The sequence below is a fragment of the Streptomyces sp. NPDC059718 genome (genome assembly GCF_042733315.1).
Taxonomy (GTDB): domain Bacteria; phylum Actinomycetota; class Actinomycetes; order Streptomycetales; family Streptomycetaceae; genus Actinacidiphila.
Genome location: NZ_JBHWGA010000049.1, coordinates 1 through 57671, shown reverse-complemented (window position 1 = coordinate 57671; position 57671 = coordinate 1). Strand labels below are relative to the sequence as shown.

Genomic DNA, 57671 nt, shown 5'->3' with positions numbered 1-57671 from the left:
TCGCGACCGCCCACGCGACCTCATGCCTCGGGCGACGCCCGCCAGACCCAGTTGCGGCGCTCGTACGCCAGGCGCTTCAGCGTGAGTGGTCCTCGCAGAACGGACGCCTACCCCGCTGCCGCTCTCAGCCGCTGGGCCGCCGTGTCCCCGCGCCGACCGACCGGAACGACGCCTGTCGCGGCACCGAGGCCGTATGCCGGCATGTCGACGTACACCGATTCGTAGGAGCCCGCCGGGACGATGAACGTCTCGTGCCAGATGCCCACATGACCCTTCCCGGCGCGTGCGCGTCGGTTGAACGCCGTCCACGCGGGCCGGTGCTCCTTGTCCTGCTGGTGGGCGTAGGCGAAGAGCCGTTCCTTGTCGGACCAGTACTGGACGACGTAGAAGTCCCGGAGGCCGCCGTAAAGCACCTTGTAGCCGAGGAGCCCGCTGCTCCTTTCCTGTGACAGCTCGCGCAGCATTCGTGGCATCGACATGAATGCCGGAAACCAACTGGAGAATGCTCGCAGCCGGTTGATCCGCAGCCCGATGTGGAAGACGACGACGTCGCCTTCGGCGGCGGCGGTGTTGCGACCCGGAACCACTTTCCCGGACATGATCCTCCTCTGGTGCACCTTGCGTTGGTTCAGGTCATGGCCGGACGAGTGACCGGGACTTCGAACGAATCGCCCAGAAGTGGATCACCAGCCCGACACCCCAGCCCAGAATCGACCACAAGGGCCAGAAGAAGTGGTCGGGTGTGAGAATCCCCCACAGCACCACCTGGGCCACATTGGCGACGATGTACCAGAAAAGGTGGATTCGCAGGCCCCATCTCATGGCCTTTTCGCTCTTTTGCACGTTCCCTCCCACGGATCATCGGATCGATGCACTTGCGGTGACCAGCGGTGCTATTGCGGGAGCGCCTGCTCCCGCACGGCTGTCTCGATGAGGGCCACCGTCGCGCCCGGCCGGGAGACGAACACCATGTGCGAAGCACCCTCGACCACCTGGGTCCTCGCGCCGGAGCGCTGGGCCATGAACTCCTGCGTCGCCGGTGGGATGATCCTGTCGGCGCCGCTGATCAGGTTGTAGCTCGGGATCGTGTGCCATGCCTGCGGGCCGGTGGCGGGCTCGCCCAAGGCGGCTCCGGTGGCGGGGCGTTGCGTGATCGAGTAGAGGGTCGCTTCCTCCGCCGACACGTCGGCCGCGAAGTGAGGATGAAAGACCTTCGGGTCGATGTACAGGTCGACCTGACCGTCGGGCAACGGCACAGGCTTGAGGGACTCGCCCACGGTGCTGCCCGGGAACTTCTCGACCAGTGCTTGCGCGCTCTCGCCCGTCTCCGGCACGAACGCCGCCAGGTAGACCAGTGCCTTGACGTTCGCGTTTCCCGCGGCGGCGGTGGAGATGACCGCACCCCCGTACGAGTGCCCGACCAGCACGATCGGTCCCTCGATGCTCTCCAGCAGTGCCTTGACGTGGACCGCGTCAAAAGCGAGCCCTCGCAGTGGATTCGGTGCGGCGACCACTGGATGGCCGTCGGCGACAAGCCGCTTGGCGACGGTGTTGAAGCCGCTGCTGTCGGCAAAGGCTCCGTGTACGAGCACGATCGTCGGATTCCCGCTCATCATGGACCACTCTCTCCTTCGGATGTCGGCCGACAAGGACCGGAGCGGGTGTCGGGTTCTCCCGCACCGTCCGGCTGACGGCCACTTCTTTGAACCGCGCTCGCGGGGAACGTCCGCCGGCGCGACGTCGACCGCCGGAAGCATCCGGACATGTCGGTCGACGCACCGGGGGCGTCACCGCGGCGACCGTGGTGGGTTTGCGGATGAACTCGGCGAAGTACGCCGCGGCTCCGCACCCTCACGTTCGACGCAAAGCTATGGCGTCGCACTGGACAGGAATGGAATGGGAACGGGACCTGGTTCCGGGTGGCCTTCACTGGTCATTCAGTCGACGTCAAGCCGGTTCGGCCAATCTGGGCGCCTCGGAGGACAGATGACTGGGGGTGGCCGATGATGTCGGACGAGGAAGCCGATGTGGTGGTGATCGGGTCGGGTATGGGCGGTCTCGCGGCGGCGCGCACGATCGCGCAGTTCGGCGGGAAGCGTGTTCTCGTCCTCGAACAGCACTACACGCTCGGTGGGATGACGCACGAGTTCTCCCGCGCCGGGCGATACCGGTTCGGTACCGGGCTGCATTACATGAGCGCGAGTGCCGGCCCGTTCCTCGGGTTCATGACGGACGGCAGGGCGCAGCTTTCGCCCCTGCCGGACGAGTACGACGCACTCCACTTCCCGGGGTTCGATTTCGCCGTCCCCGCCACGAAGGAACGGTTCCGTGAGCATCTGAAGGAGCGGTTCCCTGCCGAGTCCGACGCGATCGACCGATTCTTCCGGACCATGCGCTGGGCCATGGCCGGGCTGACCGCGCGCAACGTCTTCGCATCGTTCCCCGCCGGCGTACGAAGAGTGGGTGCGCCCATCGTCGAGCGGCTCTTCCCGTCGACGTTCCGATCGTTGCGGGACCAGGTTTCCCGCAGTTTCCGCGATCCGCGTCTGCGGGCCGTTCTGGCCGCGCGGTGGGGGCTCTACGGCACTCCGCCGGCGTCGAGCGCGTTCGGTTATCACGCGGCGGTCCCGCTGACCTTCTTCATGGAAGGCACCGCACATCCCGTGGGCGGCCCGCACGAGCTCAACCGGGTCGTTCTGGAGATCCTGCGGCGGTACGGGGTGGTGCTGCGCTCCCGGCAGAGGGTCGATGAGGTCGTCGTCGAGGGCGGCAAGGTGGTCGGCGTCGACGTCGAGGACACCGCCACCGGCCGCCGTTACCGTGTCCGGACGGACACCGTGGTCTCGGCGGCCGGAGTGCGCAACACGTACGCCCTGATCGGGAAGAGCCACGAACTGGAGGATCTGCCCGAGGAACGGTCTGCGGTCATGCTGTTCCTCGGCCTGGACCGGTCGCCGGCCGAGTTCGGGTTGCGCGGCGAGAACCACTGGTTCATGCCGGATCTCGCCGAGCACGGCAGCATCCAGCGCCCTCCGGGGGAAGGCACGCTGTACGTCTCGTTCGCCTCGCTCAACAACCCGGCCGCCCGGTTCCACACGGTGGAGTTGCTGGAACTCGTCGATCCGAAGGTGGTCGACCAGTGGCGCGGCACGCCCGAGAACGAGCGGCCGGAGAGCTACCGGAAGTTCAAGGACGAGCTGACCGAACGGCTGATCGCCCGCCTGGAGGAACGCTGGCCCGGCTTCCGGGAGACGATCGCATTCGCCGAACTGGCGACACCGCTGTCGTTCGAGACCTATCAGCACAGCGTCCGGGGATCCTTCTACGGACTCGCGGCGACTCCCCAGCGGTTGCGCTCGGCCCGCGCGGGATGCCGTACTCCGGTCAAGGGCCTCTTCGTGGCCGGGCAGGACGCCTGGGGGTCCGGCGTGGTGGGGGCGCTGGCGGGCGGGCTGATGGCGGCGAACGCGGTCCTGAAACCGCGGCAGCTCGGGACGATGTGGCAGGCCATCCGTTCCGGCGGGACGACCCGGGATTCGGCCGCGCCCTGGGAGGGTTATCTGCGGGTGGCCGGCATCGAGGTGCTGACCCCGACCGTCCGCAGGATCCGCTTCGAACCCCTGGCCGGGGACACGATGCCGTTCTCGTTCGCCGCCGGGCAGTACGTGAAGGTCGACCTGCCCGTCGCCATCGAGCCGATCGAGCGGTCGTACTCGATCTGCAGCAGTCCCGGGGAGAGCGGCTTCGTCGAGATCGCCGTGAAGCACGAGCCGGACGGGCTGGGTTCGGGATTCCTGCACGAGGAACTGGAGGTCGGGCCGGCGTTGCGGGTGAGCGGCCCGCACGGCGAGTTCACCTGGGATCCGGGCAGCGAGGCGGACACACTCCTGCTCATCGCCGGGGGCGTCGGGATCACCCCGCTGATGAGCGTCCTGCTCGCGGCCGCCGACGCCGGTCACACGGGGCGGATCGTCCTGCTGGCGAGCTTCCGGACCGAGGACGAGGTGGTGTTCAGGCCGGAGATCGAGGCGCTGCGGTCCCGGTTGCCGGGGCTGGAGGTGTCGATCTTCACGACCGGCCGGAAACGGCGGATCGGTCTCGACGACCTGCTGCCCCACGCAGGCCCGACGACCCGCGTGCACCTGTGCGGGCCGGCGCCCATGATGCAGGACCTGATCGGCCGCCTGAGAGAACTGGGGGTGCCGCGAGAGGCCATCCACACCGAGGCGTTCGTGTCGGGCCGGAGCAAGGAGACCCGCCGGGAGAAGGCGCACTCCATCGCCGTCGCCGCCGCGGCGGCCGGCGTCACCGAGTTCGTGATCGGCACGGAGGGCGGCGCCCCGGCGTTCCCGTGCAGCCCCGGGCAGTCGGTCCTCGACGCCGCCAACGCCGTCGGCGTCGCGTTGCCCCAGTCGTGCGGCGAAGGCGCTTGCGGTACCTGTCGGGTGCGCGTGCTCTCCGGCGCATGCGAGACCGACGACCGGGGGATGTTCTCCGCCGACGAGTTGGCGGCGGGCTGGCGGCTGGCCTGCCAGACACTGCCCACCGAGGACCTGGTGATCGGCCAGTAGGACGGGCCGCGCCGCGGTTACTGTCCGCGCCATCCCGTCGATAGCAGGACGGACAACGGCCTCTGGCTCCAGCCTGTCCGGTCCAATGGCGTTCGGCGCGTCGCCCGGCTGAAGAACCTGCCGCAATTACTGCAGTCGCCCCTGGCCGTTCGCTTGGCCCTTCCGGCCGGCAATGGGCAGAGGTCGCTCTCCCTGCCGCGTGACTTCGGTCACCACGGGCAGCGAACGGCAGCGAGGGCGACCCGGTACTGGGAATGGAAAAGGGAATGGCCTCCTCCGACGCATCTCTGCGTCTGCAGGTTCTCGGTCCGTTGCGGGTCTGGCGAGACGGTGTGGAACTGGACGCCGGTCCTCCACAGCAGGCGTATGTGCTCGCCGTTCTCCTCGCCCGTGGTGGCGAGCCGGTCAGCATCAGCGAGTTGGTGGACCTGATCTGGGCCGAGGACGTCCCGGCCTCGGCGGTCAACATCCTCCAGAAGTACGTCGGTGCGCTGCGGCGGCTGCTCGAGCCGGCGTTGGCCGCGCGTGAACCCGGCTCGTACCTGCAGCGTCGCGGTAGCGCGTACCTGTTCGTGGCTGACCCTGGGACACTGGACGTCGTCAGGTTCCGTGAGCTGGTCGACGCGGCCGAGGGCGGCGTCGCAGAGCAGCGGCCCGCTGCGGCACTCGACGGGTATTTGGAAGCGGTGGGGCTCTGGCAGGGCCCGGCCGGCGACGGGGTCGCCTACGGTTCGACCGGTATGGCGATCTTCGCCGGGCTGGACGACGAGTTCCGCCGCGCCTGCGTGGCGGCAGCCGAGTTGGCGACAAGGCTCGGCCGGCCCGAACGTGTGCTCCAGTCCTTGCACATGGCCGCCCGGATGGCGCCGTTGCACGAGACAGTGCAGGCGAGTCTCATCGCCGCCCTGGCTGCCGCCGGCCATCCGGCCGAGGCGCTGTCGGTGTTTCGGACCGTCCGCGCCCGTTTGGCCGAGGAACTGGGCGTCGCCCCCGGCCCGGCACTGGTGGCCGCTCAGCTGCGTGTGCTGGAACGGGCACCGGCTGAGGAAATGCCGAATGAGCAGTTGGCGGCGCCCACCACCAGGGCGTCGGCTGTCGACTGCCTGATCGGCCGGGCCGAGGAACTCGCGTTGGCGCGACATGCGGTGGAATCGGCACTCGCCGGTTCGACGGGGTTTGTGCTCGTCGAAGGAGAACCTGGAGTCGGCAAGACCCGCCTGCTTGAGGCGACCGGCGCCGAGGCAGACCGGCATGGCGCGCTCGTTGTCTGGGGCCGCTGTTTGGAAGGGGACGGCACGCCGTCGATGTGGCCGTGGGCGCAGGTCGTCGGCGCGCTCCTGGACGACGTGCCGGCCGCAGAGCGGGGGGAATGGCAGGCGGGCGAACTCGGTCGTCTCGTGACGCCGCGCGGCAGCGGCCACACGACATCAGCCCTGCCGGACAGCGGCGTCCAGTTCCGCTTGTTCGAGCAGGCTGTCGCGCTCATCCGTCAGGTATCGGCGCGGCGACCTGTGGTGCTCGTCGTCGACGACCTTCAGTGGGCCGATGCCGCCTCGCTGGATCTGTTCGGTCACCTGATGGCTCGGCTGCCGGGGGGCATCGCCGTGATCGGGGCGCTCCGCGACCGTGCGCCCGCGCCGAGTTCGGAGCTGGGGCGGATGCTCGCCGCAGCAAGTCGGCTGCCCTGTCACCGCAGGATCCCGCTGGGCCCACTCGGCCCGGCCGAGGTGGCCGAACTCGTCCGCCGTGAGACCGGGCAGGACCCGGGCCCGGGTGCCACCCGCCTCATCCACACCCGCAGCGGTGGCAACCCCTTTTTCGTCCGCGAGCTGTCCCGGCTTCTCGCCGATGGCGATGTGCTCACGGAAGCCACGGCGGCCCGGACCGCGGTACCGGCCACTGTCCGAGACGTCGTTCGCGACCGGATGACCGGACTGGGTACTGACGCCAGAAGCCTGTTGCAGACCGCCGCGCTGATCGGCCGTACCGTCGACCTGGCTCTCCTCGCCCGCGCCGCCGGTGTGGACCACCAGACGTGTCTGGACCGCCTGGAGGCGTGCGAAGGGCTGGGCCTGCTCGAACCTTCGCCCGGCGACCCTTACTCATTCGGATTTCCGCACGACCTGGTCCGCGAATCGGTGGTCGAGACCATATCGCCGCCGTCCGCGGCCCGGCTGCATCTGCTGGTCGCCGATGCCCTGGAGCACAAGGTGGCGGACACCGAACTGGTGGCCGAGCGCCTCGCCCACCACCTGTGGTCTGCGGGGCCGCTCGCGGATCCGGCCCGAACTGCGACCGCGCTCATCCGGGCCGGCCGCTGCGCCGCAGCCAAGCTGGCGCTCGAGGCAGCCGCGCGGCAGCTTCACGCGGCCGCGCGGGTGGCACGGTCAGCGGGCCTGGCGGAGCTGGAGCTGGCCGGCCTGTCGCTGTTCACCGCGGTGGACGGCATGCGGGCGGGATACGTGGGCTCGGCGGTCGATCTGCTGGAGCGGGCCGAACACCTCGCCCGTGGACTCCACCGGGAACGGGAGGCCGCCGACTTCCTCTTCTCGCGCTGGGCCGCGTACGCCCAGGGCGTACAGCTGGATCGCGCAGGCCGGTTGGCCGGCCAGTTGCTGGTGCAGGGGGAGGCGTCCGACGACTCTGCCGTGCGTGCCTACGGCTGGTACGCCTGGGGCATCCACCAGTGGGGCGTCGGCAACATCGGAGAGGCGTTCCGGTACCTGAGCCGGACCGACTGGACCGTTCTGGACGACCTGGCCCATCGTGAGGAGAACCCACTCCGGCGGGATCTGCGACTGCTCGCGGCCGGGATGCTCGCGATGACGACCGCATTGCATGGCGACGTCAACGCGGCATCGGCTCAGCTCGCCACGATGGAGGCCGCCGCGGGAAGCGACCCCTACGCGATCACGGTCTGGGCGGCGTACTCCGCAAGAGTCGCCGCTTTGATCGGCGACCCGGCGCGGGCGCTGCGCTCGGCCGAGTGCGGGATCGCCGTGGACCCCACGTTCTCGTTCGGCTTCCTCGGCAGCTACCAACGCCTGGCCCGCTGCTGGGCGCGCGCCGTGACCGGCGAGGCCGCGGCCGGCGCTGCCGCAGAGGCGCAAGGTCTGATCGTTGCGTCGCTCTCCGACCCGCCACGCTCGGGCCTGGCCACCTGGTACGTGCTCCTTGCCGAGATGTGGCTGGCAGCCGGAAAGCTGGACGAGGCCGACGCAGCGCTCGACCGGGCGGACTCGGCCATCGAAACGTACGGCCAGCGCTACGCCGAAAGCCTGCTGCTTCTGCTCCGGGCACGGGTGTTGCAGGCGCGCGGCGAGCCGGTCGCCACCGTTCGGGCCGTTGCCGAGCGGGCGCACACACTGTCCGTTGAGCGCGAGGCCCACCTGTTCGCCCGCCGTGCCGAGAAACTGATAGCCGAGCTTGCGGACAGCACATCCCGCTGACATCCGCGTTCAGGCCGCCCGCCGACGGCGGGCGGCCTGAACGCGTGCTCCGGATGCCGCGGCCGGCCGCTCGGGTGTCCGAGCACTACGAAGCGACGATCCGCAACGCCGCAATCGCTGGCAGACACCTTGTCGTCGTCACGGCTGGGCAGTTGGCTGTTCCCGGCCGGGGACCGGCACGTCGAAGCAGTTCAGGACCATCGCGATGAGGCAGTAGCTGCCGATGAGGAACACGAGCTCGCCGACCCCGTCGTGGCCCAGCAACTGCGTGGCCCGGTCGTATGTGGAGTCCGGCAGTATGCGCCCGGAGGTCAACGCCATCGCGACGTCGTGGGCGACGGCCTGTTCGTCACTCAGCCCGGAGGGCCGCCCGCCCGCCGCCAGGGTCGCGACCTGTGCCGCCGCAAGGCCGACCTCGTCTGCCGTCTGCTCGTGTGCGTACAGGATGTACCGGGCGCCGTAGGCGGCGCCGACGGTGAGGATCGCCACTTCGCGAACGATGGGGTCGAGGTGAGCCTCGGCCGCGACCGCCCGCTGCAGAAACAGAGCCGGAACCCCGAACGTGGGGAAGTGCAGCATCGCCGCGAACGGCCCGACCAGTGCGCCGTCGTCGTCGAGGATGACGACGCGGCCCTGCTCCTCGGTGACGAGGCCGGCGATGCCGTCATGCACCTCGCGGAGTTGGGGGTTGAGCTCATCGGGTGGGATGGGTCGAATACGCATACGATGCTCCTTCTCAGAGTCCGTCGGTGTACTGGCCGTCGATGAGTACGAAGGCGACCCGGCAGTTCGCGGCCGACCGGTTTGTCCATGCGTGGTTCGTGCCGCGCTGAATCACGATGTCTCCGGCGCGGACGACGGTCTCGCCCTCGTCGAGGACCAGCGTGAGCTCGCCCTCGACGACGATCCCGTAGTCGATCGTCTGCGTGCGGTGCATCAACGGATGCGGGGCGCCGGCGACGGACCGTGCGGCGTCGGCACCGCCCATCTCCGCGAACTTCGCGGCCGCCTCGGCCTCCGTCAGGTTCCGGATCCGGTCGTCCTCCGGAGGGAAGTCGATCACCCGGATACGAGTGCCACGCTCGGGAGGTCCAAGCACCAGACCGTCCTCCGCCGGCTCACCTGACCGCCGGTCGATGACGGCCGGCGTCTGGCGTGTGTTCCACACCTCGTAGAAGATCGGGCCACCAGGCCCGCCGATCTCCGCCACGCGAGTCGGCGGCGCGTCCTGCGTGATCACCGCACGGTCGGAGATGTCATGGCCGGTCACGATTCTCCGAAACGGTTTCCATGGGTTCATAGGGTAAGTCCCGCTCTTTTCGGTCGATTTGGGCATGCCTGGTCATCGCGTCGATGAGGTAAGCGGCCCGGCGGGCATGGGCGCCGCCGCGCACCGAAAGACTGGCACCCGGCACTTGACGTGGAGTTGACCGTCTGTGGACGGTGCCCCGGTGTCCGTAAAGTCCGTCTCGGCGCGCACGCCCGGCGAGCAGGGCTCCGGGCTTTCACCGCGACCGGAGCGGCTTCTGCGCTGTGCGGTTCTGGAACGGAACTCTCCCCGGAATTGTGCTGGTCCGCGGCTGCGGCACGTGGACCGGCCGCAGGCCGCAGCTGCGTTGGTACCCGCCGATCGGTAACCTGCAGCCGCCGCGCCAACTCGATCGAGCGTTTGTTCGCAAGTGATAACGTTGTCGGCAACCTGGTTCCGCCACGACAGCACCGCCCGGCGATCGCATCGGCGGATGGGTTCAGGCCGCAGACCAGCCATAAAGCGGGTGTACGCTGCAGCCGAACGTGGTCGGCCTGGGGGTTGGGGTAGGGGTGGGCATGACTTCCTCCGGCGGGCATCTGCGTCTGCAGATTCTTGGCCCGTTGCGGATCTGGCGGGACGGCGTCGAACTGGACGCCGGGCCTCGGCAGCAGTCGCATCTGCTTGCGGTACTGCTGGCCCGCGCGGGCAAGCCGGTCAGTACGGGCGAGTTGGTCGACCTGATCTGGGGCGAGGACGTCCCGGCGTCGGCTGTGAACATTCTCCAGAAGTACGTCGGCGCCTTGCGACGGCTGCTCGAGCCTTTGCGGCCTGTCCGCGAAGCCGGCTCGTTCCTCCACCGTCGCGGCAATTCCTACCTCTTCACTGCCGGCCCCGCCGCGCTGGACCTCGTCGTCTTCCGGGAACTCGTCGATGCCGCCAGGGCCGCGCTGACTCGGCACGATCGCGAGGTGGCCCTCGATCACTACGTCGGAGCGCTCGGGCTCTGGCACGGTTCTGCGGGGGACGGCATCGCCGACGGGACGAACGCCACGACGCTCTTCGCCGCACTCGACAACGAGTTCTACGACGCGTGCACGGCGGCGGCGGAGCTCGCCGTGTCGCTGGGCCAGCCGGAACGGGTGCTTGCGCCCTTGCAACTGGCCGCATCGATGGCACCGTTCAACGAACTCGTGCTGGCCGCTCTCGTCGGTGTTCTCGGCGCTACCGGGCGTCAGGCGGAGGCGCTGTCGGTGTTTCGCCAGATCCGCGATCGGCTCGCCGAGGAGCTTGGCATCGACCCGGGTCCGGCGCTGGAGGACGCACAGCGGCGGATTCTCACACAGCCCCGGACGCCGGCGCTTGTGCGGGAGGCAGACGAGGAGATCGGCCGGACCACGGGGGCCGCCTTGATCGGCCGGACCGAGGAACTCACCACCCTACGGCGCATCGTGGAGCGCGCACTCGCCGGCGACACCGCGATCGGCTTTGTCGAGGGCGAACCGGGCGCGGGCAAGACCCGGCTGCTGGAGGAGGCCGCCGCCGTGGCGGGCCGGCTGGGTGCACTCACCGTCTGGGGCTCCTGCCTGGAGGGCGAGGGGACACCGGCGATGTGGCCGTGGGAGCAGGCACTGAGCCAGGTCGTCGGCAGTCTGCCCGCTCCCGTGAGGGAACAGTGGCTCACCGGCGGGCTGGGAAGCCTGCTTGCGGCGCGGGACGACGCCAGCCGGGAGCTTCCCGACGGCAACGCCCAGTTCAGGCTGTTCGAACAGGTCGTCGCCCTCGTCGGACAAGCCTCGGCGCAGCAGCCGACGCTCCTGATACTTGACGACCTCCAATGGGCCGACGCCACCTCCCTGCAGTTGTTGCAGCACCTGGCGGGGCGGCTGCCCCGTGGCACCGCGATCATCGGCGCGCTCCGTGACCGCGCACCCACACTCGGCCCGGACCTGTCCCGGGTATTGGCCGCTGCCAGCCGGCGGCCCGGTCACCGCAGGTTCCGGCTCGGCCCGCTCGGCCTGTCCGACGTGACCGAACTCATCCGCACCGAGGCCGGCCAGGTTCCCGGCGACGCCGTCGCCCGCGCCATCCACGCCCGTACCTCCGGCAACCCGTTCTTCGTCCGCGAGCTGTCCCGGCTGCTCAGCGGGGACGGCGCGATCGGCGACGGCGACACGTCCGCACCGGCCGGGGTCCCCTCCACCGTCCATGACGTCGTCCGCGGCCGGATGTCCGGGCTCGACGACGGCGCCCGCGACCTGCTGCATGTGGCCGCGCTCATCGGCCGCGACGTCGACCTCAGACTGCTGTCCCGCGCCACCGGTGTGGACGTCGCGGACTGTCTCCACCTCCTGGAACCGCTGCACACCCTCGGGCTGCTCGAACCCGGTCCGCAGGACCCGTCCTCGCTCCGCTTCGCGCACGATCTGGTGCGCGAGTCGGTCTCCGAGACGGCGACGAAAAGGCAGGCCACCCAGCTGCATCTGCGGGTCGCGGACGCGCTCGAACAGATCCATGCCGACGATGAGGACGTCGCCGAACGCCTCGCCTACCACCTGTGGGCCGCCGGCCCCCTCGCCGAGCCCGCTCGCGCCGCGCAGGCGCTGATCCGCGCCGGGCGCCGCGCGGCAGCCAAACTCGCCTTCGAGTCCGCCAGTCGGCAGCTGCGCTCCGCCGTACAGGTCACCCGGGCTTCCGGACTCATGGAACTTGAGTTCTCCGCCCTCACGCTGCTCGCCATCGTCATCAGACGAGAGGCCGGGTACGACGCCTCGACATTCGACCTGCTGGAGCGGGCCGAATACCTGGCCCGCACCCTCGGCCGGGAGGCGGAGGCCGCCGACTTCCTCTTCATCCGCCTGATGGGTGCCTACACCTCCATCGAGAAAGGCCGCGGGCAGTTGGCCCGCCGCATGTACGAACTCGGTGAGGTGTCCTCCGATCCGGCCGTCCGACGCTACGGCCGGCAGGCCTGGGGCCTGCATCAGTGGGACATCGGCAACATCGGCGAGGCGTACCGGTCCTTCCACAAGGAGGACGTCGCCGCTGTCGGCGGCACCGTCGCCCCGGACGAAGAGACACCGCTCCGGCGGGACGGCAGCATCCCCGGGGAAGGGCCCGGCTGGCGGGCCGTCATGACCGCGCTGCACGGCGATGTCGACGCGGCGCTGGCCTTCGTCGACACCTGGGACACCCCGGGGGACCCGTACGCGGCCTCGGTCTGGGTCTACTACACGACCATGATCGCTTCCATGGCCGGGGACGCCGAAGTGGCACGGCGAGCCGGCGAGCGGTGGGCCGCCGCCGGCCTCGCCCGTCTCCGCGCCCAGATCGACCACTACATCCGGCAGAGCTGGTGCTGGGCACGCGCCCTCACGGGCGAGGATCCGGCCGGCGCCGCGGCCGAGGCCGAGGAACTCCTTGTCGCCAACCTGCTCGATCCCCCGCAATGGGGCATCGCCTACCACTACGCACTGATCGCCGAGATGTGGCTGGCAGCCGGATCGCCCGATCGGGCCGACGCCGCTCTCGACCGAGCCGAACAAGCATTGTGGGACTACGGCCAGCGTTACGCCGAAGGGCTGCTCCTGCTGGTGAAGGCGCGCCTGCTGCAGGCCCGCGGTGCATCCCTCACCGCTGTCCGGGCCGCCGCCGAACGGGCCTACACGCACTCCACCGCACATGAGGCGCACCTGTTCGCACGACGCGCCGAACGACTCCTCTCACGACCTGGAGGCAACGCATGACCGCGGGCCCTGAGGAACAGAGCGGGCTGACGGCCCTGGCCCGTGGGCTCTCGGCGCCGAAAGGCTTCGTCGACGCCAGCCTGGCCGCCGCCCCCGCCCCCGGAACGATCAGGCTGCTGGGTGGCATCCCCGCGCCCGAGGCTCTGCCGGTCGAGGCGATCGGCCGGGCATCGGCGCAGCTGTGGCAGGACCCCGAGGCCGCGGCCGCGTGCCTGCAGTATTCGCCGGCGCGCGGATCCGCCGCGCTGTGTGACTGGATCGCGAAACGGGAGGGCGTCGACCCGAGCCGGATCGTGGTGACGAACGGTGGCATGCACGGCCTCACGTTGGCGGTGCTGACCGTGGTCGAGCGCGGTGCCACCGTCGCGGTGGACGATCCGGTGTTCCCGGGTTTCCTGTGGGCCCTGGAGGTGTCGACGACGCGGACCCTGCCGGTACCGGTCGTGGCCGACGGCTTCGATGTCGAATACCTCGCCCGGCGGCTCGCCACCGGCGCCCGGATCGCCGCAGCGTACACCGTGCCCGACTTCCACAACCCCGCCCAGGTCAGTCTCTCGGCGCCGAAGCGGCAGGCACTGATCGAGCTCGCCGAGCGGTACGGCTTCTACGTGATCGTCGACAATCCGTACCGCGAACTGCGCTTCGGCGGCCAGGACCAGGGCGCCGCGGTCTTCAACCAGTCGGATCGGGCGATCCACGTCAACACCTTCACCAAGACCCTTGGCCCCGGATGGCGCGTGGGGTGGCTGGTGCTGCCGGACCACCTCGTGGACCCGGTGATCCGGCTGCGCAACCGCCTCGACGTGCACACATCCTCGGTGACCCAGGCGATGATCGAACGGCTGCTCACGGACGACGCCCACTGGTTCGACCGGATCGTGCGCAGCGCCACCGCGCTGTACCAGGAACGCGCCGGCGTGCTGGTCGACGCTCTGCAGGAACAACTCCCCGGCGCCCTCCACATCGTGGCCCCCGAAGGCGGGCTGTTCCTCTGGCCGCGGCTCACCGACGACACCGTGGACCCCGCAGCGCTTTTCCAGCGGGCAGCCGCCCACGGCGTGATCTACCAGCCGGGCGAGTTCTTCGCGGCGGACCCCCGGCGGCGGTCCTCGGCCCGGCACCTGCGGTTCGCCTACAGCGACCGCACTCCGGAAGAACTACGGGAAGCCGTACGCCGGCTGGCCCTGGCCTTCTGAGGACGCATGCGAGCAACGACATTCCCCTGCGGTGGATTCCCTGAAGGCGGCTCATGACCAACGTTCGGCTCCCCCTGCGCGCACTCGTCCCGTTCGCCGCCGGTTCGATCGGCATGGGCATCTGGGTCACCGTGCCGGGGATCTTCCTGCTGTACTTCCTGACCGACGTGCTGGCCGTGCCGCCGCAAGTGGCCGGCCTCGCGCTGCTGCTGCCGAATGTCGCCGACATCGTGGTGCACCCGTGGGTGGGCCGGATCTCCGATGCCGCCCTGGCCGGCGGCGGCCACCGCCGGCGACTGATGTTGGCCGGCTGCGCCGTGGTGCTCGCCTTCGTGGCCCTGTTCGCCCTGCCGTCGGACCTGCACGGGACAACCGCGGCGATATGGGTCGCGGTGGCGCTGGTGGCCGGCAACCTGCTCTACTCGTGCTACCAGGTTTCCTACCTCGCCACACCGGCCGACCTGGGCATCGGCTACCACGAGCGGACACGCCTCATGGGCTACCGCAATGTCGTGATCACCGTGAGCGTCCTGCTCGCCGGCGTCGCCGCGCCGGTGGTCGCCGGCGACGATCCGGGCGTCGGCGACTACACGAGAATGGCCCTGCTGCTCGGCGCGGTCATGCTTGCGGCGATGCTGGTCGGCATCACCGGCGTCGCCCGCCTCAACCGGGCTGCGCCGGGCACCCCGGCCGAGCCGGAGCACCGGGGCGGGCTGCTGGTGGCGCTGCGCGACCGGCAGTTCCGTGCGCTGACCGCGTCCTATCTGACCGTCGCGATCACGATGAACCTGGTCCTGGCCGCCATGCCGTACTTCGCTGAGTACGAGCTGGGCCGCGCCGCGCTCACGACCGTGCTCATCGCGGCGTTCATGGCGCCGGCGGTCCTGACCACGCCCCTGTGGGTACTGGTGGCCCGGCGTATCGGCAAACAGCGCAGCCTGCTCGCCGCCCAGGCCGTGTTCGTGGCCGGCTCGCTGGTGCTGGCCCTGGGCGCCGCGGCCGGCCTGCCCCTGCTGATCGCAGCCGTGGCGATGCTGGGCGTCGCGTTCGCCGCGATGCAGTTGATGCCGCTGTCGATGGTGCCCGACGTCATCGCCGCCGCCGGGCCGGCCGGTACCGCCAGTGCGGGCAGTTACACCGGCTTGTGGACCGCCGCCGAGGCCACCGGCGGCGCACTGGGGCCGTACCTGTACTCGGCCTGCCTGGCTGCGGGCGGGTTCGTGGCCAGTACCGCGGGCGAGCACACCACGCAGTCTCCCGGCGCGCTGGCGGCCGTTCGCTACGGCTTCACCTTGGTGCCGGCCGTGCTCATGACGATCGCCATCGTGCTGCAACGCCGGTACACCCTGGACACGCGCGCCCACAATGCGGCGCCGCGTGCCGGCGCCCAGGAAAAGGCAGTGGGGTGAGGTAGCCGAAGGTCTGGGTGTTTGCGTAGGCGGCGGCGGTTGTCGAAGGTCTCGAACGCGAGCTCACTTGTTCGGTGCCGGAATTGGGCCGACGTATATGCGCTGCAGCGATCGTTGGATCACGCAGCCGGGTTCCGGGGTTTGCCGGCCATGAGGCATGTCCGAAGGGCCGACGATGAGTTCGGTGCGGTGAGGGCCGGCCATGGCTTCTCCGTTCCCACCGTTGCGCATCAGGTCCGGGGCCTGCTTCGCCGTTTCATCCGGCCGGGCCTGCGAATGCCTTTTGTGCCGGGTGACGCCGCGGATGTCACGCTCGCGCCTCCCGCGGGTGACACGCTTGCGGTTCGCCCATTGTCCCAGGCGCAGTTCGGCGTGGACACGCGGGACACCGTAGGTGTGGCGGAAGGCGACGCGCGGCACGGTGATCTCGTGCGCGAGTGAGTCGTCGGCGGCTGACGCGCGGCGGGCGGCCTCGCCTTTGTCCGCCTCGGCGGTACCAGCCGCGCGTGAACTCCTCGGTGCACCGCTTCGTGTGCTTGCCCGCCTGGTGCTACTTCCCCTGGACGCTCGAAGATCCCGGTCTCCCGGTGTCCGGGATCGAGGAGAAGCTTCCGTACCTGTCACTCAATTTCACCGACGGGTATTTCACCGAAGCGCATTCCGGCCTTGTGCCAAGGCGGCTTCGCTGGTTGCCGGCTTCATGTCCGGGGGCCGGTTCGACGTGCTTGACAACAACGGAACTGATGGTGAAGCGGCCTCGGAGGGTGCCCGGATTTCCGTTCAGTGATCGTCAAGTAACCGGCTTTACGCTGAGCCACGATCACCACCGAGAACACCGGATACCGAAGGGTACATTTCGATGACGACAACTCGCCGGGCGCTGTTGGCCGGTTCCGCCGCGGTCGTAGCGGGCGCCGCAATCGGCGCGCCCGCCGCGCAGGCACACACCGGACGTGGCAGCGGCAAGAAGCCCACCGTGGTACTCGTGCACGGCGCGTTCGCCGACGCCTCGGGCTGGAACGGGGTCGCCTCCCGGCTCATCCGCGACGGCTATCCGGTCATCGCACCGCCCAACCCGCTGCGAAGCGTCGCTTCCGACTCCGCCTATCTGGCCGGCATCCTCGCGACCCTCAGCGGCCCGCTCGTCCTCGTCGCGCACTCCTACGGCGGGATAGTCGCCACGAACGCCGCGACCGGCAACCCGAACGTGAAGGCGCTGGTCTACGTGGCCGCGTTCGTGCCCGACGAGGGCGAGACGCTGCTGGGCCTGCAGACGCAGTACCCGGGAAGCAGGCTCAGCGAGGAGGCGCTGGACTTCCGTCCCTACGGTGAGGGCCTCGTCGACGGCTACATCAAGAAGGAGTTCTTCCACGACGTGTTCGCCGGGGACCTGCCGAAGGCGACCACCGAACTGATGTGGGCCGGCCAGCGGCCGGCGGACGTGCGCACCCTCGGGGAGCCGTCCGGCGCCCCGGCCTGGAAGACCATTCCGTCCTGGTACCTCGTGGGCCGCGACGACCAGGTGCTGCCCCCGGCGGCGCAGCGGTTCATGGCGCGCCGGGCCGGCGCGCACACCTTCGAGGCCGACGCCTCGCATGTCGCGATGATCGCGCAGCCCGCGGCGACGGCCGACCTCATCAAGCGCGCCGCCCGCTGACACCACCGAGCCGACGGAGCCAGGAAGGGACGGCGATGTTCGAGAAGCCGGGGCGGACGATGGTCACCCGACGGTGATCATCGGCGGCGCCGGCTTCGTCCTGCTGTTCCTCGCCTTCGGCTCCGTCGTGCTGCCGATCAAGGCGATCGTGATGAACATCCTGTCGCTCGGCGCCTCGTTCGGCGCACTGGTCCTGATCTTCCAGGACGGCCATTTGTCCGGCCTGTTGCACTTCACCTCCATCGGGACGCTGGAGGCGACCCAGCCGATCCTGGTCCTCGCGGTCGTGATCGGGCTGTTCTCCGTCTCCGGAATCACGTTCATCAAGCTGATCGGGATGGCGATGCTCATCGCCGCCCGCGTGGACGCGACGATCGTCCGGGCGCTGCTGGTACCGGTCGCGATGCGCCTGCTCGGAAACGCGAACTGGTGGGCGCCGGCGCCCCCGCGGCGCTTCTGGGCCCGCCACGGCCTCCGGGAGGGCGACGACCCGCCCCCCTACGCCTGGTCCCCGTCCCGTACCGGCCCGTACGCCGTCCCACTGACCCTCCCACCCAAGGACGAGACGATGCATCAACGTGCATACGACCGCCAGTGCACTGCCGAGGAGCAGCGGCACACCTCCGCGAAGTCGCCCATCAGGAATCCGAAGCTGACCTTGTTCGCACTGGCGTTGGGCACCTTCGCGATCGGCGCCGGCGAGTTCGGCAGCAACGGCATCATCCAGCTGTTCGCGTCCGATCTGGATGTGTCCGTTCCGGTCGCGACGTACGCGATCACCGCGTATGCCCTCGGGGTGATGATCGGCTCTCCGGCGATCACCCTGCTCGCCGCCCGGGTCAACCGGCGCACTCTGCTGCTCGGCCTGATCGGGTTGTTCCTCATCGGCAACGGGCTCTCCGCCTTGGCGCCGGACATCGCGCTGTTCGTCGTCTTCCGGTTCGTCGCGGGCAGCGTGCAGGGTGCGTTCTTCGGCGCCGGGGCCGTCGTCGCCGCGTACGTGTACGGGCCGGGCAAGGGCGGCAAGGCGTTCGCCACCGTGATGGGAGGACTCACCGTCGCCACCATCGCCGGGTCACCGCTCGGCACCTTCATCGGCCAGCACGCCGGCTGGCGCGTCATGTACGGGACCGTGGTCGCCGTCGGCCTGCTCGCCGGAGCTGCCCTGATGGCCTGGCTCCCGCGCACCGACGACCTGCGCGGCAGCTCCCTCACGGGCGAACTGCGCGCCCTCCGGCGGCGGGGCGTCTGGCTGATGGTCACCGTCGCGGCGTTCGGGATCTCCAGCATCTTCGCCGTCTACACGTTCATCGGCCCGTTCGTCACCGACGCGGCGCTGCGGGACGCCTCGCTCATCCCGATCGCGCTTGCCGTCTTCGGCGTTGGTATGGCGGTCGGCAACCACGTCGGCGGACGCGTCGCCGATCGGCACGAGAACCGAGGTCTGATCCTGGGCTACGGCGGTGCGCTGGTGTTCCTGGTACTGATCGGGGTGGCCGGCGACAACCTGGTCGTGCTGCTGCCCTGCCTGTTCGGCGTCGGCGCGACCATGATGTTCGCCATCCCCACCATCCAGGTGCGGTTGACCGGGTTCGCGCCGGACGCCCCGACCTTGATGGGAACGCTCAACCTCGCCGCCCTCAACCTTGCCAACTGCCTCGGCGCGATCGGCGGCGCGGTCGCCCTCGACGCCGGCTGGGGGACCTTGTCCACTGTGTGGGCCGGCTTCGTCCTGACCACCGCGGGTCTGGTCCTGTACGTCATGACCGTTGCCCGGGTGAAGCCGGTGCCCGTTCCGGTTCGCGCCTGAACAATCCGACTCGACCAGCACTCCGGCAGGAGACCCCTCTGGTCCGGTGTGACGGAGGAATCACGTGAACGACGGTGCGGCACAGCGCGGACCGGTCCTGGACGACGAGCAGTTCCGCCGGCTCGCCGAGTACGGCGAGGTGGAGCACGCCGAGTCCGGCCGGGATCTGTACACGTCCGGCGACGACACCTACGACTTCTTCCTGCTCCCTTCGGCGACCGTGGACATCGTCCGGGACGCGACGGCGCTCGAGCCGGAACGTCTGATCTACCGGGGCGGCCCCGGAGACTTCCTCGGCGAGCTCAACCTGCTGACCGGTCAGCATGTCTACCTGACCGCCCGGGTGGTGTCCGCCGGGACAGTCGTCCGGATCCGGGCGGCGATGTTGCGCCGGGCCCTCGCCGAGCAGGTCGACATCGCCGACACACTGATCGAGGCGTTCAGGGAACGGCGCGAGGTGATCCGCGGCGCGGCGGGCAACGCCCTGGAGCTCGTCGGTCGGCCGGACGCAGCGGAGACGCTGGAACTACGCACCTATGCGACACAGATGCTCCTGCCGCATTCCTGGTTCGACGCGGCCTCGCCCCCCGGACGCTCACTGATGAGACTGGCGGGGCTCGACGAGGACGACCTCCCTGCCGCGATGGCAGGCGGTTCGCAGCTGAGGCGCGCGACGCCCAGAGCTGTCGCCGAGGTGCTCGGTCTCACCTATCGAGCCGACGGGCGTCCGGTCGATCTCGTCGTGGTGGGCGCCGGCCCGGCGGGTCTGGCCGCCGCCGTGTACGGGGCGTCCGAGGGGCTCGTCACCGTACTGCTGGACCGCGCCGGGCTCGGCGGCCAGGCCGCGAAGAGCGCCCGCATCGAGAACTACCTGGGCTTCCCGCACGGAGTCAGCGGCGAAAGCCTGACCCGTCTGGCGATGGTCCAGGCGCTCAAGTTCGGTGTACGGATCCACGCGCCCTGCGCCGTGGCCGGCCTGGACCTCTCCGAGGAGCGACGGCCGGCCGTACTGCTGGAGGACGGCGTACGCATTCAGTGCCGCGCGGTGATCGCCGCGACGGGGGCGCACTACCGGCACCTCGACCTGCCGCAGTGGACGACTTTCGAGAAGTCCGGCTGCGTCCGGTACGCCGCGACCGAGCTGGACGTCCGAGGCCATGAAGACCAGCCGGTGACGGTCGTAGGCGGCGCCAACTCGGCCGGGCAGGCGGCCCTGTCCCTCGCCGCCCATGGTGCGACGGTGGATCTGATCGTCCGCGGCGCCGATCTCGGAGCCCGGATGTCGTCCTACCTGACCGACCGGATCCGCGCGCATGCGCGGATCCGGGTCCACACCGGCAGTACGGTCCGCGAACTGGGCGGCGATGACACCCTCGCGTCGATCGTGGCCGAGAGGTCCGACGGGCGGCGGGACCGGCTGGCCTGCCGCGCCCTGTTCTGCTTCATCGGCGCCGACCCGGTGTCGGGATGGCTGAACGGAGTGGCCAAGGACCACAACGGCTTCGTCCTCACGGACAGCGGCCTGCCCGCCGAGCCGTTCGGTGCGGCCCTGCCGTTCCAGACGAGCGCACCCCGGGTCTTCGTGGCCGGCGACCTCCGGGCGGGCTCGACGAAAAGAGTGGCCACCGCCGTCGGCGATGGCGCCGGCGTGGTCTCCTCCGTCCACACGGCTCTCGCCGACGACTGACGCGTGTACCGGTTTGTCTCCACATGCTGGCCTGCCTGGAACGGATGGGTCCCGCCGCGGGGGAGGCCCTGCCCCGCGTCCGCGAGGAGCTGACCCGCACGCGCCGCAGCGGCCGGTTCGCAAGCGCCGAGAACGACGAGGAGTTGCAGCGGACGTGCCGCGCCCTCCTCGCACGCCTCTCCTGAACCCCCGGGAACCGGCCTCACCGCGGCGGGACGCGCGTCACCCCATGTGGTGCGCGTGTTCCCCGCCGGAGGACGTCTTCGCGCCACTCTCCCCGGACTTCGCCGCGCCCGCGGGGTGGTCCGGGTGGTGCGGTTCGTAGCCCGGGATCGTGCCGTCGGGTTTGGCGACCAGGAACAGACCGGCCATCCCCATGTCGGAGTGGCTCTGGACGTGGCAGTGGTACATCCACGCGCCGGCGCCGACGTGTTCGCCCGCGATGATCTGGAAGCCGAAGGAGTCCGCCGGTCCGGTGATCTTGTTGTCGATCACCCGGCTGGGGTCGTCGGGTCCGGTCAGCAGGCCCGTCCTGTTGTCGGCCCAGCGGTGACCGTGCATGTGGAACGTGTGGTAGTACTCGCCGTGCGTGATCATGACGATCTCGACACGATCGCCCACCGTCGCCTCGAAGTTCGGGGTGTCGGCACCGGACTTGTTGTTGATCGTCATGTCGTTGAACACGATCGTGAACTGCTTGTCCGGCAGGATGTCGCCCTTCCTGCGCACGACGACCGGCCCGTAGAGGCCCTTGCGGATCCCGCCGGTTCCGTGGTCGGTGCCCACGACGTGGTCGTGGTAGTGCCAGTAGCCCGCGCTGCCCGGCCGCCACGTGCCGTCCTTGCGCCGGCCCGGAGCGTGGGTGCGCCAGGTGTACGTCCGCGTGCCGCCCGGCTCGACGTGACTGCGGGTCATCCGGGTGCCGTCGCTGGCGATGTCGTAGTCCATGCCGTGGACGTGGAGGCTGGCGTCCACGTCCGAGGCGTTCTCGAACTCGATGTGCAGGGTGTCGCCCTCGACCAGCTCGATCAGCGGGCCGGGCACGGTGGCCCCGCCCTTCTCCAGGCCGTACCCCATCTGGCCGTTCGGCAACGTCTCGGCGTAGAGCTTGAGGTGGCGCACCTGGCCGCCGGCCGGTGCGGTGGGCGGTGAGGGCTCCGCGGAGGAAGCCGTGGGGACGGAGGCCACCGCCAGCGAGGCCGTGCCGGTGGCGGCGACCACGCCACCGGCCAGCAGCCGCCGGTTGAAACTCCTTCTGTCCAAAGCCATACCGGTCTCTCCAGTGCCGTGAGGAGACGGTCGGGGCGCGAGGGTCCCCGGGGACGGCCACACGGTAGACCAGCGATCTCCGTTTATCCACACTCGGGACAAAGTTGGTGAGATTCCGTCCATAGCTATTGGCGGACCGTCAAAAGCCGTCTAGCTTCAGGCGCTGTTGCTGTGACCTAAGAGGGTGGGTGAACGATGCAGAGCGCACCACATCACCGGTCGAGATCCCGGCGAGGCGCGGCCGCTGTCCTGGTGACCGGGACCTTGGCGGCATCCCTGCTGGGCGGTACCACCGCATCGGCCAGACCGTATCCGGAGCCGGCGCCGACGACGTTATCCCCGACAACGTTATCCTTGCCGTCCCCACCGGGCGGCAAAAACGTCAAGGTCCTGGTGTTCCACGCCTCGGCCACCGAGGAGTCCCCGACCGTCGACGCGGGCATCGAGGCGATCGAGGCGATCGGCCTGTCCGGGCCCGCGGCCCAGCGCTACAAGACCGTCGCCACGGACGACGCCTCGGTCTTCACCAACGCCAAGCGCCTGGGCACCTTCAACGCGGTCGTCTTCCTGACCGGGGGCGGCGACGTGCTCGACCCCGAGCAGGAGGCCGGCCTGGAGGCCTACATGGAGGCCGGCGGCGGCTTCCTCGGAATCCACGACGCGGCGCGCACCGAACCGTACTCCGACTGGTTCGCCGGCCTGATCGGCGCCCGGCCCGCGGCCACCAACCCGGCCGCCGTCCAGCGCGCCGTCGTCGAGATCCCCGACCGGATCCATCCGGCCACGAAGGACCTGCCGCTGGAGTGGAAGCGGCCCGACAAGTGGCTCAACTGGACGAGCAACCCGACCGGCAAGGTGCACACCGTCGCCAAGGTCAGGGAGAGCAGCTACAAGCCGGGAACCGGCGCCAACGGCGTCGACCACCCCGTCTCCTGGTGCCGTGACTACGACGGCGGCCGGTCCTTCTACACCGGGATGGGCGGTACGGCGGAGTCGTTCGCCGAGACCGACTTCCGCGACCACCTGCGCGGCGCCCTGCAGTGGACCACCCGGCTCTCACGCGCCGACTGCAAGGCGACGATCGACGCCAACTACAGCGCGGTGAAGGTCACCCAGCCCAACCAGCCCGGACAGCAGGACCAGATCGGCGAACCGCACGGCATGGTCGTCGCCCCCGACGGACGGGTGCTGTACATCGGCCGCGGCGGCGGCGCCAACGGCGCCCCGGTGGTGACCGACTGGAACAGCCCCGACATGGGCAAGGGCCTCGGCCAGGTCCACGTCTACGACCCGGCGACGAAGAAGGTGACCCTCGCGGGCGCCCTGACCGTCTTCGGTAACAAGGGCGGCGGCGACGAACTCACCAAGGTCGAGGAAGGGCTGCTCGGCATCGAGCTCGACCCCGCCTTCGAGACCAACGGCTGGGTGTACCTCCACTACACCCCGCACTCCGGCCTCGACCGCGACAAGCACGTCGCGGAGCGGCGCGTCTCCCGCTTCACGCTGGACCTCGCCACCGACAAGCTGGACCTCGCCTCCGAGAAGGTCCTGCTCAAGTGGCCCGTCCAGGTCCACAGCTGCTGCCACGCCGGCGGCGGGATGGCCTGGGACTCCAAGGGCAACCTGTACATCGCCACCGGCGACAACAACTCGTCCGGGTTCAGCGACGGTTACTCCGGAAACAACCCGCAGCCCAACTTCAAGGGCCTGTCCTTCGCCGACGCCCGCCGCACCGCGGGCAACACCAACAACCTCAACGGCAAGATCCTGCGCATCCACCCGGAGCCGGACGGCACCTACACCCTGCCCGAGGGCAACCTCTTCACCGGCGAGGAGCAGGACGAGGGCGGCGGCAAGACCCGCGGCGAGGTCTACGTCATGGGCGTGCGCAACCCGGCGCGGATCTCCGTCGACAAGAAGACCGACATCCTCTACGCGGGCTGGGTCGGCCCCGACGCGGGCGCCCCGAGCACGACCTGGGGACCGGCGAAGTACGACACGTTCGCCGCGATCACCAAGGCGGGCAACCACGGCTGGCCGCTCTGCATGGGCAACAAGCTGCCCTACCGGGACCGCAACCTGCCGGACCCGGGCAAGCCGCTGGGCTGGTACGACTGCGACGCCCCCAAGAACGAGTCGCCGAACAACGACGGCCTGGTGAACCTCCCGCCCGTCACCGGCAACACCATCTGGTACTCCCCGCAGGGCGGCGCCCCCGACTTCCCCCGGGACGCGAATGGGGTCCCCAGCTACAAGAACGAGGAGGCCACCTACCTCCTGCCCTGGCTCAAGGGCGGCGGCCAGGCCACCATGGACGGCCCGGTCTACCGCTACGACGCCACGACCGCGGGCGCCGGCGCGTGGCCGCAGTACTGGGACGGCAAGTGGTTCGTCGGTGACTTCTACGACGCGGACAACCCGCGCCACGCGGTGCTGACCGACCCCAAGACCGTCGGCAAGGGCGGACTGCCCGTCACCGCCGAGTCGCTGAAGAAGATCATCCCGGTCGGCCAGGGCGGCATCCGCAACCTCATGGACTGGAAGTTCGCCCCGGACGGCTCGCTCTACGTCCTCGACTACGGGCGCGGCTTCTTCACCTCCGACTCCCAGTCCGCGCTGTGGCGCGTGACGTACACGGGCGGCGCGGCGACCCCCGCCGCGCAGGACCTGGTCAGGAAGGCGGCACAGTGAGACAGCGACCTCTACGCCCGCTGGCGGCCCTGCTGGGCGCGCTGCTGATGGTGCTGGGGCTCACCTCGACCGTCGCGTACGGGCGCACCGACGACCGTGCGGCGGCCGGCGGGACCACGGCCGCCGCCCAGGTGCTCACCTGGACGGCGAGCTCGCGCACCGACCGGTACGCGAGCTTCCCGACCACCGCGGTGGCCGGGCCGACGACGCTCGTCTTCGAGAACAGCGCGGCGACCGGCAACGACATCGGCATGCCGCACACGCTCACCTTCGACGTGTCGGACCCCGAGTACAACCACGACGTCCCGGTCAACATCCTCGCCAACCCGGGCGACGACACCGGCGGCCGGCACACCGTGGACGTCACCCTCACGCCCGGGCGCTACCGCTTCTTCTGCAGCATCCCCGGCCACGGCCAGATGCAGGGCATCCTCACGGTGACCGAGCCCGGCGGCGAGGACACCACCGCGCCCACCACGGCGGCCGAGGTCACGGGTCAGAAGAACGCCGACGGCGCCTACGTCGGCTCCGCCACGGTCACCGTCAGCGCGACCGACGACGGATCCGGTGTGAGGACGGTGGAGTACGCGCTCGGCCAGGACGGCCCCTGGCAGCCGTACACCACACCGCTGGTCGTCGACCAGGTCGGCGCCCACGCCGTCCGCTACCGTGCCACCGACCAGGCGGGCAACGTCGCGGCCGAGAAGTCCGTCGCCTTCGACGTGGTCGCGCCGCCGACCGACGACACCACCGCGCCGGAGACCTCGGCGACCGTGAGCGGCGAGAAGGACGCCGACGGCAACTACCTGACGATGGCCACGGTCACCGTCACCGCCTCCGACACCGGGTCGGGCGTGAACACCATCGAGTACGCCGTCGGGGCCGCCGGCGCCTGGCAGCCGTACACCGCGCCGGTGATGGTGCACGAGGTCGGCTCGCACACCGTCCGCTACCGCGCCGCCGACAAGGCGGGCAACGCGGCGGCCGAGAAGTCCGTCGCGTTCACCGTCGTGGCGCCGCCCACCCAGGACACCACCGCGCCGGAGACCTCGGCGACCGTGAGCGGCACCAAGAACTCGGGCGGCGCGTACATCACCAGCGCCAAGGTCACCGTCACCGCCACCGACGCGGGCTCCGGGGTGGACCGGATCGAGTACTCCCTCGACGGCGGCCCGTACCTCGTGTACTCCGCCCCCGTCATCGTCGACCGGATCGGCTCCCACACGCTCGCCTACCGGGCCACGGACAAGGCGGGCAACACGGCCACGGCGCGCGAGGTGACCTTCACCATCGCGCAGGGCGGCGGCGTCCCGGCGCCCAACTGCCCCGAGTACGACGAGCGGCTGACCGTCATCGTCGGCACCGTGGACTCGGGTGTGCCCAACCGGCTCACCCGCAGCCGCTGCACCATCAACGAGCTGATCGAGGACGAGAAGGACTGGTCCTCGCACGCCCTGTTCCTCAAGCACGTCGACGGCGTGCTCGACCGGCTGCTCGCCGACAACGTCATCGACCAGCGCGAGTTCAACAAGATCACCAAGGCCGCCAAGCAGTCGAAGATCGGCAAGCCCGGCCAGACGCAGGGCTACCGCGACCTGTTCGACGGCACCGAGGCCTCCCTGGCGAAGTGGGAGCAGGTCGGCGGAGGCCGCTTCACCCTCTCCGGCGACGGCGCCATCACCAGCAGCACGACCGTCCCCGGCATGGGCATGCTGTGGTTCCCGGAGCGGAAGTACGGCGACTTCTCGCTCAAGCTCCAGTTCCGCGACGACGCCCCGGGCACCGGCAACGCCAACGGCGGTGTCTTCATCCGCTTCCCGGACGTCCACGACCACCCCGAGGAGTCCCGCCCCGAGTGGGTCGCCATCAACTACGGGCACGAGATCCAGATCCTCGACCGCCCCGACGGCGACATGTACAAGACCGGCTCCGTCTACGGCTTCGACCGCGTGGGACTCGGCGGCGCCGGCGTGACCCCGAAGGGCACCTGGAACGACTACGAGATCCGCGCCGAGGGCCAGCACTTCACGGTCCTGCGCAACGGCGTCGTCATCAACGAGTTCGACAACGTCGGCGGCCAGGTCTTCACCCCGCCGCGCGCCGGGGACCCGGGCACCGACGGCCGGCGCTACGCCACCGGCTACATCGGCCTCCAGGTCCACAGCACGACGGACGTGATCTCCTACCGGGACATCCGCATCAAGCAGCTGTGATCCGGCATCCCTGACCGCCGCTCACCGGGCCCTCCCCGCACCGCGGGGAGGGCCCCGGTACCCGGTCCTGGGACCGGTCCTCATCTGGGCACGACGCCGCCCCGGGCGATAGAACCGTGCCATGCCGAGCTTCGAGGTCACATCGATAGGAACGGTCCGGAACGACCGGAGGGACGTCCAGCACACGGACAACTGGGGTGCCGTCCGCAGCACGATCACCATCGACGAGCGCTTCGGCGAGGCGTGCCTGCAGGGTCTGGAGGGCTTCTCCCACGTGGAGGTCCTCTTCGTCTTCGACCGGTTCCCGGAGAGCGACGACCACCGCGAACCCCGCCCCTACCGCGGCCGCTCCGACCTCCCGCCCGTCGGTGTCTTCGCCGGCCGCGGCCCCCGCAGGCCGAACCGCATCGGGGTGACGTGCTGCGCCATCGATTCCGTCCACGGCCGCGAACTGACGGTGGTGGGCCTCGACGCGGTCTCCGGCACCCCGGTCATCGACCTGAAGCCGACGATGGTGGAGTTCCGTACGGTGAACGTCAGGCAGCCGGAATGGGTCAGCGACCTGATGTCGGAGTACTTCCAGCCGTAGTCGGCGCGATCAGGTCGTGGGCGAGGGTGTCCAGGACCCAGGCGAGTTCATGGCGGCTGAGCGGACCGGCCGGCAGGGCCCGAACGCCGTGGGCGGCGCCGAGGAGGGCGCCGGTGACGGCGGCGACGGCCGCGCCGTCCGGCGCGGCGGCGTCCGCGAGGTGGGCGAGCGCCACGATCCCGGTGCGCGTCAGCGAGCCGTTCCCCGCGGTGAGCCGGTGCCCGGCGGCGTACCGGCGGGCGGCCTCCCGCAGCGCCTCCGCCGGGCTTCCGGGCAGCCGTTCGGCTGCGCCCAGCACGGAACGGGTCTGGGCGCCGACGTCGCTGGCCCCGCCGTCCATCCAGTGCCGGAAGCCCGCGGCGATCGCGTCCAGGGCCTCGGGGCCGCGCAGGTCCGCCCCGGTCGCCGCGACCTGGGCGACGCACACCTGCATCTGGGTGTCGTCGGAGTACTCGCCGGGCCGGTACGGCCCGAGACCGCCGCCGATCATGCCCGGCTGCTGGTCCTCGCGCAGGGTCGCCTTGAACCCGTACGGCACCCCCAGCGCGTCACCGACGGCCGCTCCGAGCAGCACCCCGGCCGCGCGGTCGATGCCCCGGGCGTCGAGGCGGGGGCCGGGTGTGCGGGTCATGGCGGGTCAGCCTGGCACGTCGGCCTCCGCGTTCTCAAGGCGACGCCGTGGGGCGCGCAGGAGCGTCCGATCCAACGGGTCGTCAGCTAGCGTGGAAGTGTGATCAAGCAAGCCACCGGGGAGCGCCGCGTGCGGAGCGCGTACGTCGCGGCGTCGGGCGTGTTCGCGGTCGGCATGGCGGGCACCACGCTGCCGACACCGCTGTACGGGCTCTACCGGGAACAGATCGGCTTCTCCGAACTGGTCGTCACGGTGGTCTTCGCGGTCTACGCGATCGGAGTGATCGCCGCGTTGCTGGTCGCCGGGGACTTCTCGGACGTCCTCGGCCGGCGGCCGGTGCTGTTCGCCGCGCTGGGCCTGTCGCTGCTGAGCGCGGTGTGCTTCCTCTTCGAGAGCGGCCTGCCGCTGCTGTTCGCGGGGCGGCTGCTGTCGGGGTTCTCGGCCGGTCTGCTCAGCGGGGCCGCGACGGCCGCGGTGCTGGAACTGGCGCCCCCGGACCGGCGCGCACGCGCGGGACTCGCCGCCACCGCCGCCAACATGGGCGGCCTCGGCTGCGGGCCGCTGCTGTCGGGGGTCCTGGCGCAGTACGCGCCGTGGCCCCTCCGGCTGCCCTTCCTGGTGCACATCGCGCTGTTGCTGGCGGCCTGCGCTGTCGCGCGTGCCCTGCCCGAGACCGTGGCGGTGCGCAGCCCGCGTCCCCCGCTGCGCGCTCAGGGCATGGTCGTCCCGCCCCCGACGCGGGCGGCGTTCGTCCCCGCCGGGCTGGCGGCGTTCGCCGGTTTCTCCATGCTCGGCCTGTTCACGGCGGTGGCGCCGAGCTTCCTCGCCATGACGCTCGGGGAGCACAACCTGGCCGTCGACGGCCTCGTCGTCTTCTCCGTGTTCTGCGCGTCCACCGCCGGGCAGATGCTGATGGGCCGTCTGGGCGTCCGGCGCGCGCTGCCGGCCGGATGCCTGGCGCTCACGGCCGGCATGGCCGTGGTCGCGGCCTCGCTGGTGGTGGAGTCCCTGCCGGTACTGGTGGTGGGGGCCCTGGTCGGCGGCCTCGGGCAGGGGATGTCGTTCCGCGCGGGCCTGACCGGCGTGAGCGCGGTGGCTCCCGACGAGCACCGCGGCGCGACGATCTCGGCCTTCTTCGTCGCCGCCTACGTCGGCATCTCCGTACCGGTGGTCGGGGTCGGCGCGCTCAGCCTCGCGCTCGGACTGCGGGACGCGGGCGTGGTCTTCGCGCTGTACGTGATCGTGGTGTCCGCCGCCGTCGGCGTCTTCCTGCTGCGCCGGCCGCTGCGTACGCGGTGACGTGACGCAGGCCGCGCAGCGCATGTGCGGCACCGGTACCCCGCCCCGCACCGGCACCTGACACATCGCTTCGCCCCGAGCGCCGCTCCACGACACGGCGCCTCAACTGACATGCGCTGCCTCTCTGTTCGAGGCTGTCAAGATCTGTTCGAAATCTCAGGGATGTGATCGTATTCGCCCAGGAAAACGCAAGGAGGAACAGTGCTGTTCACCACGGCCCGAAGAACGGGCTTGGCGGCTCTGGGCACCGCCACCGCCGTACTCGTCACTCTCCTGAGCCCCGCGTCGGCGGGGGCGGCCGTGTCCGCCGCACCGCCGGAAGGGCCGCCGGCCCACGGCGGGGGTCAGGTGAAGACCGTGACCCTCATCACCGGGGACAAGGTCGTCGTCACCCCGGGGACCGGCGGCGGGCGGGACTCGCTGAGCGTCGAGCGCCGTCCCGGGGCCGCCGGTTCGGTGCGCATCGTCACCGAGGCGGGCGACACCTACGTCTACCCGGACGACGCGCTCGCTTACGTGGCAGCGGACCGCCTCGACAAGCGCCTCTTCAACGTCACCGGGCTGATCGCGCAGGGCTACGACGACGCGCACGCCCCGCGGCTGCCCCTGATCATCACCGGCGGGAACCACGCCGCCCTCCGCCGCGGCGGCACCGCCCTGCCCGGTGCGCAGACCCGCCTCGACCTGCCCTCCGTCGGCGGCGCGGCCCTCGCGGCCGACCGGTCGGAAGCAGCCGACGCCTGGGCCGCGCTCACCGCGGGCGGCACCGGCCCCTCCGGGCAGGACACCAGCGGGTCCCGCCGGGCCGGCGCGGCCCCGTCGTTCACCGGCGGCATCGACAAGATCTGGCTGGACGGCAGGACGAAGGCGACGCTCGCCGACACCACGGCCCAGATCGGCGCGCCGCAGGTCTGGGAGTCGGGGGACACCGGCTCCGGCGTCAAGGTCGCGGTGCTGGACACCGGCGCCGACACCGGGCACCCGGACCTGAGGGACCGGATCGTCAGCACCCGCAGTTTCGTTCCCGACCAGGACGTGCCGGACGGCAGCGGCCACGGGACCCACGTCGCCTCCACCGTCGCCGGCACCGGCGCGGCCTCGGACGGCAAGGAGAAGGGCGTGGCCCCCGGCGCCGACCTGGTGGTCGGCAAGGTGCTCGGCAACCGTGGGGAGGGACAGGAGTCCTGGGTCATCGGCGGCATGGAGTGGGCCGCGCGCACCGAGCACGCCAGGGTCGTCAACATGAGCCTGGGCAGCGCCGAGCCCAGCGACGGAACGGACCTGATGAGCCGGAGCCTGAACGCTCTGAGCGCCGAGACGGGCACGCTGTTCGTCGTCGCCGCCGGCAACAGCGGCCGGGGGTCCACCCCGTACACCATCGGTTCCCCGGCCGCCGCCGACGCCGCGCTGACCGTGGGCGCGGTCGGCCCCTCCGACGACCTCGCGTTCTTCTCCAGCGTCGGACCGCGCGTCGGCGACGAGGGCGTCAAGCCCGACCTGACGGCCCCGGGCGTGGACGTCCTGGCCGCCCGTTCGCAGTACGCGAGTGGGGGAGAGGGCCCCTACACCACGATGAGCGGGACCTCGATGGCCTCCCCGCACGTCGCGGGCGCCGCGGTCCTGCTGGCGCAGCGGCATCCCGACTGGCCGGGCAGCCGGTTGAAGGACGCCCTGATGAGCACCAGCAAGGCGACGCCGTACCTGACCGCGTACCAGGGCGGTTCGGGACGTGTCGACGTCGCGGCCGCGGTCCGTGCCCGGGTGACGGCGACCGGTTCGGTCTTCCGCTTCCTCCGGTGGCCGAACGGCGGCACCGGCCCCGTCACGCAGGAGATCACGTACACCAACTCCGGGGACGAGCCGCTGACGTTGCGCCTCGCGGTGGAGGCGGGTGCGCCCGACGACGGCGTGTTCTCCCTCTCCGCCGACCAGGTCACCGTGCCGGCCCACGGCAGCACCGCGGTGGAGGTCGGCGCCGACCCGTCCGGCCTCGCACGGGGCGACCACACCGCCCAGGTCGTCGCCCGCGACGCCACCGGTGCGGCGGTCGCCCACACGGTCGCCGGCGTCGGTCTCGAGCCGGAGCGGTACGACCTCGGGATCACCATGAAGGACCGCGCGGGCGAGCCGATGAGCGGCTGGATCCACCTCAAGGGCGCCCTCAGCAGGTCCACCACCGCGTACGAGATCCCCGCGAGCGGGGAGCTGACCCTGCGTCTGCCCGCCGACACCTATATGGTGGTGTCGTACGCGGACGTCGTGGGCACCCACGGCCCCAGTTCCCGGGGCATCGCCCTGCTGAGCGCCCCCGAGGTGGACCTGACCGCGGACCGGCAGGTCGTCCTGGACGCCTCCAAGGCGCACCAGGTGCGGGCCGTCACACCGAAGCCCACCACGCTGGTGAACACCCGGCTGGACTTCTTCCGCTCCTTCACCTCCACCGAACCCAGCCCCGGTGACTACGGCGCGGTCAGGGAGAACGTGATCGTCGGCCCGGGCTACGACAGCGTCTGGGCCCAGCCGACCGGCGCCAAGGTACGGCACGGCAGCTTCGTGTTCGCCACCCGCCTGCGGGCCCAGCAGACGCCGCTCGACCTGTCCTACGACGGCGGCAGGATCGACGACGCGCTCGCCCAGGAGGGGAGCGCCGCCCTGCCCGACGGCACGTCGACGCCGGACGCGGTGTTCGCCGGCGCCGGTTCGCCGGAGGAGTTCGCCAAGGTACCGGCCCGCGGCAGGGTCGCCGTGGTCCGCCACAGCGCCGAGGTCGTGCCCTCGGAGCAGGTGTCGGCCGCGAAGGCGGCGGGCGCGAGAGCGCTGCTCGTGGTCAACGACGGAGTGGGGCGGCTGGCCGCCTGGTACGGCTCGCCGGACTACACCACCGTCTCGGACGTGCCCGTGGTGTCGGTGACCAAGGACGAGGGCGAGGCACTGATCGCGAGGATCGCCTCGGCGCGCGAGCACCGGGTCGGACTCCGGGTGGCGGCCCATCCGTCCCCCTCGTACCTGTACGACCTGGTCAAGTACCACGCGGGCGCCGTGCCCCCGGACGTGGCCTACCGCGCGGACCCGGACCGCCTGGCGCGCGTCGACGTCGACTTCGCCCAGCCGCGGGGCAAGCAGGCCCTGGAGCGCAGGACGGACTACCCGGCGTACGAGTGGGCCACGGGGTACTCCTTCGCACTCGAGCCCATGGCTCCCGGACGGCGCACCGACTGGGTGACCGCGGGCGAGGACGCCACATGGCAGCAGACCGCGTCGGTCAGCGGCTGGGTGGGCGCGACGAACAGTCCCACGTCCTACCGGCCGGGCAGCGTCCAGCAGGAGCGGTGGCTCGGCCCGGTCCTGCGGCCGCGCATGTCCGACGGCGACTCCCAGGTGCGGGACGACACCTCCCTCTCGCTGGTCGTCCCGGGCTGGAGCGACTCGGGCGCCCCGCACACGGGCTCCGCGGGAACCGAGACGATGACCGCCCGAACCTCACTGCTCCAGGGCGGCACCACGCTGCTGACGACCGACAGCGCCTACGTCAACGCCTTCGACCTGCCGGCCGAGTCGCTGCCGTACCGCCTCGTCGTCGACACCGCGGGTGATCCGGCGCAGAGCCCGTACTCGTCGAAGACCCACACGCAGTGGGACTTCGTTTCGGGCAAGGCGCAGTCCGGGACCGTGCCGCTGGTCCAACTCGACTACGGCACGGAACTCGACGCCGCGGGCAGGGCGCGCCGGACACAGGAGGTCTCGCTCATCCCCTCGGTGCTCGGCACGTCCGCGAGGGACGCGGTGTCCTCGGTCCGGCTCGAGGTCTCCTACGACGACGGAGCGTCCTGGCACCGCCAGGACCTGAAGCTCCGTCAGGGATCCTGGCGGGCCACCCTGCACGCCCCCTCCTCGGCCGCGTTCGTGTCGCTGCGGACCAGCGCCACGGCACGCGCCGGGGGATCGGTCGCGCAGACCGTCATCCGGGCCTTCGGCCTGAAGTGACGCCTGGGGGCCGGTGCCGCGCACACGCCGCGGTACCGGCCCCGCGGGCCCCGCCGCGTGGGGGGCCGGCACGGCCGTCGCGGCGCTGCTCGTCATCGGCCTCGGCCTCGCCGGGAGCCACCACGGCGGCATCATCGGCGCGCTGCTCCTGGCCGGCCTCGCCGGCACGGCGGGCGTCCTCCCCGCCTACGGCCTCGCCCGTGCCTGGCGGACCCGCGACCACCGCACCCCCGGCCGGCTCGTCCACCTGGCCGCCGCCCTCGTCTGGTCGGCCACCTTGTCGTTCCTCACCGGCGCCGTGCTGCTGGGGCTGCCCCACAGCTGGGGAACGGCCCTGTCCTGGAGCGACATACGCCTGCGCACCACGTGGATCGCCGCCGTCGTGACCCCGTCCGCCCTCGGCGCGTACGCCGTGACCCTCCCCGTGGTGCGCAGCCGGACCGGCGCCCCCCGCGGGGGCGGCCGTCACCGCTGAGGTGCTCCACGAGGGGGGCATGACCTTTGACGGGCGATATCCGGATGTTTATTATCCAGGTATGCGAACGGGTAAGGGCGTCGAGTGGGCGGTGCACACACTGCTCAACCTCGCGTGGCTCGGGGACGGCGAGCCGGTTCCGACCGCGCAGCTGGCCGCCGGTCATGATCTGTCGGCGTCCTACCTGAACAAGCAGCTCCAGCAGCTCGTCAGGGCGGGGCTGCTGGAATCCGTGCCGGGTGCGCGGGGCGGCTTCCGGCTGGCCCGCCCACTGGAGGCGGTGTCGATGCTGGACGTGGTCCTGGCAGTCGAGGGGGACGACCCCCTTTTCCGCTGCGCCGAGATCCGCCGCTGCGGCAAGATCGGCGAGCGGGTGCCGGCGGGCGGTTTCCGCCGCCCCTGCGCGGTGAACAGCGCCATGGGGCGGGCCGAGCTGGCCTGGCGGAAGGCGCTGGCCGAGCAGAGTCTCGCCGACGTACGGGCGGAGGCCGAAGCGCACGCTCCCGCGGTGGGGTCGTACGTACGCGGAGGGCTCGGGCGCGACTGAGCCCGCTTCCCGTACCGGGCGCCCTTCGCTCCCGCGGAGCTTCATTCAGGATGAAAAACATCTCGATTTTGCCGGATGTGGGGGCGAAGGAGGTCACGCCAGCATGAGTCTCACGCGTATGCCCAGGTCGCCCGAGGTGCTCGAGGGCGAGTGGGAGACGCACCGGCCCGCCGTCTTCGGGGTGGCGTACCGCCTGCTGGGAAGCGTGGCCGACGCCGAGGACATCACCCAGGACGTGTGGCTGCGGGCGGCCGGAGCGGATCTGCGCGACATCGGCGATCTGCGGGCCTGGCTGGTCACGGTCGCCGCGCGACGGTCGTACGACGTCCTGAAGTCCGCGCGCGCCCGCCGGGAGACCTATGTGGGGCCATGGCTGCCCGCGCCGCTGCTGACGGGACCTGACGCGTCGGAGGCGGTGCTCGTCGACGAGTCCGTCGGGTCGGCGATGCTGCTCGTCATGGAGGAACTGAGCCCGCCGGAGCGCGTGGCCTTCATCCTCCACGACGTCTTCGGCCTCGAGTTCAGCCGGATCGCCGACGTGCTGGACGCCTCCGCACCGGCCGCCCGCCAGCTCGCCTCGCGGGCGCGGCGCAAGGTGGCCAAGGCGAGGCAGTCGACGCCGCGGGCGTCCCGGGCGGAGCGGGAACGGCTGCTCTCCGCGTTCCGCGCCGCGTACGAGGCCGGGGACATGGCCGGGCTGGTGCGGCTCCTCCACCCGGAGGCCGTGTACGTCACGGACGGCGGCGGCGAGGTCTTCACGGCGCGCAAGCTGGTCCACGGCGGCACGCGCATCGCCAAGCTGATGGTGGGGGTGTGGCTCCGGTGGCGTCCGGACCGCGTCGACCTCGTCGAGGTCGGCGGCGAACCCGCGCTCCTGCACCGCCGCGCAGGCCGAGTCTTCTCCGTCGACACGGTGGAGATCGAGGACGGCCTGATCACCGCCTACCGCAGGGTCCTCAACCCGGCGAAGATCGCACACGTCTGACCCGTCCCACCGGACGGAACGCCGCCGTGCGTGACGGCGGACCTTCGACGAGGCTTACCCGGCCGACGACACCCAGAGGGGACATCCATGACCGAGCAGCAGCGCGTGAACATCGGAAAGCAGCACCCGGACAGCTACCAGGCGCTCCTCGCCCTGTCCACGGTGGTGGAGGAGGGCGCCGCCGCGGCAGGCCTCGACCCGCTCCTGGTCGAACTGCTGAAGATCCGCACGTCCCAGATCAACGGCTGTGCGTTCTGCCTGCGGATGCACACGCGCGACGCCCTGAAGAAGGGCGAGAACCCGGACCGGATCGCCGTGCTGCCCGCGTGGGAGGAAGCCGGCTACTTCTCCGGGACCGACCGCGCCGCCCTGCGCCTGACGGAGGCGATCACCCGCGTGCCGGAGGGGCACGTGAGCGACGCGGACTACGAAGCGGCCGCGGCCGTGCTCACCGCCGACCAGGTCTCGGCGGTCGCCTGGCTGGCGACGCTGATGAACGCGTTCAACCGCGTCGCGATCACCAGCCGCTACCGGGTCGCCGGCTGAGCCGCCGGCCGGCGTCCCGGGCGGGGCCGGCCGGTCCGGACGTACGGTTGGGTCATGAGCGCTACACCGGACGACGGTGCTGCTCAGGCGTACGCGAGCACCGCTGCCGACGCCGCCGGGACGACATGCCGGGCGGAACTGGACCGGCTGCTGGAGCTCGCCGCGCGGGACACCGGCGCCCACGCGGGGGCGCTGTTCCTGCTGGGCCCCGAGGGACGGTCGCTGCGGCTCGAAGCGACCACGGGGATGCCGGCGGAGTACCTCGCACCCTGGTTCGGAGTGGCCCTGTCCGCCCACGTCCCGGTCTCCGACGCGGCGCGCGAGAGGCGGCTGGTGTGGCTCAGCAAGCCCCAGGAACTCGCCCGTCGTTACCCCCGCACGGCGATCGCCATGCCGTACCACTTCGCGGTGGCCGCGGCACCGGTCCTCGACGGCTCCGAGGCCTGGGGGGCGCTCCTGCTGTTCTGGCCCTGCTGCGACACCGCCGAAGTCGCCGGACCCAGCCACGAGCGGGTCGGCGCCGCCTGCCGGCGCCTGGGGCGGTTCCTGCGGGACGCCGCGGACGCCGGGCACCCGGTCACTCCCGCGGCGTCCCCGCGGACCCTGTCCCAGCCGCCCGCCCAGAAGTGGGAGCCGTCCGAGGCACAGGCCGCGGCACACTTCGCCGAACGCCTGCCGGGAGGCAGCTGCACCCTCGACCTCGAGGGAAGATTCACCTACTTGAACGGCACCGCGGCCCGTCTGCTGGGCGGGACCGTCCCCGGTCTCCTCGGCAGACGCCCCTGGCAGGCCCTGTCCTGGTCCACCGATCCCGCCTTCGAGGACCGCTTCCGGGCGGCCGTGGTCAGCCGGCAGCCGGAATCCTTCACGGCGACGGTCCCGCCGGACCGGCGGCTCGCCTTCGAGCTCTACCCCGACGCCTCCGGGGTGAGCGTCCGCATCGTGCGCTACGGTCCCGACCGCGTCCGGAACGCCGTGCGCCCCGGCACGCCGGCGCCCCGCGGCGCGCCGATCGCCCTGGGCGAGCTCTATCAGGTGCTGCACCTGGCCGCCGCCCTCTCCGAGGCCGTCGGCGTGGGCGACGTGGTCGACCTCGTCGCGGACGAGATGCTTCCCACCTTCCGCGCCCGGACCCTGGCCCTGGCCCTGTTCTCGCCCGAGGACGGCGCCCTGCGGTTCGTCGGCTGCCGGGGCTACAACCCCTGTCCCGCGGAGATGTTCACCGGAGCGGCGCTCACCTCCCCGGCCGCGCTCGGGACCCTCGCCGAGGGCGTGCCGGCCTTCTTCGCCACCTTCGAGGAGATGCTCGGCGCCTATCCGCGCGCGCCCCGCCGGGAGGGCCTGGACGCCTGGGCCTACCTGCCGCTGATCGCCTCCGGGCGGCCCGTGGGCCTGTGCGTCCTCGCCTTCGACCGGCCCCACCACTTCGCCGGCAACCAGCGGACCGTGCTGACCGCACTCGCGGGGCTGATCGCCCAGGCGCTGGAGCGTGCCCGCCTCTACGACACCAGCAAGGAGCTCGCGGCGACCCTGCAGGCGGCCATGCTCCCCGACTCGCTGCCGGACCTCCCCGGACTCGACGTCGCCGCCCGCTACCTGCCGAGCGTCCGGGGCATGGACATCGGCGGCGACTTCTACGACCTGGTCCGGGTCGACGACACCACCGCGGCCGCGGTCATCGGCGACGTCCAGGGCCACCACGTCAGAGCGGCGGCCCTCATGGGCCGGATCCGGCCCGCCATCCGCTCCCAGGCCTTCGCCGGGGCCGCACCGGCGCAGGCCCTCCGCCAGGCCAACCGCCAGTTGTTCGACCTGAACCCGGGCCGCTTCGTCAGCTGCCTCTACGCCCGGCTCGACCTCGCGCGACGCCGGGCCCTCCTGGCCACCGCCGGCCATCCACCGCCGGTGCTGCGCCACCCGGACGGGCACACGGAGGTCCTCACCGTTCCGCCGGGGGTGCTGCTCGGCATCGACCCCGAGGCGGACTACCCCACCACAGAGATCCCCCTGGAGCCCGGCACCGTTCTCGCCCTGTACACCGACGGACTCGTCGAGACCCCCGGGGTCGACATCGACGACGCCATGGCCGGGCTCGCCGCCCGCCTCGCCCGCACCGCCCCCCAGCCCATGGACCGGCTCGCCACGGACCTGATCGACCACGCGCGCCGGACCGCCCCCCGCACCGACGACATCGCGCTGCTGCTCATCAGGTCCGTCGCCGTCGCATAACACGTGCTCCAGATGCGCCGAGTGACGGAACGTCAGCGGGCCGGGCGCCGTCCGGGTGCCGGCCCGCCGACTCTCTGCCCCGTGAGGCGGCCCCCACCGGTGTGACGGCTCCCGTCGGGCGTGACGCGCTGAGCGTGTCGTCCGGCTGAGCAGTAGCGTGGAAGGGGGTCCTGAGCTGCCGATGTCCACGGCGCGCTTGTCCATCGTGAGGTCAGTGACCATGCCGAACAACGACACCAGCGGGCCCGAACAGGGCCGCTCCGGGGCTGCCGCGGACCAGGTCCCCTGGGAATCGTGCATCACCACGCTGCTGGAACAGGAACCGCCCTTCGTCCCCGAACACCCCCAGGCGATGACCCTGCTCGTGCAGTATCCGCCCGGCTATCCGGGGATCCCCCCGCACCGGCACACCGGTCCCGCGTTCGGCTACGTCATCGAAGGCGAGATGCTCTTCGAGCTGGAGGGCGAGCCGGAGCGCGTCGTGCGGGCGGGCGAGTCGTTCTGGGAGCCCGGCGGCGACGTCATCCACTACCAGGACGGCAACAACCAGGACGACCAACCGCTCCGTTTCGTCGTGGTGATGCTCTGCGAGAAGGGCAAGCCCATGCTCACGTTCGTCGACGACCGGGAACTGGCCGGCCGCCGGGACCGCCGCGCACCGCGACCGTCCTGATCCCGGTCGCGGGTGAGCATCGGGGCCAGGTGCAGCAGTCGCGGCCCGCGATGGGCCACGAACTCCTCGAAGTCCGCCCGGCCGCTCTCTTCGGGCCGAGCTGTCACACCCGTACGGGCCACCTCGTCTCCCTGACGAGGCCCGGGAAGACACCCGCCTCGCGGACCACTCCCACACACCCTCGAACTTCGACGAGGTTGCTGCGTGCGGCCGCGTTGTGTGGTCTTGTACGAGAGGGAGGATGCCGTATGGACGTGGCCAGCGACGCGGTGCCGATCGCGGTGCTGCTCGACGAGCGCCGGCATCTGCTGGATGTCGCCCACCGTATGTCGGGCAGCCGCAGCGATGCGGAGAGCGTGATCGACGAGACCTATCGCCGGTGGTACGCGCTGTCCGACGCGGAGCGCGCGGCCATCACGTCGCCCCGTGCCTGGCTGTCGACGACCGCGGGCGGCATCTGCCTGGGCGACCCGGTCACGCCCGGCGGGCACCGCCGCCCCGGGCACGACGGCCCGGAGGCGGGGTACGAGGAACTCACCGCCATAGCGCGGCGACGGCTCCAGGCACAGCGCTCCGGTCCGTCGGCCCCGCTGGAGCACGACGCGGTCGTCCGCGCCGTCGGGGAAGCCTGCGCGGCGGGCGACGCCGGGCTGCTGGCGTCCGCGCTGTCACCCGATGCCATCGCCGTCTTCGACGGCGGCGGCAAGGTCCGGACACTGGTCCGGTCCGTGCACGGCGGCGAGCAGGTCACCCGCAGCCTGCTGACGCTGCTGGGCCCCCACCCGCGCACCACCCTGACCGCCCAGTCCGTGAACAGCCGTACCGGACTCGTGGTGCGCTGCGACCACACCGTGGCCGCGGTCATCAGCCTCGACGTCGCCGACCGCCGCGTGGCACACGTCTGGGCCGTGCTCAACCCGGAGAAGCTGCGCCGGTGGAACCAGCACCCGGAGCGAAGCCCGGGCGCCTGATCTGTCACGTAGGTGCGGGCCGTGTCGTCTCCCTGACGGGAACGTGATCGCGACGATGCGCCACCGCCCCCGGGCGCCCCTCCTGCAGTGCGGCGCCACCGACACGTGCAGACAGAATGGAATTCAAGCGTGACGACGATGCTCGACCGCTATTTCGAGATCGTGGACTCCGCCGACGGCGGCCACTCCCACCTGGACGACCTCAGGGACGTCTTCGCCGAGGACGTGGTGCTGATGCACAGCGGGGACATGGTCCAGGGCCGCGAGCCGGCCGTCGACCTCCACCGGACGCTGGCTGCCGAGTGGAAGGAGTCCACGCACCAGTGGACGGCTTCCGTGGCGGCGGACGGCTCCATCACGGGCACGTGGAGCCAGGCCGGACTGGACCTCCGGGGCAACGGTCGCTCCGGCAGCGGACGGGTCTCGGTCTCCCTGGACCCGGACGGGCGGATCTCCCGGCTCCACCGGACGCTGACCGCCGGGTCGGACCGCGCCCGGGTGCTCATAGCCAAGCACCTGGAGGTCTGGATGACTCCGGACCCGGCCGGGCGGGCCGAGGCGATGGAGGGCATCTACACCGAGGGCATCACGATCATGGAGCCCGACCAGGTCATCGTGGGCCGGGACGCCATCAACGCGTACATCACCGCGGTGCAGCGCCAGGCGCCGCCGCTGAGCGGCCTCATCACGGGTCACTCCCAGAACCGGGAATTCATCCACTGGGCCTGGGACTTCGGCTTCCCGGGCGGCAAGTCGGCACTGGGATCGGAGATCCTCCAGCTCGACGGGGACCTGATCGAGAAGGTCGTCATCTTCAGCGCCGACATGGACGTCGTCACCGAGGGCATGCGGTAGCGGCGGTCCGGCACCGGCCCGTGGAAGGTTCCGCGCACGCAGGGTGCGGGCGTGCGCGGAGCCGGCAGGCCCGTCCGGCCCGCCCGTACGGTGACGGGTGCCGGCTCTCCTGGGGGACGCGGCCTGCCCCCGTGGGTCTGCGCACCGTGACCGGCGCCGTGGATGCCGTAGTGCCCCTTGGGGCGTATGGTCCGTTTATGGGACCAGAGCGGTGTTGGGGCCGCGGGGCTCTGCGGCACGGGCGGACGGCTCGGCGGGTCCGGTACCGCGGGTGGCCTGCCCGCGCGTCCCGGCACGACGGCGACGGGGGCGAACGCGGTGACCCGGCATGACGTGAAACCGTTGACAGGCGGCATGCGGCGCTTCGCCGGCCTGTTCGAGGGTCTCGTCCGGGACACCGACACCGCGGTGGGCATGCTCTACGTGCTCGCGCCGGGGGAGCGGATGCTGGACCTGGTGGCGTTGTCCGGCACGTCCCGGCGGATCGCCGCCCCATGGGCGCGGATCGCCCTGGACGACGCGGCGCCGGTGGCGCAGGCCGTGCGGGAGCGGTCGCTGGTGTGGGTGGGGAACTCCAAGGAGCTGGCGGAACGCTTTCCCCGGGTCGCGCTGGTGGCGCCCTACGAGATCATGCTGGCGGCGGCGCCGATCATGGACGGCGACGTGATGTGGGGCGGCGTGTGCCTGCTGTGGCCGATCTGGCACGCGCCGGTCCTCAGCCCCGGGGAGCGGGACACGATCGGCATCTTCTGCGGCAGGTCGGGGCGGCTGCTGAGGCACTACTCGGACCGGGGCCACCCCGTCCTGGCCGGCGCGGACGCGCTGATCCTGCGGGCGGTTCGGCGTCGGGAGCCCGGCCGGGCCGAGGCACTGGCGGCGTACGACTTCGCCGAACGGCTGCCGACCGGGTGCTGTTCGCTGGACCTGGAGGGCCGGGTCAGGTTCCTCAACGCGGCGGCGGCCGACCTGCTGGGCGTCGGTGCCGCGGACCTGAAGGGCTCACGCCCATGGGAACGGCTGATCTGGCTGGACGGCCCGGCGTTCGAGGACGCGTACCGTGCCGCCGTCATCACCAAGCAGCCCACCTCGTTCACCGCCCTGCGCCCACCGGACCATTGGCTGTCCTTCCGGCTCCACCCGGGACCCACCGGGATCAGCGTCGGCATCGCCGGCTCACCGCGGGAGCAGATGGACGCGGCCGAGGAGCCCGTGGTCCCTGCCGGCGTCCGCGGCCCGGTCGGCGCGTCGGCCATGTACCAGTTGATGTACCTGGCCGCGAGGCTCACCGAGGCGGTGGGCGTGCAGGACGTGGTCGACCAGGTCGCCGACCAGCTCATCCCGGCGTTCGAGGCCCAGGGCCTGGTCGTGCTTCTCGCCGAGGGCGGGCGCCTGCGCCTGGCCGGCTACCGCGGCTACACCGAGGAGTTCATGGCCCGCGTCGACGGAACGCCCCTGACCTCCGCCATCGTCACCGCCCAGGCCCTCACCCGCGCCACCCCGCTGTTCTTCTCCAGCTTCGCCGAACTGCACCGCGCCCACCCGGAGGCCCCGCGCTTCCGGCACAGGGACGCCTGGGCCTTCCTGCCGTTGATCACCTCGGGCCGCCCCGTCGGGCTGCTCGTCCTGTCCTACGACCGGCCCCGGCCCTTCCCCCAGTCCGAGCGCACCGTCCTCGTCGCACTGGCCGGGCTCATCGCACAGGCCATGGACCGCGCCCACCTCTACGACACCAAGCACCAACTCGCCCGCACCCTCCAGGCCGGCCTGCTGCCCAAGGAACTGCCCCGGGTCCCCGGTCTCGACGTCGCCGCCCGCTACCTGCCGGCCGGCCACGGGAGTGACATCGGCGGTGACTTCTACGACCTCATCCACTGCGGGCCCCACTGCGCGGCCGTCACCATCGGCGACGTCCAGGGCCACAACCTGCAGGCCGCCGCCCTCATGGGACAGGTCCGCATCGCCGTCCACGCCTATGCCACCGCCCACTCCTCCCCCGGCGACCTGCTGGCCCGGACCAACCGCCTGCTGTCCGACCTGGACCCGGGTCTGTTCACCAGCTGCCTGTTCGCCCACATCGACCTGCGGCGGCACGTCGCCCGGTTGGCCACCGCCGGTCACCCCCCGCCCCTGATCCGCCATGCCGACGGCCGTGCGGGGATCCTCGGCCTCACGCCGGGCCTGCTGCTGGGCATCGCACCGGACGGCGACTACCCCACCACGGAGATCCCCCTGCCCCCGGGCACGATGCTGGCGATGTACACCGACGGCCTCGTCGAATCCCCTGGTGCCGACGCCGAATTGGCCGCGGTCGACCTGGTGCGGCACCTGGTGGCGGCGGCCGGCCAGGGCGTGGACGCCGTCGCGGACAGTCTCCTCGAACACGCCCTGCGGACCGCCCCCGGTACGGACGACACGGCGCTGCTGATCGTCGCCCCCTCACCGGCGAACGGAGGATAGGCCCATGACCCCTTGGCGAAGCGATGGGACACGCGGCACGGGGAGGGCGGGGCGATGACGGCCGCCGATTCCCGCGCGTACGACGCGGTCGTCGTCGGCGGCGGCCACAACGGCCTGGTGGCGGCCCTGTACCTGGCGCGGGCGGGGTGGTCGGTGGCCGTGCTGGAGCGCAGCGCCGTCGTGGGCGGTGCGATCGCCGGTGGCGAGGTGACGCTGCCCGGGTTCGTGCACGACCTGTACTCCACCAACCAGAACCTCTTCCTCGGCTCCCGGGCGTACGCCGACTTCGGCGCCGAACTGGCGCGCCACGGGCTGCGGTTCCGCACCACGGACCGCCCCTACGCCAATGTCTTCCCCGAGGGCCGCAGCGTCCGGGTGTACGGCGACTACGCGCGCACGATGGAAGAGCTCGCGGCCCACGACGCCGGGGACGCCGACGGCTTCGCCGGCCTGTACCGCGAGTACCAGCGGTTCGCGCCGTACCTGTTCGCGCTCTACGGATGCGCGTTGCCGTCGCGGTCGGCGGCACGCCAGGTGCTGAGCCTGCTGCGCCACCACGGAGTGCGGGGCGCGGGCGACCTCGCGCACACGCTGCTCATGAGCACCCGGGAGCTGGGCGAGGTCTGGTTCGCCACGCGGGAGGCGCAGGCGATGGCCGCCTGCTGGGGCATGCACCTGGACTTCGCCCCCGACGTGTCCGGAGGGGCGATGTTCCCCCTCCTGGAACTCTTCGCGGACATGGAGAACGGCATGTCGGTCGTCGAGGGCGGCGCGCAGCGGCTGCCGCGGGCGCTCGCGGCCGTACTCGCCGACCACGGCGGCGAGGTCCGCACCGGTGTGGAGGTCGAGCGCGTGCTGTGCCGTGACGGACGTGCCGTCGGCGTGCGCACGGCGGACGGCGGCACGATCACCGCGCGGCACGCGGTGATCGCCAACACCGCTCCGGCCGCGCTGTACCGGCACCTGCTGGAACCGGAGGAGGTGCCGGAGCAGGTGCGCCGTACGGCGGACCGCTTCCTGTACGGCCCGGGCACGCTGATGCTGCACCTCGCGCTCGACGGCCCGCTGCCGTGGGTGGCGGGGGAGGAGCTGGCCGGTTTCGGGTACGTCCACGTGGCGCCGTACGTCGACGACCTGGCGCGCACCTACACCGAGTCCCAGGCGGGGCTGCTGCCCGCGGACCCCCTGCTGATCGTCGGGCAGACCTCGGCCGTGGACCCGACACGCGCCCCCGCGGGCCGCCACGTCGTGTGGATCCAGGTCCGGACGATGCCCACCCGCATCCGTGGTGACGCGGCGGGCACGATCGGGCAGACCCACTGGCCGGACGTCGCCGAGGCGATGACGGACCGGGTACTGGCCAAGCTGGAGCGCTACGCGCCCGGCAGCCGGGCACGGATCGCCCACGTCACCGCGTACACCCCGCAGGACCTGGAAGCGGCCGATCCCAACCTGGTGGGCGGGGACAGCACGGGGGGCAGCCATCACCTGGCGCAGAACTTCCTGTTCCGGCCGATGCCCGGGCACGGCGGCTATCGCACGGCGGTCCCCGGCCTATACCTGACCGGTGCCGCGACCTGGCCGGGCGCGGGGAACAACGCCACGTCGGGCCTGCTCGCCGCCCGTCGGGTACTGAAGGACGCCCGGCGGCGGAGGGGACACCGCCCGGCCCGGGCGGGTTCAGCGGTGCCCGCGCCGTAGCGGCCGGCAGCCGCATTCCTCGGCCCACGGGGTGCTCAGGGCGCTGTGGAGGCCGTGCAGAGCGGCGTCCAGGCGGGCCGGCTCTGGAAGGCGGGGCAGGTCGAGGGGCGGGGGCGGGGTGACGGTGGCGGCCGAGGCGGCGAGGGTGTCGAAGGCACGCCGGACGCGGGCGGCGTCGTCGGGGCCGGGCCGCGCATGCGGGGGCAGCGGGCGGGTGGTGGAGATGGCCAGGTAGCCGAGTTGCTGGGTGGCGGCGATGGCGGGCCAGAGCCGGGCGAGTTCGCAGGGGGCGGGGCGGTCGCCGGCGGCGCTGTCGGCGACCGCCCGGAGGTTGATCAGGTCGGTGCGCAGACGGTGCCGGGCCGTGGCGGCGGCGCTGTGCCCGGCGTCGTCGCCCGCGGTGAGGTTCAGGTGCCAGGTCGTGCCTTCCGCACGGATGACGTGCGCGAGGGTGCTGGGGAGCCGGACGGTCGAGGTGCGCCGCCAGAGCGTGAGCCCCGCGGCCACGCCGACGGCACAGCCGCACAGCGTGTCGAGGAGGCGGGCGGTGACGAGGTGGCTCACGGGCAGCGCCGGCTGCGCGGCCTCGGTCAGGAACAGCGACAGGGGGGTGATGAAGGCGACGCCGAGGGCGTAGTTGTGGGCCAGGACGGCTTCCGCGGCGAACTGGGCGAGCATCACCGCCGCCACCAGCGCGGGCGGGCCGGGGTGGAGGGCCAGGACGGCGCCGCCGAGCAGGACCCCGGCGGCGGTGCCGGTGCCGCGTTGCAGACCGCGCCGGATCACGGTGGTGACGTTGGCGCCCTGCAGGACGACGATGGCGGCGCCGGAGGCCCAGTAGGGCTGCGCGAGTCCGCACGCGTGGGCGAGCCAGCCGGCGATGACGGCGCCCGATCCGACGCGCAGCGCGGCGGGCAGGACCAGCGAGTGCCGTTTCCTGGCCGAGGCGAGCAGCCGAGTGGCGCTGGACGGTTCGAGGAGTTCCCCCTCGTCGTCCGGCGGCGCCCCCGACGCGGCGTCGCGTACCGCCCGGTCGACCTCGCCGCGCACGGCGCGACGCGCGGCCGGTTCCCCGCCGGGCCCGTGGGCCGGGGGTGGCGGGGGCGTACGCCGGTGGCGGAGGCAGTCGGCGGTGCGGCGCAGCGCCCCGGGGAGGTCGTCGGGGAGCGGCGCAGGGGATGCGGCGGCGGCGCGGACGGCGGCGGCGAACACGTGGTGTGCCTGCCGCACGGCCGGTCGCAGCCGTGCCCGGCCGGTCGCCCGGCCCAGGGGCTGGGGCGGGGCCGCGACGGCGTACCAGGCGCTGCGCAGTGCGATGGCCGCCTGGTGCTGGGCGGCGTCCTGGCCGGGGCCGCCGATCGCGTCGAGGTAGGCGGCGAGCCGGTCGTAGGCGTCGGCGACCGCCCTGGTCTCCGGCCCGTGGCGGTCGATCAGGCATCCCGACATCGAGACCAGCCAGGCGCAGGCGGCACCGGCCACGGTGAGCGTGACCCGCTGCCCGATCGCCGCCGCGTCGACGGGCAGCGGGGTGGACATGGCGCAGGCGAGGGCGAAGAGGTAGCCACCCGGTGGCCCGATCCGCAGCGCGTCGCAGACGTAGGTGGCGACCGCGCCGACGAGGCCGATCACGACGGGCGCGAGCCAGATCCTGCCCCCGGCCAGCGACCCGGTGGCGACGGACAGCACGAAGCCCGCCCCCACCCCGGCCAGGAGCACCGCCCGCCTGCCGTAGGGCTCCTTCGCACCGTAGACGGCGGTGAAGGCACCCATGGTGGCGGTCAGCCCCCACGGCAGGTGGCCCGTGGCGGCCCCGGCGGTCAGGGGGACGCCCATGCTCACCGCGGCGCGCAGCCCGGCGGCGTACCGGTAGCCGGGCCCGCCGCCGGAGCGCAGGGCGTCGTGCAGGAGGCCACCGGCACGGCGGGCTGGGAAGTGGGGCAAGCTCATGGCCTCCGAACGTCCGGACGGCGATGGAACCCGTGCCCCGCCCGCGCCGTGGGACGAGTCCTACCAGAGCGCCGGGCGTGTCCCGGGGAGGGAGCCGTCCGGCGCGTCCGGCTGCGGCGGGCCGCCCGTGGGGCGGCACGCGGGCGGGTCAGACGAGGGCCGGGTAGTCGGTGTAGCCCCGCCCGTCGCCGCCGTAGTAGCTCGCCGGCTCGGGGGTGTTGTACGGCCCCTGGGCCTTGATGCGGGTGATGAGGTCGGGGTTGGCGAGGAACGCCCGGCCGAGGGTGACGGCGTCGGCGATGCCCTCCGCGAACACGTCGGCCACGGCCTCGTGCGGCGGGCGCTCGTCGTCGTACTGGGGGTTGAGGACGAGCGTGCCGGGCCAGGCGGCACGGACCTTGCGCGTCAGGTCGCGCCCGGCCTGCTCGCGGGTGTGGACGTAGGCGAGCGGCAGGTCCGACAGTGCGGTCAGCAGGGCGGTGTACAGCTCGGCGGGGTCGTTCTCGACGATGCCCTGATCGGTGCTGCCGGGGGAGATGCGCAGGCCGACGCGCTCGGCGCCGATGGCCTCGGCCACGGCCCTGACGGTCTCGACCACGAAGCGGATGCGGTTCCCGGTGCTGCCGCCCCAGCGGTCGGTGCGCAGGTTGGCGCTGTCGGAGAGGAACTGGTGAAGGAGGTAGCCGGTGGCCGCGTGGAGCTCCACGCCGTCGAAGCCGGCCGCGACGGCGTTGCGTGCCGCTGACACGTGGTCGTCGATGGTGCCGAGGATCTCCGCGTCGGTCAGTTCGCGCGGGACGTCGTGCTCCTTGGGTCCCTCGGCGGTGTACGTGACGCCGGGCGCCTGTACGGCGGAGGGCGCGACCGGGACCAGGCCCGTCAGGTCCCGGTGGCCGATCCGCCCGGCGTGCATGACCTGGGCGAAGATCGTGCCGCCCGCCGCGTGCACGGCGTCGGTCAGGGTGCGCCAGGCGGCCACCTGCTCGTCGCTGTGCAGGCCGGGGGTCGCGAGGTAGCCCTGGCCGACCCGGCTGGGCTGGGTGCCCTCGGTGATGATCAGCGCGGCCGCCCCTGCCCGCTGCACGTAGTAGTCGACCATGGCGTCGGTGGCCAGTCCGCCTTCGACGGTCGCGCGGTTGCGCGTCATGGGCGACATGAAGATCCGGTGGGGGACCCGGGTTTCCCCGAGGGTGATGGGCTCGAACGGTGCGGTCATCTCAGGTCTGTCCTTGTCCGGTGGAGGATGCGCCAGCCCTGAGGGATAGGGGCTATCCATTGGAAAGTGGCTGGCCATGGGAAAGCTAACAGAGCCCACTCCTGTCGGCAAGCCGCTATCCATTGGTAAGCTTGCTGGTATGAGCAGCTACGAGCCCGACTTCTGCCCCCGGTACCACCTGGCCGTCGAGATGATCGGCCGCCGGTGGGCAGGGGTGATCCTGCGCGAGCTGCTCCGGGGCGCGACGCACTTCCGTCAGATCAGCGACGCCATCCCCGACATCACCGACAAGCTGCTCTCGGACCGCCTCAAGCGCTTCGAGCAGGAAGGCGTCATCGAACGCCACGTACTCCCGACGACCCCGGTGACCATCGAGTACCGCCTCACCGACAAGGGCCGCGCGCTGGAGGAGGTCGTCCGGGAGATCTCGAAGTGGGCCGAGTCCTGGCTCCCCCCCGAGGGCGAGGAGGCTCCCTCCGGCGAGGAGGTCGAGCTGACGGCGTGACGCGCCGCGGCGCGCACCGTGCGCCGCGCCCCTTCGCCGTTACCGCTCCAGCGCCCGGCCCCCGACGCCGCCCGTGACGGCGGCACGCAGCGGGACGCCGCGGAAGGCCTGGATGAGGACGATCACGGCACCGGCGGTGATGCACTGATCGGCGAGGTTGAAGATCCCGGAGTCGCCGATCCGGATGAAGTCCAGTACGGCTCCCCGGCCGAACCCGGGGGTGCGGAAGACGCGGTCGGCGAGGTTCCCGCCGGCACCCGCGAAGATCAGCCCGAGGCCGACCGCCCAGCCCGTGGAGCGTACGGAGCCGGCGACCCGCGCGATGGCCACGAGCGCGACGACCGCCACGAGGGTGAAGAGCAGGGTCGCGCGGGGAGCGAAGGAGCCGGCCGCCCCGGAGTTCCGGAAGGCGGTGAAGGTCACCGTGCCACCCAGGGCGTGCCGGGGTTCGTGGCCCTCGACGACCACCGCGGCGATCGCCTTCGTGACCTGGTCCACGGCGAATCCGGCCGCCGCAACCGTCCACAGCAGATACGCCCGCCGCACCGCCCACCTCCTGATCGCTGGTGACTGCACCGAGCGTACGCGCAGCTCCCGGCGGCGCAGCGGGCGGTCGGAGCGAGGTTTGGTATCACTCGATATGGTATCGAACGATCGGATGGCTGGTAATGTGCGTACATGACTGCCGACACCCCTCGTGGAACCAGCGCCCCGCGTGCGACCGACCGACCCGGGGACACCTCTCCGTTCGCCCTGGGGCTGCTGCTGCGCCGCGCGCACTGGCGCGCGGGTGCGGTGATGGGGGAGGCGCTCCGGCCGCTCGGCATCGAGGTGCGGCATTTCGCCGTGCTGATGGTGCTGGTCGACCGCGGACCCACGGTGCAGCGTGACCTGGCCGCGGCGACCGGGTCGGACAAGGCGGGGATCATGCGCGTCGTGGACGACCTGGAGCGCAAGGGGCTCGCCGTGCGCAAGGCCGTTCCTGGGGACCGGCGGGTGCGGGCGGTGGAGATCACGCCCGCGGGCGTCGAGCTGTTCGACGCGGCCCACGTGGCGGCGGTGCCCCTGGCCGAGCATCTGGTCGCCGAGCTGGGTCCCGGTGAGACCGAGCGGTTGAAGGAACTGCTGACCCGGTTCGCCTATCCCGAGGGCGGCGAGGCGTAAACCTGCCGTAGCGAAGACCGTCCAGCCGCGTGGCGCGCCCGCCACGCGGCTTTCGTCGTTCACCCGCGGATGGTGCCGGCGCCGGCCGGCGGGACGCGTTCACCATTAGTCGCACATAAGACGGTATTGAGTGATACCGTCTTAGATGTAACGAAAATGGTCCGGGTGAGCCCCGGGGATGCCCGGTGGGCGCGGGAGCGCCTGCCGTCCTGACCGCATCCGCGGGGCCGCCGGGTGCAGGCCCGCTCAACCCCTCCGATGCGGTGCCTTGGCGAAAAGAGGTGGATCATGAGGACTGTTCGTGGCGGGAAACCGCAGTCCACGTCGGCGGCCCTGGCTGCCCTTCCCCGTCCCGTGGCCGCGGCGGTGGGCGCCGGCGGCGTGTTCGGGGCGGCGCACGTCGGTGTGGCATATGCGCTGGAAGAGCGCGGATTCGTCCCCGACATGATCGTCGGAACCTCGGTGGGCGCGCTGTTGGGGGCCATGGCGGCCGCCCACCCCGGCGGCTCGGCGGCATGGCTGGAGAGTGTGTGGACCCAGTTGCGCCGTCGTGAGGTGTACCCGCTCGGGTACCCGCCCTCACGGGCCAGCGTCTTCGCCGATCGCGGGCTGCGCCGGCTGATCTCGCGGTCGGGGCTGCCGTCCCGGATCGAGGAACTGCCCATCCCGTTCACCGCGGTCGCCATGGACCTGGACACCGGCGCCCCGGCGCTGCTCGACCACGGCGACCTGGAGTCCGCCCTGCTGGCCAGTTCGGCCGTCCCCGGCATCCTGCCCCCGGTCGATCGCGAGCACAGGACGCTCGTCGACGGTGGAGTGATCGCCTACCTCCCCGTGCTGGCGGCCCTGCAGGCGGGGGCGGCCAGCGTCGTGGCGCTGTCGACCGGGCCCGAGAGCTCACCGCCGCTCCCGGCCGCCCGGCGGCGAGGGGCCGGGGCGGTCGCCGCCAGGGCCGGACTGCTGCTGATGCGCCATCAGATCGAGCGTGATCTGCACGAGGTGTCCCGGCGCATCCCGACCGTCGTACTGCCGACCGGTGTCGAGACCTGGCCCGCGCCCTGGGACTTCGGCCACTCCGAGCGGCTGATCGGCACCGCGCACCGCACGGCGGGGGACTTCCTCGACGGGCTCAGCCTCAGTGGACCGGGCCTGTACCGGACCGACGTCCCTCCGCCGTCCCCGGCCGGCCCGGCCGGGGCAATTCCTCGCGTACCAGGGGGACTTCTGTGAGCACCATCGCGTTCCTCAACGTCGCCATGCACGGCCGGGTCAACCCGACACTGCCCGTGGTCGCCGAGCTCGTCCGGCGCGGCCACCGCGTCACCTACCACACCTCGGCCGCGTTCCGTGAGGAGATCGAGGCCGCCGGCGCCGAGGTGTACCTCTACCCCGGTGGCGACCAGCCGCTCCCCGATCCGCCGACACCGGTCACGTTGCTGGAGGGGCTCGCCCGCAGTGCCGTCGGCCTGCTGCCCGCGGTGCTCGCCGAACTGCGCCGCATCCGGCCGCACCTGATCGTCCACGACAACGCCTGTTTGTGGGGCGCGGTCGCCGCCCGTGAACTCGGCGTGCCCGCCGCCTCGTCGTTCACCACGTTCGCGTTCAACCGGGACGTGCCGAGCCCCACCCGCGGCTCCTGGGACCTGCTGACCGCCGCCGTGGCCCGCCCACGCAGCGTCCGGGGCTACCTGCGGTCGCGCCAGGACCTGCGCCACCACTACGATACCCACGGACTGCCCTCGCTCGACCTGGGCAACATCCGCCAGCCGCTCAACCTCGTCTTCACCTCACGGGCGTTCCAGCCCCAGGCCGAACGCTTCGACGGGACCTACCGGTTCGTCGGCCCCAGCATCGGCGCCCGCCCGGCCGACCCCACCTTCCCCACCGGCCGGCTGCGGGACCCCGTGGTGTACGCGTCGCTGGGCACGGTGTTCAACGCCGACCCGCGCCTGCTGCGCACCCTCGCCACCGCGCTGGCGACAGTGGGGGGCACCGCCGTCGTCTCCACCGGACGCACCGACCCCGCCGCGCTGGGCCCGTTGCCGTCCAACGTGCTCGTCCGCCCCTTCGTCCCGCAACCTGAGGTACTGGCCCGCGCCGCGCTGTTCGTCACCCACGGCGGAATGAACAGCGTCAACGAGGCCCTGTACGCCGGGGTTCCCATGCTCGTGGTCCCGCAGGGCGCCGACCAGCCGATGGTGGCCCGTCGCGTCGAGGAACTTGGCGCCGGATTGTCGATCCCCACCCGGGAGGTCACCGAGAACGCGGTGCGCGCCCGGGCGGGACGCCTCGTCCAGGACCCCCGCTTCAGGGCTGCCGCGGCCGCCCTGCGGACCGCCCAGCGGGCGGCCGGCGGACACCTGGGTGCGGCCGACGCACTCGAGCGGTACCTGCAGGCCGCGGGTTCCGCCGACCGGTCACCGGTCCACGCCCACGTGCGGGGGCGAGGCTGACCCATGTCGCTCGCCGCCATGATCCTGCTGGCCTTCGCCGGGGTGTCCAAAGCCGCCGGGCGCATCCTGCCCCTGGCCGTACGCCGGCCGGGCATGCCGCGCACCCTCGTGGCGGGATCACTGATCGGCGGTGGCCTCATCGAAGCCGCCGTGCTCGCGGTGTGGCCGCTGAGCGCGGCCACGCTGGCCGAACTGGCACTGTCCGCTCCACCGCCGGGCGCCGGACCGGTGTGGACGCCGGGCCTGGCGGCCCCGCTGCTGCTCGCCGGCGTCCTCGCGTTCCCCTGGCTCGGGCCCATGCTCCACCTGCTGCTCTTCGCCGGGGTCGGGGCCGGGCTGGCCGGCCGGCTCGCCACGGCCACCGGCCTGGGCTGGTGGGCCGCCACCGGTTGCGTGGCCCTCGCGGGGACCGGGCTGGGTGTGACGGTCGAGGCCGTCCGACGCCTGGTCGTGCGGATCAGCACGACCGAACTGCTGGAGGCGAAGACATGAGCGGGTACCTGATGTGGGCGTTCGCGGTCGGCACGGCGCTGATCGCCGAAGCGCTGCTGGCCCGTTACGAGGTGCTGGCCTACGGTGCGCACTGGCGTGCCCCCGTCACCGAACTCCCGGACGGCGTTCCCTACGCACGCGGCGCGGCTCCCGACGGCCACCCCGACGCGTACCTCGTCTACCTGGACGGCATCGGCAAACGCCGCGTCCGCGACACCCGCGACGGCGGCCGGCTCGTCGCGGCCCTCATCGCCAGGGCGCCGGAACTGCGGGTACTGGGCCAGGTCCAGCCCTACTCGCCCCTCGCGGAGCCCCTTGCCGAGCGGCCGGTCTGGGCGTGGCTGCGCCGCCGCGTCGCACTGCTGCTGTTCCTGCACAACGTCGTGCAGATCTTCGTCGCCGCCGACCACCGCTACCGCCCCCTGTACAACCGGGCCGTCGGCCGCCAGATCGCCACCCAGCTCCGGCTCGCCGGCTACCCTGCCGGCAGCGGCACCCCCGTGGTGCTGCTCAGCTACAGCGGCGGGGCCCAGGTCGCCACCGGCGCGGTCGACGAGCTGCACGCCCAACTGCGCGCGCCACTTCTGCTGATCACGCTGGGCGGGTTCCACAACGGCGCCAACGACCTCACCCACGCCGAGCACCTGCACCGGCTGACGAGCGCGAGCGACCGCATCGAACGGCTCGGCACCTGGATCTTCCCCCAGCGTTGGCCGCTGGTCCGCGGCAGTGGCTGGAACCGGGCCCGCCGTGCCGGGAAGATCAGCGTGCACCGGCTCGACCCGGCCACGCACGTCGGACCACTCGGCTACATCAGCCCCACCGCACGGTCGTCCGAAGGCCGCAGTCACCTCGACCGCACCGCCGACACCGTGATCGCGGCCGTGCGCGCCCACCATGTGGCGGAGCCATGAGCGACGGCGCGGGCCGCCGTGCCCGGAAGAGCAGCACGAGGAGCCGGATCCTCACGGCCGCGCTCGAACTCTTCGCCGCCAAGGGGTACTCGGGCACCGCGCTGCGCGGCATCGCCGGGCGCGCCGACGTGGGTGGCCTCACTGGGCGTCGAGGAGCTGACGAAGCCGCTCGCCCTCGCCGTCGACGGTCCCCCGGGTCCTGCAGCAGGGGGTGTCGGCGCACCGTGAGCGCGGAACGAGTTATTCCTGCCAATAGCAGGCGCTCGCGACGTACACCTGGGCTATCACAAACCGCGTTCACCGAGATCCCGCTATTCTCCCGACCCCTCGCCCCGGCGTCGGGGCAATGGCGGTCGAATTTCCCGTTGCCCAGTGGGAAATGTCCACTGCCGCGGGCCGCCGACCCCCGGGGCGTGTTTTTCCCGGCACCTTGACGGGCGACCTGACTTCTTATGGGATTGGCGCCTCTGTCCTGGAACGACGTGAAGGGATGCTCGTGAGAACCAGATCCTTATCGATCGCAGCAGTCGGCGCCCTCATCCTGTGCGGTGCGGCCGTGGCACCCATGGCCCAGGCCCGCGACGCGGGCACGGCCGCCGCCGGAGCGGACACCGTCAAGGTGTACCGCGCGGAAGTGACGAAGAGCCAGATCCCGTTGCTGCTCCAGGCCGGCCAGGACGCGCAGGAGCTGAGCGAGCGGCCGCCGGCGCAGGGCACGGCCACGGTCGAGGTGTACCTCACCGGCGAGCAGGCGGAGGAACTGCGGCGCGAGGGCGTGCGGCTCACCGAGCACACGCTCGGCGCCAAGGCCGAGGCACGTGTGCAGAACGCGGCCGACAAGGTGTTCCGCCCCTACAGCGGCAAGGGCGGCATCAAGGAGGAGGTCCTCGCCACCAACCGTGCGAACCCCGGGCTGACGAAGGTCGTCTCGATCGGGAAGACGACGCGCGGGCAGGACATCCTCGCCCTCAAACTCACCAAGGACGCCGCGAAGTCCAAGGACGGCTCGAAGCCCTCCGTGCTGTACATGTCCAACCAGCACGCACGCGAGTGGATCACGCCGGAGATGACCCGCCGGCTGATGCACTACTACCTGGACAACTACCGCACCGACAAGCGTGTCAAGAAGCTCGTCGACTCCACCGAGCTGTGGTTCCTGATATCCGCGAACCCCGACGGCTACGACTACACGTTCCAGAGCGACGACACCCGCCTGTGGCGCAAGAACCTGCGGGACAACAACGGCGACGGCGTCATATCCGCGGGCGACGGCGTCGACCTGAACCGCAACTTCGCCTACAAGTGGGGCTACGACAACGAGGGTTCGTCCCCGAACCCGGCCAGCGAGACCTACCGCGGCGCCGGCCCGAACTCCGAGCCGGAGACGCGGGCGCTGGACGCGTTCCAGAAGCGCATCGACTTCACGTTCGGCATCAACTACCACTCCGCCGCCGAACTGCTGCTCTACGGGGTCGGCTGGCAGGTGGCCACGGACACCCCCGATGACGTCCTGTACAAGTCACTGGCCGGCACGCCGGACAACTCCGCCATCCCCGGCTACCACCCGCAGGTGTCGTCCGAGCTGTACACCACCAACGGCGAGGCCGACGGACACGCGTCCAACGTGAACGGCCTGGCGATGTACACGCCCGAGATGTCGACGTGCCAGACCGCGTCCGACATCGACCCGGACGACCAGTGGGTGGCCTCCGACTGCCAGTCGGGGTTCAACTTCCCCGACGACGAGAAGCTGATCGAGCAGGAGTTCGAGAAGAACGTCCCGTTCGCGCTCTCCGTGGCCGAGACGGCCTCCCACCCCGACGTCCCCTCCTCCTCCGTGGGCCTGGACGCCGCCGACTTCACCCCGGGGTCCTTCACCACCTCCTACGCGCGCGGCCACGACCAGGAGGTCTCGGTCGTCGCCCGGAAGTCACTGCGCGACAGGGAGCTCAACTACCGCGTCAACGGCGGCCGCACGAAGGACGAAGCGCTGCGCTCCTGGCGGGGCGGCGAGACCTACGGCGGTGAGGACAACCTCTACTTCGACGAGTACCGCGCGAAGGTCCGCGACGGGGACGTCGGCGACAAGGTCGAGGTGTGGTTCACCGCCCGGACCAAGAGCGGCAAGAAGGTCTCCAGCGACCACTTCACCTACACCGTGGCCGCCCGTCCCTCGGCCGACACCCTCGTCGTCGCCGAGGAGGGCGCACCCGCCACGCAGACCACGGCGTACGTCGACGCCCTGAAGGCGAACGGCCACCCCGCGGCCGTGTGGGACGTCGCCACCCAAGGCGCGCCCGACGCGCTCGGGGTCCTCTCGCACTTCCGCACCGTCGTGCACTACACGGGCGCGGCCCTGCCGGGCAATCCCACCCAGCTCGAACTGCGCGCCTACCTCAACGAGGGCGGCAAGCTGATCGAGGCGGGCGAGCGGGCGGGCGGCAACGTGGCCCTGGCCGACGGCACCCCCTCGAACGACTTCAGCCAGTACTACCTGGGCGCGTACTCGCGCACGTCGACCACCGGGGCCACCGGCTTCGGCGGCACGGGCGCGCTGGCCGGCTTCACCGGTCCGCTCGGTGCCGCCACCGGCAACCCGCTGGACACGGCGGGCACCTACCGGGTGACCTCCGACTGGCTGGCGCCCGCCACGTTCCCGCAGTTCGCGAGCAAGGGAGCCGGCCGCTACACCGGGTCCGTCGGCTCGGACGCGCCCTACGCGGGCTCGTACATGGCCGCTGCCGTCCACACCGACGACGCCTACAACCGGCTCACCCGCACGATCGACCTCACCGGCGTGAGCGCGGCCGACTCGCCCACCCTCCGCTCCCGCCTCCTGTGGAGCACCGAGCCCGGCTACGACAACGCGATCCTGGAGGTCCACACCGTCGGCGCCGACGACTGGACCACCCTCCCCGAAGCGGGCGGCGCCACCAGCACCACCGTGCCCACCGAGTGCGAGGCCGGGTTCTACATCGGCGAGCACCCGTGGCTGACGCACTACCTGACCCCGGGCGCGGACGGCTGCAAGGCGACCGGCACCTCGGGCGCCTGGAACAGCTTCACGGGCGCGTCCCAGGGCTGGCAGCCGGTGAACTTCGACCTGAGCGCCTACGCGGGCAAGAAGGTCGAGGTCTCGCTCAGCTACGTCACCGACCCGGGCTCCGGCGGCCAGGGCGTCCAGGCCGACGAGACCTCGCTGGTCATCGGCGGCGCGGTCACCGAGACCGAGGGCTTCGAGACCTCCCTCGGCCCCTGGACCGTCACCGGCCCGCCCGCTGGCAGCCCGCCCGCCCAGCGGGACTGGGTGCGCACCGGCCCGCTGACGCAGGGTGCCGTCACCACGGACGACACCGTGCTGCTGGGCTTCGGCCTCGAGCACGTCACCTCGGCGTCCGACCGCGCGGCACTGGTCCGTCAGGCACTCAAGGCACTCCGCCGATGACGCCCCGGCGTCCTCCACGACGGAGCGCGGCGGACGCCGGTCGGTGAACCGGGCGGCCCGTACCCCCTGCGGGTGCGGGCCGCCTTTTGCTTCGGCGGCACGCGGTGCGGGAGATATCCATGGCCGAGCCATTGCACGGCAATTCGGAAGCAAAAAGCGAACGCTTAGTAAGTGGCTTCTGCACGTGTGTCGCCTGGGATTCAAGGCCCGCGACCCGAACGCGCCACCGCTTGCCGCCGTTCGGGCTGGTCACCCCGGGTTCGAGAGCTGTCGGTGGGCCTGGCAGGATGAGGAACCCGGCTGGCGCGAATCCGGAAATTCCTTCTGTATGCGCGTGAGCAGGGATAGGTTCATCGAAAAGTAGTGAGGGAAGTCTTGTGAGGAATCGAGTCCAACGACTGGCGCTCCCGCTCTCCGCGACCTTGACAGCGGTCGTGGTCGCCGGCTGCGGTACGGGAGGGTCGGACGGCGAGGCCTCCGGGAAGTCCGTCACCATGGGGATCACCGACAAGGTGACGGCCGTTGATCCCGCCGCCGGCTATGACGTCGGCTCCTGGATCGTGTTCAACAACGTCTTCCAGTCGCTGCTCAGCTTCCCCAGGGGCGCCACCAAGCCCGATCCCGAGGCCGCGGAGAGCTGCAAGTT

42 protein-coding genes and 1 pseudogene are annotated in these 57671 nt (G+C 71.7%); 32 read left to right on the top strand and 11 right to left on the bottom strand.

The genetic code is table 11. The annotated features are described in order from the left end of the window. Window positions 1-107 precede the first annotated feature (107 nt). The 3 genes from ACFV3E_RS37570 to ACFV3E_RS37560 are packed head-to-tail and all read right to left on the bottom strand — an operon-like array spanning window position 108 to window position 1649. Entirely contained in the window at window positions 108-599 is a 492-nt protein-coding gene (locus ACFV3E_RS37570) for a DUF4188 domain-containing protein (RefSeq protein ID WP_500539604.1), read from the bottom strand. Window positions 600-633: 34 nt separating this feature from the next. Further along, window positions 634-843: a 2TM domain-containing protein gene (locus tag ACFV3E_RS37565; protein WP_500539602.1), complete on the bottom strand. Its 210-nt coding sequence runs from the start codon at window positions 841-843 to the stop codon at window positions 634-636. Between the two features lie 50 nt (window positions 844-893). Next, window positions 894-1649, bottom strand: coding sequence for an alpha/beta fold hydrolase (locus ACFV3E_RS37560; protein ID WP_500539600.1), 756 nt, complete (start codon window positions 1647-1649; stop codon window positions 894-896). A gap of 354 nt (window positions 1650-2003) precedes the next feature. On the opposite strand from ACFV3E_RS37560, the gene ACFV3E_RS37555 reads away from it, so the two are divergent. Both ACFV3E_RS37555 and ACFV3E_RS37550 read left to right on the top strand, forming a co-directional pair. Beyond that, window positions 2004-4571 carry an FAD-dependent oxidoreductase gene (locus ACFV3E_RS37555; protein WP_500539598.1) on the top strand — a complete coding sequence of 856 codons (2568 nt, stop codon included), beginning with the start codon at window positions 2004-2006 and terminating at the stop codon, window positions 4569-4571. Between the two features lie 266 nt (window positions 4572-4837). Further along, entirely contained in the window at window positions 4838-8020 is a 3183-nt protein-coding gene (locus tag ACFV3E_RS37550; protein ID WP_500539596.1) for an ATP-binding protein, read from the top strand. 138 nt (window positions 8021-8158) lie between these two features. Here ACFV3E_RS37550 and ACFV3E_RS37545 read toward each other — a convergent pair whose 3' ends face one another. Further along, window positions 8159-8743 carry a carboxymuconolactone decarboxylase family protein gene (locus ACFV3E_RS37545; protein WP_500539594.1) on the bottom strand — a complete coding sequence of 195 codons (585 nt, stop codon included), beginning with the start codon at window positions 8741-8743 and terminating at the stop codon, window positions 8159-8161. A 13-nt stretch (window positions 8744-8756) separates the two neighbouring features. Beyond that, window positions 8757-9356, bottom strand: a complete 600-nt coding sequence (locus ACFV3E_RS37540; RefSeq protein WP_500539592.1) for a cupin domain-containing protein — start codon at window positions 9354-9356, stop codon at window positions 8757-8759. 491 nt (window positions 9357-9847) lie between these two features. Between ACFV3E_RS37540 and ACFV3E_RS37535 the strand changes: the two genes are divergently transcribed. Genes ACFV3E_RS37535 through ACFV3E_RS37525 form a run of 3 tightly spaced genes read left to right on the top strand, consistent with a single transcriptional unit; the run spans window position 9848 to window position 15620 of the window. After that, complete coding sequence (locus ACFV3E_RS37535) at window positions 9848-13015, top strand: BTAD domain-containing putative transcriptional regulator (protein ID WP_500539590.1); 3168 nt, start codon at window positions 9848-9850, stop codon at window positions 13013-13015. After that, window positions 13012-14211 (top strand): aminotransferase-like domain-containing protein, encoded by a 1200-nt coding sequence (locus ACFV3E_RS37530; protein WP_500539588.1) that lies wholly within the window; start codon window positions 13012-13014, stop codon window positions 14209-14211. Before ACFV3E_RS37535 ends, ACFV3E_RS37530 begins: the two co-directional genes overlap by 4 nt. A 53-nt stretch (window positions 14212-14264) precedes the next feature. Further along, window positions 14265-15620 carry an MFS transporter gene (locus tag ACFV3E_RS37525; RefSeq protein WP_500539586.1) on the top strand — a complete coding sequence of 452 codons (1356 nt, stop codon included), beginning with the start codon at window positions 14265-14267 and terminating at the stop codon, window positions 15618-15620. A gap of 63 nt (window positions 15621-15683) precedes the next feature. On the opposite strand, the gene ACFV3E_RS37520 is transcribed toward ACFV3E_RS37525, so the two are convergent. Then, entirely contained in the window at window positions 15684-16244 is a 561-nt protein-coding gene (locus tag ACFV3E_RS37520) for a helix-turn-helix domain-containing protein (RefSeq protein ID WP_500539584.1), read from the bottom strand. Between the two features lie 235 nt (window positions 16245-16479). Between ACFV3E_RS37520 and ACFV3E_RS37515 the strand changes: the two genes are divergently transcribed. The 4 genes from ACFV3E_RS37515 to ACFV3E_RS37500 all read left to right on the top strand — a co-directional run bounded on the left by ACFV3E_RS37515 (window position 16480) and on the right by ACFV3E_RS37500 (window position 20959). Next, window positions 16480-17277, top strand: coding sequence for an alpha/beta fold hydrolase (locus ACFV3E_RS37515; protein ID WP_500539582.1), 798 nt, complete (start codon window positions 16480-16482; stop codon window positions 17275-17277). Between the two features lie 73 nt (window positions 17278-17350). Continuing rightward, window positions 17351-19087, top strand: a complete 1737-nt coding sequence (locus ACFV3E_RS37510; protein WP_500539580.1) for an MFS transporter — start codon at window positions 17351-17353, stop codon at window positions 19085-19087. Between the two features lie 64 nt (window positions 19088-19151). Beyond that, on the top strand, window positions 19152-20774 hold the full coding sequence (locus ACFV3E_RS37505; protein ID WP_500539578.1) for an FAD-dependent oxidoreductase: 1623 nt from the start codon (window positions 19152-19154) through the stop codon (window positions 20772-20774). A 23-nt stretch (window positions 20775-20797) separates the two neighbouring features. Next, window positions 20798-20959 carry a hypothetical protein gene (locus tag ACFV3E_RS37500; protein WP_500539576.1) on the top strand — a complete coding sequence of 54 codons (162 nt, stop codon included), beginning with the start codon at window positions 20798-20800 and terminating at the stop codon, window positions 20957-20959. Between the two features lie 37 nt (window positions 20960-20996). Here ACFV3E_RS37500 and ACFV3E_RS37495 read toward each other — a convergent pair whose 3' ends face one another. Next, on the bottom strand, window positions 20997-22037 hold the full coding sequence (locus ACFV3E_RS37495; protein ID WP_500539634.1) for a multicopper oxidase domain-containing protein: 1041 nt from the start codon (window positions 22035-22037) through the stop codon (window positions 20997-20999). Between the two features lie 201 nt (window positions 22038-22238). Between ACFV3E_RS37495 and ACFV3E_RS37490 the strand changes: the two genes are divergently transcribed. The 3 genes from ACFV3E_RS37490 to ACFV3E_RS37480 all read left to right on the top strand — a co-directional run bounded on the left by ACFV3E_RS37490 (window position 22239) and on the right by ACFV3E_RS37480 (window position 27536). Beyond that, the gene (locus tag ACFV3E_RS37490) at window positions 22239-24734 is read left to right on the top strand and encodes a ThuA domain-containing protein (RefSeq protein WP_500539574.1); all 2496 of its coding nucleotides are present in this window, start codon (window positions 22239-22241) and stop codon (window positions 24732-24734) included. A 47-nt stretch (window positions 24735-24781) separates the two neighbouring features. Further along, complete coding sequence (locus tag ACFV3E_RS37485; protein ID WP_500539632.1) at window positions 24782-26947, top strand: OmpL47-type beta-barrel domain-containing protein; 2166 nt, start codon at window positions 24782-24784, stop codon at window positions 26945-26947. Window positions 26948-27068: 121 nt separating this feature from the next. Further along, window positions 27069-27536 carry an SAM-dependent methyltransferase gene (locus ACFV3E_RS37480; RefSeq protein WP_500539572.1) on the top strand — a complete coding sequence of 156 codons (468 nt, stop codon included), beginning with the start codon at window positions 27069-27071 and terminating at the stop codon, window positions 27534-27536. Here ACFV3E_RS37480 and ACFV3E_RS37475 read toward each other — a convergent pair. Then, window positions 27502-28167 (bottom strand): ADP-ribosylglycohydrolase family protein, encoded by a 666-nt coding sequence (locus ACFV3E_RS37475; RefSeq protein ID WP_500539570.1) that lies wholly within the window; start codon window positions 28165-28167, stop codon window positions 27502-27504. The two genes, ACFV3E_RS37480 and ACFV3E_RS37475, sit on opposite strands and share 35 nt — an antisense overlap. A 99-nt stretch (window positions 28168-28266) precedes the next feature. Here ACFV3E_RS37475 and ACFV3E_RS37470 point away from each other — a divergent pair, with 99 nt between their 5' ends. From ACFV3E_RS37470 to ACFV3E_RS37415, 12 genes are all read left to right on the top strand, one after another. Next, the gene (locus ACFV3E_RS37470) at window positions 28267-29466 is read left to right on the top strand and encodes an MFS transporter (protein ID WP_500539567.1); all 1200 of its coding nucleotides are present in this window, start codon (window positions 28267-28269) and stop codon (window positions 29464-29466) included. Between the two features lie 357 nt (window positions 29467-29823). After that, complete coding sequence (locus ACFV3E_RS37465; protein ID WP_500539565.1) at window positions 29824-33450, top strand: S8 family serine peptidase; 3627 nt, start codon at window positions 29824-29826, stop codon at window positions 33448-33450. 13 nt (window positions 33451-33463) lie between these two features. After that, window positions 33464-33925, top strand: a complete 462-nt coding sequence (locus tag ACFV3E_RS37460; protein WP_500539563.1) for a hypothetical protein — start codon at window positions 33464-33466, stop codon at window positions 33923-33925. A 61-nt stretch (window positions 33926-33986) separates the two neighbouring features. Further along, a complete protein-coding gene (locus ACFV3E_RS37455; protein WP_500539561.1) occupies window positions 33987-34472 on the top strand; it encodes an RrF2 family transcriptional regulator in 486 nt (161 codons plus the stop codon). Window positions 34473-34575: 103 nt separating this feature from the next. After that, the gene (gene sigJ, locus ACFV3E_RS37450) at window positions 34576-35457 is read left to right on the top strand and encodes an RNA polymerase sigma factor SigJ (RefSeq protein ID WP_500539559.1); all 882 of its coding nucleotides are present in this window, start codon (window positions 34576-34578) and stop codon (window positions 35455-35457) included. A gap of 87 nt (window positions 35458-35544) precedes the next feature. Beyond that, window positions 35545-36003, top strand: coding sequence for a carboxymuconolactone decarboxylase family protein (locus ACFV3E_RS37445; RefSeq protein ID WP_500539557.1), 459 nt, complete (start codon window positions 35545-35547; stop codon window positions 36001-36003). A 54-nt stretch (window positions 36004-36057) separates the two neighbouring features. Next, window positions 36058-38232, top strand: coding sequence for a SpoIIE family protein phosphatase (locus ACFV3E_RS37440; protein ID WP_500539555.1), 2175 nt, complete (start codon window positions 36058-36060; stop codon window positions 38230-38232). Between the two features lie 220 nt (window positions 38233-38452). Beyond that, window positions 38453-38905 (top strand): cupin domain-containing protein, encoded by a 453-nt coding sequence (locus ACFV3E_RS37435; RefSeq protein ID WP_500539630.1) that lies wholly within the window; start codon window positions 38453-38455, stop codon window positions 38903-38905. A 248-nt stretch (window positions 38906-39153) separates the two neighbouring features. After that, window positions 39154-39876 (top strand): sigma-70 family RNA polymerase sigma factor family protein, encoded by a 723-nt coding sequence (locus ACFV3E_RS37430; RefSeq protein ID WP_500539553.1) that lies wholly within the window; start codon window positions 39154-39156, stop codon window positions 39874-39876. 129 nt (window positions 39877-40005) lie between these two features. Continuing rightward, entirely contained in the window at window positions 40006-40731 is a 726-nt protein-coding gene (locus ACFV3E_RS37425) for a nuclear transport factor 2 family protein (RefSeq protein WP_500539551.1), read from the top strand. A 333-nt stretch (window positions 40732-41064) separates the two neighbouring features. After that, on the top strand, window positions 41065-43188 hold the full coding sequence (locus tag ACFV3E_RS37420) for a SpoIIE family protein phosphatase (RefSeq protein ID WP_500539549.1): 2124 nt from the start codon (window positions 41065-41067) through the stop codon (window positions 43186-43188). 54 nt (window positions 43189-43242) lie between these two features. Continuing rightward, window positions 43243-44889, top strand: coding sequence for a phytoene desaturase family protein (locus ACFV3E_RS37415; RefSeq protein ID WP_500539547.1), 1647 nt, complete (start codon window positions 43243-43245; stop codon window positions 44887-44889). Here ACFV3E_RS37415 and ACFV3E_RS37410 read toward each other — a convergent pair. After that, complete coding sequence (locus ACFV3E_RS37410; RefSeq protein ID WP_500539545.1) at window positions 44869-46836, bottom strand: FUSC family protein; 1968 nt, start codon at window positions 46834-46836, stop codon at window positions 44869-44871. The genes ACFV3E_RS37415 and ACFV3E_RS37410 overlap by 21 nt on opposite strands. Window positions 46837-46984: 148 nt before the next feature. Beyond that, window positions 46985-48052, bottom strand: a complete 1068-nt coding sequence (locus ACFV3E_RS37405) for an alkene reductase (RefSeq protein ID WP_500539543.1) — start codon at window positions 48050-48052, stop codon at window positions 46985-46987. Window positions 48053-48191: 139 nt separating this feature from the next. On the opposite strand from ACFV3E_RS37405, the gene ACFV3E_RS37400 reads away from it, so the two are divergent. After that, window positions 48192-48557 (top strand): winged helix-turn-helix transcriptional regulator, encoded by a 366-nt coding sequence (locus ACFV3E_RS37400; RefSeq protein WP_500539541.1) that lies wholly within the window; start codon window positions 48192-48194, stop codon window positions 48555-48557. Between the two features lie 39 nt (window positions 48558-48596). On the opposite strand, the gene ACFV3E_RS37395 is transcribed toward ACFV3E_RS37400, so the two are convergent. Then, entirely contained in the window at window positions 48597-49103 is a 507-nt protein-coding gene (locus ACFV3E_RS37395; protein ID WP_500539539.1) for a signal peptidase II, read from the bottom strand. Window positions 49104-49235: 132 nt separating this feature from the next. On the opposite strand from ACFV3E_RS37395, the gene ACFV3E_RS37390 reads away from it, so the two are divergent. The 7 genes and pseudogenes from ACFV3E_RS37390 to ACFV3E_RS37360 form a co-directional block, all read left to right on the top strand. Then, window positions 49236-49721, top strand: coding sequence for a MarR family winged helix-turn-helix transcriptional regulator (locus tag ACFV3E_RS37390; protein WP_500539537.1), 486 nt, complete (start codon window positions 49236-49238; stop codon window positions 49719-49721). A gap of 288 nt (window positions 49722-50009) precedes the next feature. Further along, a complete protein-coding gene (locus ACFV3E_RS37385; RefSeq protein ID WP_500539535.1) occupies window positions 50010-50951 on the top strand; it encodes a patatin-like phospholipase family protein in 942 nt (313 codons plus the stop codon). Next, window positions 50948-52174: a macrolide family glycosyltransferase gene (locus tag ACFV3E_RS37380; protein WP_500539533.1), complete on the top strand. Its 1227-nt coding sequence runs from the start codon at window positions 50948-50950 to the stop codon at window positions 52172-52174. Before ACFV3E_RS37385 ends, ACFV3E_RS37380 begins: the two co-directional genes overlap by 4 nt. Window positions 52175-52177: 3 nt before the next feature. Beyond that, window positions 52178-52666 carry a hypothetical protein gene (locus ACFV3E_RS37375; RefSeq protein WP_500539531.1) on the top strand — a complete coding sequence of 163 codons (489 nt, stop codon included), beginning with the start codon at window positions 52178-52180 and terminating at the stop codon, window positions 52664-52666. Further along, window positions 52663-53580, top strand: coding sequence for a hypothetical protein (locus tag ACFV3E_RS37370; protein ID WP_500539529.1), 918 nt, complete (start codon window positions 52663-52665; stop codon window positions 53578-53580). The genes ACFV3E_RS37375 and ACFV3E_RS37370 overlap by 4 nt, the downstream gene beginning before the upstream one ends. 496 nt (window positions 53581-54076) lie before the next feature. Then, complete coding sequence (locus tag ACFV3E_RS37365; protein WP_500539527.1) at window positions 54077-57025, top strand: M14 family metallopeptidase; 2949 nt, start codon at window positions 54077-54079, stop codon at window positions 57023-57025. Window positions 57026-57402: 377 nt separating this feature from the next. After that, a pseudogene (locus ACFV3E_RS37360) lies at window positions 57403-57671 on the top strand (ABC transporter substrate-binding protein); the annotation flags it as partial.

Coding starts and splice junctions, on each gene's coding strand:
- ACFV3E_RS37555 (WP_500539598.1), top strand. CDS start 2,004: ATGATGTCGGACGAGGAAGCCGATGTGGTGGTGATCGGGTCGGGTATG.
- ACFV3E_RS37405 (WP_500539543.1), bottom strand. CDS start 48,052: ATGACCGCACCGTTCGAGCCCATCACCCTCGGGGAAACCCGGGTCCCC.
- ACFV3E_RS37385 (WP_500539535.1), top strand. CDS start 50,010: ATGAGGACTGTTCGTGGCGGGAAACCGCAGTCCACGTCGGCGGCCCTG.
- ACFV3E_RS37440 (WP_500539555.1), top strand. CDS start 36,058: ATGAGCGCTACACCGGACGACGGTGCTGCTCAGGCGTACGCGAGCACC.
- ACFV3E_RS37370 (WP_500539529.1), top strand. CDS start 52,663: ATGAGCGGGTACCTGATGTGGGCGTTCGCGGTCGGCACGGCGCTGATC.
- ACFV3E_RS37445 (WP_500539557.1), top strand. CDS start 35,545: ATGACCGAGCAGCAGCGCGTGAACATCGGAAAGCAGCACCCGGACAGC.
- ACFV3E_RS37530 (WP_500539588.1), top strand. CDS start 13,012: ATGACCGCGGGCCCTGAGGAACAGAGCGGGCTGACGGCCCTGGCCCGT.
- ACFV3E_RS37515 (WP_500539582.1), top strand. CDS start 16,480: ATGACGACAACTCGCCGGGCGCTGTTGGCCGGTTCCGCCGCGGTCGTA.
- ACFV3E_RS37430 (WP_500539553.1), top strand. CDS start 39,154: ATGGACGTGGCCAGCGACGCGGTGCCGATCGCGGTGCTGCTCGACGAG.
- ACFV3E_RS37570 (WP_500539604.1), bottom strand. CDS start 599: ATGTCCGGGAAAGTGGTTCCGGGTCGCAACACCGCCGCCGCCGAAGGC.
- ACFV3E_RS37485 (WP_500539632.1), top strand. CDS start 24,782: ATGGTGCTGGGGCTCACCTCGACCGTCGCGTACGGGCGCACCGACGAC.
- ACFV3E_RS37390 (WP_500539537.1), top strand. CDS start 49,236: ATGACTGCCGACACCCCTCGTGGAACCAGCGCCCCGCGTGCGACCGAC.
- ACFV3E_RS37400 (WP_500539541.1), top strand. CDS start 48,192: ATGAGCAGCTACGAGCCCGACTTCTGCCCCCGGTACCACCTGGCCGTC.
- ACFV3E_RS37415 (WP_500539547.1), top strand. CDS start 43,243: ATGACGGCCGCCGATTCCCGCGCGTACGACGCGGTCGTCGTCGGCGGC.
- ACFV3E_RS37550 (WP_500539596.1), top strand. CDS start 4,838: ATGGCCTCCTCCGACGCATCTCTGCGTCTGCAGGTTCTCGGTCCGTTG.
- sigJ (WP_500539559.1), top strand. CDS start 34,576: ATGAGTCTCACGCGTATGCCCAGGTCGCCCGAGGTGCTCGAGGGCGAG.
- ACFV3E_RS37545 (WP_500539594.1), bottom strand. CDS start 8,743: ATGCGTATTCGACCCATCCCACCCGATGAGCTCAACCCCCAACTCCGC.
- ACFV3E_RS37535 (WP_500539590.1), top strand. CDS start 9,848: ATGACTTCCTCCGGCGGGCATCTGCGTCTGCAGATTCTTGGCCCGTTG.
- ACFV3E_RS37490 (WP_500539574.1), top strand. CDS start 22,239: ATGCAGAGCGCACCACATCACCGGTCGAGATCCCGGCGAGGCGCGGCC.
- ACFV3E_RS37525 (WP_500539586.1), top strand. CDS start 14,265: ATGACCAACGTTCGGCTCCCCCTGCGCGCACTCGTCCCGTTCGCCGCC.
- ACFV3E_RS37410 (WP_500539545.1), bottom strand. CDS start 46,836: ATGAGCTTGCCCCACTTCCCAGCCCGCCGTGCCGGTGGCCTCCTGCAC.
- ACFV3E_RS37475 (WP_500539570.1), bottom strand. CDS start 28,167: ATGACCCGCACACCCGGCCCCCGCCTCGACGCCCGGGGCATCGACCGC.
- ACFV3E_RS37435 (WP_500539630.1), top strand. CDS start 38,453: ATGCCGAACAACGACACCAGCGGGCCCGAACAGGGCCGCTCCGGGGCT.
- ACFV3E_RS37375 (WP_500539531.1), top strand. CDS start 52,178: ATGTCGCTCGCCGCCATGATCCTGCTGGCCTTCGCCGGGGTGTCCAAA.
- ACFV3E_RS37500 (WP_500539576.1), top strand. CDS start 20,798: ATGCTGGCCTGCCTGGAACGGATGGGTCCCGCCGCGGGGGAGGCCCTG.
- ACFV3E_RS37480 (WP_500539572.1), top strand. CDS start 27,069: ATGCCGAGCTTCGAGGTCACATCGATAGGAACGGTCCGGAACGACCGG.
- ACFV3E_RS37455 (WP_500539561.1), top strand. CDS start 33,987: ATGCGAACGGGTAAGGGCGTCGAGTGGGCGGTGCACACACTGCTCAAC.
- ACFV3E_RS37540 (WP_500539592.1), bottom strand. CDS start 9,356: ATGCCCAAATCGACCGAAAAGAGCGGGACTTACCCTATGAACCCATGG.